This window comes from Flavobacterium sp. CSZ, from assembly GCF_015350725.1.
Lineage (GTDB): Bacteria > Bacteroidota > Bacteroidia > Flavobacteriales > Flavobacteriaceae > Flavobacterium.
This window is the reverse complement of the sequence record NZ_JADKPQ010000005.1, coordinates 57672-115342: the sequence shown is the minus strand read 5'-3', so window position 1 is coordinate 115342 and position 57671 is coordinate 57672. Positions and strand designations below refer to the sequence as shown.

At 33.9% G+C, this 57671-nt stretch carries 46 protein-coding genes and 1 riboswitch (1 of these 47 only partly in view); of the genes, 15 read left to right on the top strand and 31 right to left on the bottom strand.

Annotated elements, in window-relative coordinates; translation table 11 throughout:
• Positions 1-36: 36 nt before the first annotated feature.
• The 9 genes from IRZ78_RS07575 to IRZ78_RS07535 all read right to left on the bottom strand — a co-directional run bounded on the left by IRZ78_RS07575 (position 37) and on the right by IRZ78_RS07535 (position 10156).
• Positions 37-849, bottom strand: a complete 813-nt coding sequence (locus tag IRZ78_RS07575; RefSeq protein WP_194615949.1) for a hypothetical protein — start codon at positions 847-849, stop codon at positions 37-39.
• A 169-nt stretch (positions 850-1018) separates the two neighbouring features.
• Positions 1019-2071, bottom strand: a complete 1053-nt coding sequence (locus IRZ78_RS07570) for an NAD(P)/FAD-dependent oxidoreductase (RefSeq protein ID WP_055097101.1) — start codon at positions 2069-2071, stop codon at positions 1019-1021.
• 193 nt (positions 2072-2264) lie between these two features.
• Positions 2265-2846, bottom strand: coding sequence for a bifunctional precorrin-2 dehydrogenase/sirohydrochlorin ferrochelatase (locus IRZ78_RS07565; protein ID WP_194615948.1), 582 nt, complete (start codon positions 2844-2846; stop codon positions 2265-2267).
• Positions 2847-2993: 147 nt separating this feature from the next.
• A complete protein-coding gene (cobA, locus tag IRZ78_RS07560; RefSeq protein WP_194615947.1) occupies positions 2994-3770 on the bottom strand; it encodes a uroporphyrinogen-III C-methyltransferase in 777 nt (258 codons plus the stop codon).
• Positions 3763-5853 carry a HEPN domain-containing protein gene (locus IRZ78_RS07555; protein WP_194615946.1) on the bottom strand — a complete coding sequence of 697 codons (2091 nt, stop codon included), beginning with the start codon at positions 5851-5853 and terminating at the stop codon, positions 3763-3765. Before IRZ78_RS07555 ends, cobA begins: the two co-directional genes overlap by 8 nt.
• Before the next feature lie 118 nt (positions 5854-5971).
• Positions 5972-7216 carry a GTP-binding protein gene (locus tag IRZ78_RS07550; protein WP_194615945.1) on the bottom strand — a complete coding sequence of 415 codons (1245 nt, stop codon included), beginning with the start codon at positions 7214-7216 and terminating at the stop codon, positions 5972-5974.
• A 132-nt stretch (positions 7217-7348) separates the two neighbouring features.
• Positions 7349-8254, bottom strand: coding sequence for a sulfate adenylyltransferase subunit CysD (gene cysD, locus IRZ78_RS07545; RefSeq protein WP_194615944.1), 906 nt, complete (start codon positions 8252-8254; stop codon positions 7349-7351).
• A 257-nt stretch (positions 8255-8511) separates the two neighbouring features.
• Positions 8512-9222, bottom strand: coding sequence for a phosphoadenylyl-sulfate reductase (locus tag IRZ78_RS07540; RefSeq protein ID WP_194615943.1), 711 nt, complete (start codon positions 9220-9222; stop codon positions 8512-8514).
• Positions 9223-9253: 31 nt separating this feature from the next.
• Positions 9254-10156, bottom strand: coding sequence for a sulfite exporter TauE/SafE family protein (locus IRZ78_RS07535; RefSeq protein ID WP_194615942.1), 903 nt, complete (start codon positions 10154-10156; stop codon positions 9254-9256).
• A gap of 313 nt (positions 10157-10469) precedes the next feature.
• Between IRZ78_RS07535 and IRZ78_RS07530 the strand changes: the two genes are divergently transcribed.
• The gene (locus tag IRZ78_RS07530; protein ID WP_194615941.1) at positions 10470-11252 is read left to right on the top strand and encodes a sulfite exporter TauE/SafE family protein; all 783 of its coding nucleotides are present in this window, start codon (positions 10470-10472) and stop codon (positions 11250-11252) included.
• A 100-nt stretch (positions 11253-11352) separates the two neighbouring features.
• Here IRZ78_RS07530 and IRZ78_RS07525 read toward each other — a convergent pair whose 3' ends face one another.
• The 11 genes from IRZ78_RS07525 to IRZ78_RS07475 all read right to left on the bottom strand — a co-directional run bounded on the left by IRZ78_RS07525 (position 11353) and on the right by IRZ78_RS07475 (position 25286).
• Positions 11353-11763, bottom strand: coding sequence for an Rrf2 family transcriptional regulator (locus IRZ78_RS07525; RefSeq protein ID WP_055097114.1), 411 nt, complete (start codon positions 11761-11763; stop codon positions 11353-11355).
• A 246-nt stretch (positions 11764-12009) separates the two neighbouring features.
• Positions 12010-13182 carry an aminotransferase class I/II-fold pyridoxal phosphate-dependent enzyme gene (locus IRZ78_RS07520; RefSeq protein ID WP_194615940.1) on the bottom strand — a complete coding sequence of 391 codons (1173 nt, stop codon included), beginning with the start codon at positions 13180-13182 and terminating at the stop codon, positions 12010-12012.
• Positions 13183-13352: 170 nt separating this feature from the next.
• A complete protein-coding gene (locus tag IRZ78_RS07515; protein WP_194615939.1) occupies positions 13353-13778 on the bottom strand; it encodes an OsmC family protein in 426 nt (141 codons plus the stop codon).
• An 18-nt stretch (positions 13779-13796) separates the two neighbouring features.
• A complete protein-coding gene (locus IRZ78_RS07510) occupies positions 13797-14354 on the bottom strand; it encodes a hypothetical protein (protein WP_194615938.1) in 558 nt (185 codons plus the stop codon).
• Positions 14355-14422: 68 nt separating this feature from the next.
• Positions 14423-16837, bottom strand: coding sequence for a bifunctional aspartate kinase/homoserine dehydrogenase I (thrA, locus tag IRZ78_RS07505; protein WP_194615937.1), 2415 nt, complete (start codon positions 16835-16837; stop codon positions 14423-14425).
• 1 nt (position 16838) lies between these two features.
• Positions 16839-17822 (bottom strand): alpha/beta fold hydrolase, encoded by a 984-nt coding sequence (locus IRZ78_RS07500; protein ID WP_228520402.1) that lies wholly within the window; start codon positions 17820-17822, stop codon positions 16839-16841.
• 77 nt (positions 17823-17899) lie between these two features.
• Positions 17900-18008: riboswitch (SAM riboswitch) on the bottom strand.
• A 189-nt stretch (positions 18009-18197) separates the two neighbouring features.
• A complete protein-coding gene (locus IRZ78_RS07495; RefSeq protein WP_194615935.1) occupies positions 18198-18401 on the bottom strand; it encodes a hypothetical protein in 204 nt (67 codons plus the stop codon).
• Between the two features lie 614 nt (positions 18402-19015).
• The gene (locus IRZ78_RS07490) at positions 19016-20104 is read right to left on the bottom strand and encodes an aspartate kinase (RefSeq protein ID WP_194615934.1); all 1089 of its coding nucleotides are present in this window, start codon (positions 20102-20104) and stop codon (positions 19016-19018) included.
• 224 nt (positions 20105-20328) lie between these two features.
• Complete coding sequence (locus tag IRZ78_RS07485; protein WP_194615933.1) at positions 20329-21633, bottom strand: O-acetylhomoserine aminocarboxypropyltransferase/cysteine synthase family protein; 1305 nt, start codon at positions 21631-21633, stop codon at positions 20329-20331.
• A gap of 113 nt (positions 21634-21746) precedes the next feature.
• Positions 21747-21941: a hypothetical protein gene (locus IRZ78_RS07480; protein WP_194615932.1), complete on the bottom strand. Its 195-nt coding sequence runs from the start codon at positions 21939-21941 to the stop codon at positions 21747-21749.
• Between the two features lie 498 nt (positions 21942-22439).
• The gene (locus IRZ78_RS07475; RefSeq protein ID WP_194615931.1) at positions 22440-25286 is read right to left on the bottom strand and encodes a TonB-dependent receptor; all 2847 of its coding nucleotides are present in this window, start codon (positions 25284-25286) and stop codon (positions 22440-22442) included.
• Positions 25287-25817: 531 nt separating this feature from the next.
• On the opposite strand from IRZ78_RS07475, the gene metK reads away from it, so the two are divergent.
• Positions 25818-27068: a methionine adenosyltransferase gene (metK, locus tag IRZ78_RS07470; protein ID WP_194615930.1), complete on the top strand. Its 1251-nt coding sequence runs from the start codon at positions 25818-25820 to the stop codon at positions 27066-27068.
• A gap of 341 nt (positions 27069-27409) precedes the next feature.
• Here the strand turns inward: metK and IRZ78_RS07465 are convergent, their stop codons facing one another.
• Complete coding sequence (locus IRZ78_RS07465) at positions 27410-28876, bottom strand: M28 family peptidase (protein ID WP_194615929.1); 1467 nt, start codon at positions 28874-28876, stop codon at positions 27410-27412.
• Between the two features lie 180 nt (positions 28877-29056).
• On the opposite strand from IRZ78_RS07465, the gene IRZ78_RS07460 reads away from it, so the two are divergent.
• Entirely contained in the window at positions 29057-30829 is a 1773-nt protein-coding gene (locus IRZ78_RS07460) for a DUF4153 domain-containing protein (RefSeq protein ID WP_194615928.1), read from the top strand.
• Between the two features lie 62 nt (positions 30830-30891).
• On the opposite strand, the gene IRZ78_RS07455 is transcribed toward IRZ78_RS07460, so the two are convergent.
• The 3 genes from IRZ78_RS07455 to IRZ78_RS07445 form a co-directional block, all read right to left on the bottom strand.
• Positions 30892-33126: a hypothetical protein gene (locus IRZ78_RS07455; protein ID WP_194615927.1), complete on the bottom strand. Its 2235-nt coding sequence runs from the start codon at positions 33124-33126 to the stop codon at positions 30892-30894.
• A gap of 91 nt (positions 33127-33217) precedes the next feature.
• Positions 33218-35905, bottom strand: a complete 2688-nt coding sequence (locus IRZ78_RS07450; protein WP_194615926.1) for a carboxypeptidase-like regulatory domain-containing protein — start codon at positions 35903-35905, stop codon at positions 33218-33220.
• Between the two features lie 40 nt (positions 35906-35945).
• Entirely contained in the window at positions 35946-36836 is an 891-nt protein-coding gene (locus IRZ78_RS07445; RefSeq protein WP_194615925.1) for a GLPGLI family protein, read from the bottom strand.
• 223 nt (positions 36837-37059) lie between these two features.
• Between IRZ78_RS07445 and IRZ78_RS07440 the strand changes: the two genes are divergently transcribed.
• On the top strand, positions 37060-37875 hold the full coding sequence (locus tag IRZ78_RS07440) for a hypothetical protein (RefSeq protein ID WP_194615924.1): 816 nt from the start codon (positions 37060-37062) through the stop codon (positions 37873-37875).
• Positions 37875-38489, top strand: coding sequence for a deoxynucleoside kinase (locus IRZ78_RS07435; RefSeq protein WP_041516522.1), 615 nt, complete (start codon positions 37875-37877; stop codon positions 38487-38489). The genes IRZ78_RS07440 and IRZ78_RS07435 overlap by 1 nt, the downstream gene beginning before the upstream one ends.
• A 109-nt stretch (positions 38490-38598) precedes the next feature.
• On the opposite strand, the gene IRZ78_RS07430 is transcribed toward IRZ78_RS07435, so the two are convergent.
• The 5 genes from IRZ78_RS07430 to IRZ78_RS07410 form a co-directional block, all read right to left on the bottom strand.
• A complete protein-coding gene (locus IRZ78_RS07430; RefSeq protein WP_194615923.1) occupies positions 38599-41145 on the bottom strand; it encodes a sodium-translocating pyrophosphatase in 2547 nt (848 codons plus the stop codon).
• A 114-nt stretch (positions 41146-41259) separates the two neighbouring features.
• Positions 41260-41790: an inorganic diphosphatase gene (locus IRZ78_RS07425; RefSeq protein ID WP_194615922.1), complete on the bottom strand. Its 531-nt coding sequence runs from the start codon at positions 41788-41790 to the stop codon at positions 41260-41262.
• A gap of 110 nt (positions 41791-41900) precedes the next feature.
• Positions 41901-42500, bottom strand: coding sequence for a DNA-3-methyladenine glycosylase (locus IRZ78_RS07420; RefSeq protein WP_194615921.1), 600 nt, complete (start codon positions 42498-42500; stop codon positions 41901-41903).
• 124 nt (positions 42501-42624) lie between these two features.
• On the bottom strand, positions 42625-45126 hold the full coding sequence (locus tag IRZ78_RS07415; protein ID WP_194615920.1) for a DUF5686 and carboxypeptidase-like regulatory domain-containing protein: 2502 nt from the start codon (positions 45124-45126) through the stop codon (positions 42625-42627).
• 72 nt (positions 45127-45198) lie between these two features.
• On the bottom strand, positions 45199-46176 hold the full coding sequence (locus tag IRZ78_RS07410; RefSeq protein ID WP_072954767.1) for a pyruvate dehydrogenase complex E1 component subunit beta: 978 nt from the start codon (positions 46174-46176) through the stop codon (positions 45199-45201).
• Between the two features lie 491 nt (positions 46177-46667).
• Between IRZ78_RS07410 and IRZ78_RS07405 the strand changes: the two genes are divergently transcribed.
• The 4 genes from IRZ78_RS07405 (at position 46668) to IRZ78_RS07390 (ending at position 50284) form a co-directional block, all read left to right on the top strand.
• Positions 46668-47414, top strand: a complete 747-nt coding sequence (locus IRZ78_RS07405; RefSeq protein WP_194615919.1) for an electron transfer flavoprotein subunit beta/FixA family protein — start codon at positions 46668-46670, stop codon at positions 47412-47414.
• 145 nt (positions 47415-47559) lie between these two features.
• Positions 47560-48528 (top strand): electron transfer flavoprotein subunit alpha/FixB family protein, encoded by a 969-nt coding sequence (locus IRZ78_RS07400; protein ID WP_194615918.1) that lies wholly within the window; start codon positions 47560-47562, stop codon positions 48526-48528.
• 165 nt (positions 48529-48693) lie between these two features.
• Positions 48694-49317, top strand: a complete 624-nt coding sequence (locus IRZ78_RS07395; protein ID WP_042566126.1) for a bifunctional nuclease family protein — start codon at positions 48694-48696, stop codon at positions 49315-49317.
• A gap of 115 nt (positions 49318-49432) precedes the next feature.
• Positions 49433-50284 carry a thymidylate synthase gene (locus IRZ78_RS07390; protein WP_194615917.1) on the top strand — a complete coding sequence of 284 codons (852 nt, stop codon included), beginning with the start codon at positions 49433-49435 and terminating at the stop codon, positions 50282-50284.
• A gap of 199 nt (positions 50285-50483) precedes the next feature.
• Here the strand turns inward: IRZ78_RS07390 and IRZ78_RS07385 are convergent, their stop codons facing one another.
• On the bottom strand, positions 50484-50780 hold the full coding sequence (locus IRZ78_RS07385) for an isoamylase early set domain-containing protein (RefSeq protein ID WP_173970880.1): 297 nt from the start codon (positions 50778-50780) through the stop codon (positions 50484-50486).
• Positions 50781-51016: 236 nt separating this feature from the next.
• Between IRZ78_RS07385 and IRZ78_RS07380 the strand changes: the two genes are divergently transcribed.
• From IRZ78_RS07380 to IRZ78_RS07365, 4 genes are all read left to right on the top strand, one after another.
• Entirely contained in the window at positions 51017-51361 is a 345-nt protein-coding gene (locus tag IRZ78_RS07380; protein WP_194615916.1) for a 2TM domain-containing protein, read from the top strand.
• 13 nt (positions 51362-51374) lie between these two features.
• On the top strand, positions 51375-51857 hold the full coding sequence (locus IRZ78_RS07375; protein WP_194615915.1) for a dihydrofolate reductase: 483 nt from the start codon (positions 51375-51377) through the stop codon (positions 51855-51857).
• 559 nt (positions 51858-52416) lie between these two features.
• Complete coding sequence (ubiE, locus tag IRZ78_RS07370; protein WP_194615914.1) at positions 52417-53148, top strand: bifunctional demethylmenaquinone methyltransferase/2-methoxy-6-polyprenyl-1,4-benzoquinol methylase UbiE; 732 nt, start codon at positions 52417-52419, stop codon at positions 53146-53148.
• Position 53149: 1 nt separating this feature from the next.
• Complete coding sequence (locus IRZ78_RS07365) at positions 53150-53860, top strand: porin family protein (protein ID WP_194615913.1); 711 nt, start codon at positions 53150-53152, stop codon at positions 53858-53860.
• A 9-nt stretch (positions 53861-53869) separates the two neighbouring features.
• On the opposite strand, the gene IRZ78_RS07360 is transcribed toward IRZ78_RS07365, so the two are convergent.
• Positions 53870-54598, bottom strand: coding sequence for an RNA methyltransferase (locus IRZ78_RS07360; protein WP_194615912.1), 729 nt, complete (start codon positions 54596-54598; stop codon positions 53870-53872).
• Between the two features lie 37 nt (positions 54599-54635).
• Here IRZ78_RS07360 and IRZ78_RS07355 point away from each other — a divergent pair, with 37 nt between their 5' ends.
• Both IRZ78_RS07355 and fbaA read left to right on the top strand, forming a co-directional pair.
• Positions 54636-57191 carry a BamA/TamA family outer membrane protein gene (locus IRZ78_RS07355; RefSeq protein WP_194615911.1) on the top strand — a complete coding sequence of 852 codons (2556 nt, stop codon included), beginning with the start codon at positions 54636-54638 and terminating at the stop codon, positions 57189-57191.
• 58 nt (positions 57192-57249) lie between these two features.
• A protein-coding gene (gene fbaA, locus IRZ78_RS07350; RefSeq protein WP_029271808.1) for a class II fructose-bisphosphate aldolase crosses the window boundary here: on the top strand, positions 57250-57671 show its 5' portion. Its footprint extends 646 nt past the window's final position; the window shows 422 of its 1068 coding nt (coding positions 1-422); its start codon is at positions 57250-57252; the stop codon falls past the right edge of the window.

The window sequence follows — 57671 nt, the reverse complement described above, 5'->3', positions numbered from 1 at the left end:
TATCTTAATTTCTATAAATATAACATCCCTCTGGGATTACTTATAATAGTTCATTTCAAATTTTTGCACTTCATTTAAATAGAAATAGTTAGTAATCAATTTTTGTAAAACATCTATTTCTCCTTGAAGTCTTTTTGCTCTTTCACTATTTTTTCCTTTACCATCTATAGAATCATCTTGGTTATAGGAATTTTGACTCTCTTCGTCTGCAACATATTGAGTTAAAGATTGTATGTATAATTTTTTCTGTTTTTGAAAGTCATACTTCTTATCGTAATATTCTTTCCCAACCGCTAATTGATAGATAGAATATTCTGCATCTGCATATAGTCTTTTAAATTGATGTGCAAAATAGGTTCCACCATAATTTAAACCTTGGTAAAGCCCATTTACAGCATGATACAATTGAATTAGTTTCTCTCTTTCTAATTTATATTTCTGTTCTCCATTTTTTTGTTTGAGATAATAAGCATACACTAAACAAAAATCATCTCGACCAACTTCGCTGCCAAATGTAATAGTCTCCTCTTTTCCGTCCTGATTTATATAATTCTCCCATGCTTTACCTACATATGATTCATTTGGATTTGAAGGAAATTTTGCTTTGAATACCGGAAATAGTATTTCAATTTTGTTTAATTCGTTTTTAGAAAATACTATCGAATCAATCTCTTCGTCTGCAAAGACAAGAACCATTTCATCCTGAAGTTTCGGATTATCCTTAATATGAGGCAAGCATTTATTTGCACTGACTTCTTTTGGCTTTACTGTAATAATTTCTTTTTTTGGTTCTTTACAACTAACTAAGAAACTACAGGAAATCAACCATAAAATTATCTTGTTTTTCATTTATATCGTTTGATTTTTTAATTTTTTTTTGCTCAATAAAGATATGAATAACTCTTCCTCATTTTAATTTATAAAAGTCGAATAAATAACAAAAAAAGCCCAAACCGTAAATGGTTTGGGCTTACTATATAAAAATCTTAGAAACTTAGCAACTCAGTGTCTTAGCAACTTAAACAATCGCCTTAACAACCGCTTTTGGAGCTTCTTTACGAGTTCCGTCGAAACCGTCTACACCAGAAACTGTTGTATATTTAAGGACATATTTTTTACCCGGATTGATAATTCCGTATGCTGCCTGACACATTAAAGTCGCTTCGTGGAATCCGCAAAGGATCAACTTTAATTTTCCAGGATATGTATTGATGTCTCCAATGGCGAAGATTCCAGGAATATTGGTTTGGTAATCTAATGCATTGTTTACTTTAATAGCATTTTTTTCGATTTCTAATCCCCAGTCTCCAATTGGTCCTAATTTTGGCGTTAATCCGAAAAGTGGAATAAAGAAATCTGTTTCGATTTTACGGTGTGCTCCGTTTTCTTCGATATCTAATGACTCCACATGCTCAGCACCGTTGATTCCGATTACTTCTGCAGGAGTAATTAATTTAATTTTTCCGGCTGTTTTTAATTCCTGTACTTTTTCCACCGAATCAAGCGCTCCTCTAAATTCATTTCTACGGTGAATTAAAGTTACCTCAGAAGCTACATTCGCCAGGAATATACTCCAGTCTAAAGCTGAATCTCCTCCTCCGGCAATTACAACTCTTTTGTCTCTGAATTTTTCCGGATTTTTGATGAAGTATTTTACTCCTTTATCTTCATAAAACTCGATATCTTCTATAAGTGGTTTACGAGGCTCAAAACTTCCTAAACCTCCAGCAATAGCAATAACCGGTGCGTGAAATTTAGTTCCTTTGTTTGAGGTTACAATAAAACTTCCGTCTTCTTGTTTGTCGATTGTTTCAGCTCTTTCTCCTAATGTGTAACCTGGCTCAAATTGTTTAATTTGCTCTTGTAGGTTATCAATTAAATCTCCTGCTAAAACTTCCGGAAAACCAGGAATATCATAAATAGGTTTTTTAGGGTACAATTCTGAAAGCTGTCCTCCTGCTTGTGGTAAAGCATCTAAAATATGACATTTTAATTTTAATAATCCTGCCTCGAAAACGGCAAATAAACCTGTTGGTCCTGCTCCAATTATAAGTATATCTGTTTTAATCATTATGTTGTTGTTTATAATCATTCTTAATAATACAAAGAAACGAATAATATATTCTAATGACAATGATTTTTATCATTGATTTCCCTGCGAAATTTTTTACTCTTTATTTTTTAATGAGCGGTAATTCGGTCATCTTTTTCATCGGGTTAAAACCCGACGCTACAATATGAAACGTTCCTCCGGAACTCTTTAGCTATTCTTTATTTTTTAATGAATCAGTTATCTCATTCATTCTTTTAACTTTTTCTTCAAAATTCCCTTTTAAAGTTTTCCTATATTCATTGAGGTTTTCCACCATTTTATTGATATCCTCAGGAATTACTTCTTCAAAAAACTCCCGTAGCCTTTTAGCTGTTGTTGGCGATTTTCCGTTGGTCGAAATGGCAATTTTTACATTTCCTTTCGTTACAATTCCGCCCAAATAATAATCACATAAATCCGGCGTATCGGCAATATTGCATATCAAATAACGCTTTCGGGATAAATCGTATACCTTTTTATTGACTTTTAAATCATCGGTACAAGCGATTACCATGTGACGCTTTTTGAGCATTTTTTTCTTAAACTTTGATTTTGTTAATGTAATCGAAGGATGTTTATCAGCTAAAACCTTTATTTCTAAATGGAAATTTGGCGCTACAACCTCAACATTTGCATTGGGACTCGACTTTAGTAAAAAAGAAAGCTTTTCTAACCCAACATTTCCTCCTCCAACAATTAAAACATTCAGATTGTGAAGTTTTAAGAATATTGGATATAATTCATTCTGTTCCATTTTATTTTATTTTCATCCAATCAAAATTAGATGATTTTTATTTTATCAAATTAAGTTCAGCCTTTTTTAACCTAATAAATTTAATTCCATACCTCCATCAGTTTAAAACCCGACGCTATAATATGGATCGTTCCTTCGGAACTTTTATTATCGGACGATTTCTTTTGACAAAAATTCTTCGTAAAATCCTTTTAACTTGTTGCTTTCGCGAACCACATTTCCCAGAACGATAATTGCTGGCGAACTTAATTTTTGCTGTTTTACAACTTCTAAAATTGAATCTACTGTTCCAACTCCTACTTTTTCTTCGGCTGTTGTTCCGTTTTGAATGATCGCAACGGGTAAATCTCCTTTATCTTCTTTTTGAAACAAATCGATAATTTGAGGCAATTTGTGCATTCCCATCAAAATAACAACCGTTGCAGATGATTGTGCGGCCAAAGCTACATCTGAAGATAATTTCCTATCTGAAGTTGTTCCTGTAATCGCCCAAAAGCTTTCTGAAACGCCTCTTTTGGTAATCGAAATTCCCTGACTTGCCGGAACTGCAACCACTGAAGATATTCCAGGAACTACAACTGTCGGGATTCCGAAACTTTCGATAAATTCTATTTCTTCGCTTCCGCGTCCAAAAATAAACGGATCTCCACCTTTTAATCTTACTACGTTTCCGTAGGTTAAGGCATTATCTACAATCAACTGATTGATTTGATCTTGCGTGTAAGCGTGATTTCCTATTTTTTTTCCAACAAAAATTTTGATGGCATTTTTAGGAGCGTGCGCTAATATTTCGTCATTGGCCAAGGCATCGTACAAAACCACATTCGCTTCAGCAAGGGCTTTTACAGCTTTCAGCGTAAGCAAATCCGGATCTCCGGGACCAGCGCCAACTAAAGTTACTTTGGGTTTTATTGTATTATGCATTTGCTAATTCTTGAGCTCTGTATTTTTCTATGGTATCAAAAAATGAAATTCCTTGTTGAATGTATGCTTTCGCAAATGCTTCTGTAGGCTCATTTTGATTGATTTGATATACCAATTCTCTAAATGTTGTTGGTAACTGAATTTTGTCAGTTGCAATAAAAACAGTATCAAATAAATCTACAATTCCGGCGTGATTATTTGTTTTCTCATTTTCTGAAAGCAACAATGCTTTTGCTCCATTTACAAATCCTGCATAAGCATGGTAAATGGCATCTGACCATTTTCCTTCGTCGAAAGATTCTTGTGCGAAAGTCAATTTATCTTTGGCTTCTAATAATAAAGTTGCAACCAAGTCAATTACAACTCCGGCACATTCTCCTACTCCAACTGCTTTTACGTAGTTATCTGCGTTACCCCAGTCTATAAAATCAGCTTCGGTTAAATTGGTTACGTCTGCGAAAGGTTTCAAAATTTCATAGAAATACTTCTCTCCTTTAAGATCATAATAATTAAGGAATTTTTCTCCGTTTGCATTCGCATCAAAATCATTTAAGATCGTACGTAATGCATCTGGTCCTCTACGGCTTGGAATTTTGATTACTTTGTCAGCAAAGCGTCCTGCACCATTGCCTAATCTTCCACCACCTAATAAAACCTGCAAAGCCGGAGCGACTAATTTTCCTGAATTGATTGACATTCCCTGAAAACCAATTGCCGACATATTGTGTTGCCCACAAGCATTCATACAACCGGAAATCTTAATCTCGATTTCCTGATTGTTTAAATACTGAGGATATTCTGCATTGAGCACTTTTTCTAATTCTTCAGCAATTCCGGTACTACTTGCAATCCCCAAATTACAAGTATCTGTACCCGGGCATGCTGTAATATCTGCTGTAGAATTATATCCTAAATCTACAAATCCTAATTTGGCTAATTCCTGATAAAAGAAAGGTAAATTTGCCTCTTTTACGTGACGTATTACAATATTTTGACGCAATGAAAAACGTAATTCATTGGCTGCGTAATTTTTAATTAAATCAGCTAATAATCTAGCTTTATCGGTATAAAAATCTCCTAATAAAACTTTGATCCCAATAGCGTAATAACCTTCTTGTTTCTGAGCAATTACATTCGATTTTTTCCACGCTTCATAAGCTGCAGTATCTTCGATAGTAACGGCTGGCGTTTCTAATAACGGCTCCGGAATTGGCCCGTCAAAAGCTGTGGTATCAATTTCGTAAGTTTCAAAAGCAATTGCTTTTTTCTCTTTTTCAACCAAATCAAGGAAAACATCTCTTCCCATTTCTTTGATTAAAAATTTCATACGCGCTTTCATTCTTTTGGCACGTTCCCCGTATCTGTCAAAAATACGGATGATACCTTCTGCTGTTGGAATGATTTCGTTTGCCGGTACAAATTCTGATAGTAATTCAGCATGTGCTGGTTGAGATCCTAAACCTCCTCCAAACATGATTTTGAAACCGCGAACACCATCAACAATTTTCGGGATAAATCCTAAATCATGCAAATAACTCAACGCGGTATCTTCATCAGATGATGAGAACGAAATTTTGAATTTACGCCCCATTTCCTGACAAATAGGATTTCTTAATAAGTATTGAAATAAAGCATGTGCATAAGGCGAAACATCAAATGGCTCATTTACATCTACACCTGCCAATTCGCTTCCTGTAATATTTCTTACGGTGTTACCACAAGCTTCACGCAAGGTAACATCGTCTTTTGCCAAATTTGCCCAAAGTTCCGGAGTTCTGTCCAGACTTACATAGTGAATCTGAATGTCCTGACGTGTTGTAATATGCAAACGTCCTGTAGAATATTCATCAGAAACTTTAGTAATACGTACCAATTGTTCGCTGGTTACTTTACCATAAGGCAATTTAATACGAATCATTTGAACGCCTTCCTGACGTTGTCCGTAAATTCCTCGCGCTAAACGAAGACTACGAAAACGCTCATCATCAATTTTTCCTCCACGGAATAAATGAATCTTTTTTTCTAAATCGATGATCTCTTTCTGAACGATCGGATTTTCTATTTCTGTTCTAAAACTTTCCATTTGTTTTTGGCTTTAGGCTTTTTATTTGCTTTAAGCTTTAGGCTATATGCCATAAGCTTTTAAAATATCTCGTTATACATTTTCGCTTAAAGCTTACAGCCTAAAGCTTATAGCAGGTTTATCTAATAAATCCAACTCCAGCGGTGGTATTGGTTGCTGTATCAATTAAGATAAAAGCGCCGTTTGATTTATTATCGTTATAGGCATCAAAATATAATGGTTTACTTAATTTGATGCTTACTTCTCCTATTTCGTTTATGGCTAATTGTGAAGCTTCTTTCGTACCTGAATAATCAGTTGAAATGGTATTTTTAATGCTTTCTACTTTTGCCAAAACCGAATTGGTGTTGTGTTGTACAATATATTTTGTACCCGCAACCAGTTTTTTACTGTCCATCCAACACACGGTTGTATTGATTTCTTTTTCAATTTTTGGAAGCTCAGCTGATTTTACAATCATATCGCCTCTTGTTACATTGATGTCATTTTCTAATTCGATTGTGATTGAAGAACCTGCAACAGCTTCATCGTATTGTTTATCGAAAAAGTGAATATTTTTTACTTTAGATTCGGTTAAAGAAGGTAAAACCGTTACGGCATCTCCTACTTTAATAGAGTTTCCATATAATTTTCCTGCGTAACCTCTAAAATCATGATATTCTTCTGTTTTAGGGCGAATCACAGTTTGAACCGGGAAACGTGCTTTTCCTGTTTCAAAAACATCTGCAGAATCTAATCCTTCTAAATGTTGTAAAACAGTCTGACCTGTATACCACGGCATATCTTTAGATTGATCCACCACGTTTCCGCCATTGATTGCACTTAACGGAATGTAGCTTACGTTTTGTTCTTTGAAAGTACTTTTAGCGTTTAATGCCTGAAAATCGGCTTTGATTTTATTGTAAACTTCTTCAGAATAATCAACTAAATCCATTTTATTGATTGCCACGATTACCTCTTTTACTCTCAATAAATTATTGATAAAAAAGTGACGGTAGGTTTGCTCAATTACACCTTTTCTGGCATCGATTAAAATAATAGAAACCTGAGAAGTCGAAGCTCCTGTAACCATGTTTCTGGTATATTCTACGTGACCCGGAGTATCGGCAATAATATAACTTTTCTTTGCAGTCGAAAAATAAATATGAGCAACATCAATCGTGATTCCTTGTTCTCTCTCTGCTACTAAACCATCAGTTGCCAATGAAAAATCAAGATAATCATATCCTTTTTGTTTACTGCTTTTTTCGATTGCTTCTATTTTGTCAGTCGTCAATGATTTTGTATCGTACAATAATCTTCCAATCAAAGTACTTTTCCCATCATCTACACTACCTGCTGTTGCTATTTTTAAAACTTCCATTCTAATATTTTTGTTTCAGGTTTAATTTTTTTGTTTCAAGTTTCAGGTCTCAAGTTGCTGAAAAACTTTATCTAAAAATTAAAGCTGTATGTTTTTTTGATTTTAATTTTTAATACTAAAATTTTAATTGAATTAAAAGTATCCTTGTTGTTTTCTCTTTTCCATTGCGGCTTCAGAACGTTTGTCATCGATTCTGGCTCCTCTTTCAGAAATAGTCGATTCTCTGATTTCTCCAACAACTTCCTGAATTGTTGCAGCATAAGATTCAACAGCAGCGGTACAACTCATATCTCCAACGGTTCTGAAACGAACAATTCTTTCTTCGATTTGTTCATCTTCTTCCTGGTATACATAAGGAGAATGCGACCAAATTAAACCATCTCTCAAAAAAACTTTTCTTTTATGTGAAAAATAGATCGATGGAATCTCGATATGTTCTTTTTCGATATAACTCCAAACATCTAATTCTGTCCAGTTTGAAATTGGGAAAACACGAACGTTTTGACCATTTTCTATTTTTCCGTTCAAAATATCAAATAACTCCGGACGTTGATTTTTTTCATCCCATTGACCAAAATCATCACGAACTGAAAAAATACGTTCCTTTGCTCTCGCTTTTTCTTCATCACGACGTGCACCACCAATACAAGCATCAAATTTAAATTCTTCGATCGCATCTAAAAGTGTGATTGTCTGCAAGCTGTTTCTACTGGAATACTTTCCGGTTTCTTCTACCACTTTTCCTTCATCGATAGCATCCTGAACATTACGAACAATTAGTTCTAAACCTAATTCTTCTACCAATTTATCTCTAAAAGCTATTGTTTCAGGGAAATTGTGTCCCGTATCAACGTGCAAAAGAGGAAACGGAATTTTTGCCGGAAAAAATGCTTTTTGTGCCAAACGCACTAATGTTATAGAATCTTTTCCCCCAGAAAAAAGTAAAACAGGCTTGTCAAATTGCGAAATTACTTCTCTGAAAATGTATATCGCTTCACTCTCTAAAGCGTTTGTTTTTAATACTGAACTTGAACTCATTTGATATTTTGTTTAATGCTTGATAGTTTTTTTAGTTTTAAATCGTTGTGAGTTTAATCTAAAACTTCTAAACCATCGTTATTCTGTGTTTTTTGTTTTTGTTTTTTCAACGGATTTTAATGCGTTGCTTTATTCTAAATACATCACAATCTGACAATTCCATCGGGTTGAAACCCGACGCTACAATATAAATCGTTCCTCTGGAACTCGATCTATATTCTTTATTCTATACTCTTCTCTTGCTTCTTAAGCCTCTCTTAATCTTTCTTCGCACTATGCAAACCACATTCTTTATGGCTTGATTCCCACCACCATCTTCCCGCTCTTATATCTTCACCGGGGAAAATTGCTCTTGTGCATGGCGCACATCCTATGCTTACGAAACCTTGTTTGTGTAAGGCATTTTGAGGAACATTATTTTCTGATAAATAAGTTTCTACTTCTTCTAGAGTCCATTTTAATAACGGATTGAATTTAATAATTTCGAAACCTCCATCGTATTCAAACAATTGTAAGTCGTTTCTATTCTCAGATTGTTCGGCTCTTAAACCTGTAATCCAAACTGAGTTTCCTGCCAAGGCTTTTCGTAACGGAACCACTTTACGAATAAAACAGCATTCTTTTCTGTTTTCAACCGAATCATAAAAGCTGTTTGGTCCTTTTTGCTTCAATAGATTTTCTACTGATGCCGCTTCGGGAAAGTAAACTTCTATTTGTTTTTTGTATTTTTTTAATGTCTTGTGGAAAACATCATAAGTCTCCTGAAATAATCTTCCGGTATCTAAGGTAAAAATGGTAATATCAGTATTACTTTTTGCAATAAAATCTGTAATTACCTGATCTTCCTGACCAAAAGAAGTCGAAAAAATTACTTTTTCCGGATATTCATTTGCTAAAAAAACCAACGTTTCTTCCAGCGAAAAATCTTTTGTTTTATCTAATAATGATTGTATAATTGTCGCACTCATAATCTCTTTCTTTCCCTTTCTAAAAAACTTATTACAATAATTTAGATAATGTTTTCAAACTCAATAATATAATTAATATTCCAACTGCAACCATCATTGGTTTTCTTTTGATTTTATTTACCAAATAAGCTCCTAATGGTGCTGCAATTACTCCTCCTAAAATCAATCCTATAATAACCTGCCAGCCGTGAATTCCTCCAAAAAGCATGAAAGTAATTCCGCTTGCAAACGAAATTGCAAATTCAGCTGCATTTACAGAACCAATTGTATATCTTGGATTCCTACCACGTCCTAATAATGTAGACGTTACGATTGGCCCCCATCCGCCACCGCCAACAGCATCCATAAAACCTCCAAAAGTGGCTAAATATCCAAGCTTTTTTGTTTTCTTTTTAACGATAGTTTTAGCTAATGCTTTTCTAATGATAATAACTGCTAATACCATCATGTAAACCGCAATAAATGGTTTTATAACATCTCCGCTAATAACATCAGACAGTAAATAAGCCCCTATAATCGAACCTAAAACTCCCGGAATTAATAAATGTTTTACCAGCTTTTTATTAATATTTCCGAATTTATGATGCGAAATCGCTGACGCTCCTGTTGTAAACATTTCTGCAACGTGAACTCCTGTACTGCTAATTAACGGCGGAACTCCGTAAGCCAATAAAAATGAAGTTGAAGTAGCTCCGTAACCCATTCCTAATGTCCCGTCTACTAACTGAGCAAAAACTCCAATAGCAAAAAAAATTAAAAAATCTGCATCAAATCCAGAAACTAATCCCTCTATTGAAAATTCAGCATGATGTTTGTATATCAACGTAGACAACAAACCTATTAACAAAACCACAGGAATAACAACCCACAACTTTTCTTTTATTGATGCATCAGATCTAACATCATAACTATTAATTTTTAATTCTTTTTCCATATTAATGGCTTGGTTTTGTGCTGATAAATCTATTACCCTATCGGCTTAATAGATTACTATGCAAAATTAGTACTTATTTCTAAATATCAAAACATTATTTAAGTTTTTTACAACTCTAATCCTCTTTTGGTTAAGCAAGCCGGAAGTTTAAAAAATATAACAAATTGGCTTCTTAAGTTAAAAATCGTATCGACTTGTATTTCAACCACATAAAACATTAAAGATATTCATTTGCAAATATACTACTTTAAAGTCTACCAAATCCATCGGATTATTATAAAATTGTTCTTATTTTTACAGCAAATTTTTATTCATGGATTTTCAGATAGGTCTTGTAATTGCAGGTTTGGTAGTAGGTTTTGTTGTGGGATTGACAGGTGTTGGGGGCGGTTCATTAATGACTCCAATTTTATTGTATTTTGGTATTCCCCCGACAACAGCCGTTGGAACCGATTTATTATATGCTGCTTTTACCAAGATGGGAGGCGTATTTGTACACCACAAAAAAGGAAACATCAACTGGAAGATCACGGGTTGGCTAACTTTAGGAAGTGTTCCTGCAGCTTTACTAACGCTATGGATACTAAACAGCATTAAAACAGATATTTCGACTATAAATTCCGTTATAAAATACAGTTTAGGCTGGGCATTGCTTTTTACTTCAATTGCAATTCTATTCAAAAAGAAGCTTTTAGTGTATTCTCAAAAACATGCGGGAGATAAATTTCACAGCGAAAGTCATACTCAAAACATGCTGACTATCGGGATTGGGGTATTATTGGGCGCAACTGTAACTTTAACATCTATTGGTGCCGGAGCTTTAGGAACGGTTACTTTATTTTTCCTGTATCCGCTTTTACCAACGCCTCGTTTGGTAGGAACCGAAATTGCCCATGCTGTTCCGCTAACTCTTGTTGCCGGAATTGGGCACGCCTCAATGGGAAATTTAGATTTAGTTTTATTGGGCCAGCTATTATTGGGATCCCTTCCCGGAATTTTTATTGGAAGTATGCTAAGTGGAAAAGTTCCTGATTTATTTCTACGAAATGCTATTGCCGTAATGCTTTTCTTAGCCGGATATAAATTGATTTTTTAATTTCTCTACCATATAAGTGATATAAGTTCATTTAATAAAAACTTACGAAGTTTATTCAAAGCGACACTTATATTGCCTTACATAAATTATATGGTTAAAACTAAAATGCAATATCTGCCAAAGAATTACTTTCTAATATTTTAAGTGTATTATCACGAACTTCCATCATTAAACGTCTTGCTGCACAAGTAGTTTCATCATCGCAATCATCGCATCTTTCATAAAAGTTATGACTTGCGCAAGGCAGCAAAGCTATTGGACCTTCAAGAATACGGTACACTTTGGCCATACTGATATCTTTTGGATCTTTTATCAGGTAATAACCTCCGCCTTTTCCTTTTTTAGCTCCAAGGAAACCGGAATTTCTCAGCAATAACAATATACTTTCTAAGAATTTTATCGAAATATGTTCGCTTTTAGCAATTTCGGCAATCTGTACAGGTTCATTATTTTCACGTCTAGCCAAATAAGTTAAAGCCTTAATTCCGTATTTTGTTTTCTTTGAAAGCACTTAAATAAATTTAGATTGTAGAATGTTCAGTTTAGATTTATGTCTAAAATAACAAACTGCATATTTTTCTGCAACAAAAATAAGCTTTTTGAATGAGAAAAATAACACAATGAAAAAGTAAGTTCTACTAAATTAGTATGGTTTAAGAAAATATAAATAAAAAGCGATTTTCAACCGTAACTAATTTACAATTAAAAATCGCCATTTATGGTATAATAAGATCTAAACTCTTCAATATAAAATTATCTAAGAAAGCGCCTGATCTAAATCGGCAATAATATCTTTTACGGTTTCCAAACCTACAGAAACTCGCACCAAGCCTTCTGTAATTCCAACAGCTAACTTTTCTTCTACAGATAATTTGCTATGTGTTGTCGATGCCGGGTGTGTTACAATAGTTTTTACGTCTCCAATATTTGCCGAAAGAGAACATAATTTAATCTTATCCAGAAATTTTCTTCCTGCTTCGATTCCACCTTTAATTTCAATGGCAATTATATTACCTCCCAAAAGCATTTGCTTTTTGGCAATTTCATACTTTGGATGCGATTTTAGGAACGGATATTTAATACTCTCAACATTAGGATGATTTTCTAAAAACTCTGCTACTTTTAAGGCATTTTCGCAATGTTTATCAACACGAACTGCCAAAGTCTCTAAACTTTTGGACAAAACCCACGCATTAAAAGGCGACATTGCCGGTCCTGTATTTCTTGAAAATAAATATATCTTACGAATTAATTCTGCATTTCCAACTGCAACTCCTCCTAAAACACGACCTTGTCCGTCGATTAATTTTGTCGCAGAATGAATCACTATATCAGCACCGTATTTAATTGGCTGCTGAATATATGGCGTAGCAAAACAATTATCGATAATTAAAATCAAGTTGTGCTTTTTAGCTATTTGACCCAATAATTCTAAATCAATTACATCTACACCTGGATTTGTAGGCGTTTCTGCGTATAAAATTTTGGTATTTGGTTTAATAAAACTCTCTATTGTTTCAGGCTTATTAATATCAAAATAAGTGGTTTCAATATTCCATTTTGGAAAATAAGTCATAAACAACGCGTGAGTCGACCCAAAAACGCTTCCTGCAGAAACAATATGATCGCCTGATTCCAGCAATGCAGCAAAAGTTGAATATATTGCAGCCATTCCAGTTGCAAAAGCATAACCTGCTTCAGCACTTTCCATAGCACAAACTTTATCTACAAACTCGGTTGTGTTTGGGTTGCTAAAACGTGAGTAGATATTACGTACTTTTTCTTCAGTGAAAGACGCTCTCATATCCTCTGCATCCTCAAATACAAAACTTGATGATAAATATAAAGGAGTTGAATGTTCCTGAAATTGTGTTTTTTCTAAATGTGTTCTTATGGCTAAAGTTTCAAAGCCAAATTCTTCTTCGTTCATTTTTTTTTATTTTAACACGAATTGCACCAATTGGCACTAATTCTTTTTTTAATTTCACAAAGACCCGCAAAAGAAACTCAGAGATTCACTAAGAAATTGATGCAAATATTTGTGATGTAATCAGTAAGGGTAAAAATTATCTAATTATCAAATTGACTCATTTTCTAATTCTATAATTCTTTGTCGTTTAAAACAACTTTGTATTTTATTGTAGCCGTTGGTTCAACCGTTTTGGCTACTGAACAATATTTCTCAAAAGAAAGTTGTGCCGCTTTTTGCGCCTTTTCGGGATTGATGTCACCTTCTAAATAAAAAACCACATTGATTTCTTTAAATGGCGTCGCTTCTCCAATTTTTACGCGTTCTCCTTCTACCTCAGCGTTAAAAGAAGTTATTTCCTGACGTTGTTTCTTTAATATCGAAATCATATCAATAGCACTGCATCCTGCAACACCCATCAATACTAATTCCATTGGACTTGCACCTAAATCGCTTCCGCCAAACTCGGCTCTGCTATCAACATCAACTACATGACCACGCTCATTTTTGAGTTTAAAATGAAATGCGTCGTTTACTCTGTTTAAGGTTACTTTCATGTTTTTTGTTTTCCTAAGTTATTTGTCTTTTTTGTCTAATTTCCCCCAGTATTCTAAAATCTGTTTTTTAGATTCTGCATCTAAAGATTTAAAATTAGGTGAGAATTGATCTGTTTTAAAATCATCATAAACACTGGATTCTATCGTATAGAATTGATCTTTTTGCGAAAAAACCAAATGAACAGATTGTTGTTTAAAATCTGAATCATATAGTCCGTAAATAAAAAGAGCATCAACACTCTTATCTTTATTGTAATCTGCAAAAGCTTTTCTGCTTCCCCAGGCCGAAATAATTCCGTTATGATTTACTTCAAGAATAGATTTTACAATCCATTTATCATTGACTTTTGTAAATCTTTGGAAATACATTTTATCAGGATTGGCATTTTTTTCAATTTTCGAAAAAATAAATACGTTGTCCTCATTTCCAACAGCACTCACTTCGTCTATTTGAATTGTCCTAACTCCTTTATAAGAAAAAACATCTTGCCTATAACTGTCTTTATTTCTAATAACATTAGAAATCTGAGCAGTCAAAATGTTCGAAAAAAATAGTAAAATCAGTACGTTTTTCATTCCTAAATGTTCATTAATCGGCTTTTAAAAATCAACACTGTATCCCGAAGTTTCGGGACTAAATTCTTTTACCCTTTATCTGATAATCTCAAAATATCTCCAAAAACTCCTCTCGCCGTTACTGCAGAACCTGCACCGGCTCCCTGAATTACAATTGGGCGATCTCCGTAAGATTCTGTATAAATTTCGAAGAAAGAATCAGATCCTTTTAATCCTCCTAAAGCAGTATCAGATGGTACTGAAACTAATTTTACTTCCAGAATTCCTTTGTCATTTTGTAAATCTCCAGACAATTCACCAATGTATCTTAATACATGATTTGGCTTTTGATCGGCTTTTATTTTCTCGTAAATTGGGTCAAATTCTTTTAGTTTAGTTAAGAAATCTGATACGTTTCCGTCACGTAAATGTTCCGGAATCAAATTCTGAATCGAGATTTCTTCAAACTCATTTTGTAAATCTAACTCTCTTGCCAGGATCAATAATTTTCTTCCCACATCATTTCCACATAAATCCTCACGCGGGTCCGGTTCTGTATATCCGTTATCAATTGCTTCTTGCAGAATCTCACTAAAAGGAGCATCTTTTGCAGAGAAATTATTGAATAAATAACTCAATGTTCCTGAGAAAACCCCTTTTATTTTAGTGATATTTTCACCTGATAGATGTAATAATTTAATCGTATCAATCAACGGTAAACCTGCACCAACATTGGTTTCATATAAATAATTTTTCTGATTATCTGCTAATGATTTTCTCAATTCTTTATAAAAGCCATAACTTAATGTATTGGCTACTTTGTTTGATGAGATCAGGTCGAAACTACTCTCTATCAACGAAATATAATTTTCTACGAAAGCGGCACTTGCTGTATTATCAATCGCAATTAAGTTTTCTAAATGGTGTTGGTTCGCGTAAGCAATTACATCATTTATGGTATATTCAAGACCTTCTTTTTGAATGTCATTTTTCCAGTTTGAAGTTACGCCATTTTTATTTAAAAGTAATTTTTTAGAATTCGCAATAGCAAAAACATTCAGTTTAATGTCTTTACGTTTTTCGATTGCTGCAGCAGATTCTAAAATTTGATTGATCAAAGTTCCACCTACCAATCCGTGACCGAAAATGGCAATGTTGATTTTTTTAGAAACTCCAAAAATCTCTCCATGAATTACGTTCAACGCTTTATTAAGTTCTGATTTTTTAACGACCAAACTCACGTTTTTACCCGTAACGGTATTGTTAAACAAAATTGGAACAATTTTATTTTTGATTAATGCGGTGTAAGGTTTATGAAAAGTACTTAAATCCTGCCCGATAATCGAAATTACCGAAACATTATCTGTTACCGTAATCTGGTTTACATCTTTAGAATAAAAATCATTTTCGAACTCTTTTTCTAATTCGATCATAGCCGTTGTTGCTTTATCTGTAGCCACAACCAAGCCGATTCCTCTTTCTGAAGAACCTTGCGAAATGATACTTACACTAATATTGTGATCGCCCATTACTTTAAAAATTCGGGCATCAACGCCGGATTTCCCAAGCAATCCGCGTCCTTCAAGATTTACCAATGATAAATTCTCTAAAACCGAAAGTGTTTTGATTCCTTCTTTAGCTGAATCTGATGTAATTAATGTTCCGCGGTTTTCGTGATTGAATGTATTTAAAATACGAAGCGGAATATTTTTTTCTAATAAAGGAATTATCGTTTTGGCATGAAGGATTGTTGCGCCAAAATTGGCCAATTCGTTCGCTTCATTAAAAGACAAAAATTCGATCTTTTTAGCATCAGCAACCAAATCAGGATTTGCTGTGTAAATTCCGTCAACGTGGGTGAAGTTTTGTAATTCTTCGGCATTCAAATAATTTGCAATTAATGATGCGGTATAATTACTGCCGTTTCTTCCTAAAGTTGTTGTATCGTTATTGTTGTTCGAACCAATAAAACCAGTAACAATATTCACCGTCGAACCGTTGTGCTCTTTGAAATAATTGACAACATTTTTCTTAGAAAGCTGCTCTAATGGCTGTGCATCACCAAATTTAGAGTCGGTTTTTAGCAATTCTCTTGAATCGACAAAATTAGCAGGAATTCCTTTTTCTTTTAAAATAGCCGTCAGCAATTTAGCCGAAAGCAATTCGCCTTTGGATAAAATCTGATCTTTTATTTTATTGCTGTAATCGCCAATTAAACTAACGCCTTCAAAAAGTTTCTCTAAAATATTAAACTCTTCAGATAAATCTACCTGCGGATAATCTGATATCTGATAGGCTTTAAAATTCTCAAATAATGGTTTGTAACTACCATTTTTAGCAGCAAGTTTTAAAATATATTCTAATTCGTCTGTTGCATTTCCACGGGCAGAAACCACAACTGCAATTTGTTCTCCTTGATTTACTTTATCAGAAATGATTGAAACTACTTTGTTAAGTCCTTCTCCGTTTGATAACGATTTGCCTCCAAATTTTAATATTTTCATTTTATTTTTCTATTGTTTCTGCCTTAAAAATATCGGCAAGTAAATGATCTAATTGTTTGTACTCGATTAAAAAAGCGTCATGTCCGTGAACCGAATCTATTTCGCTGTAAAAAACATTGTCTTTGAACTTCTTTAATTCCTGAAAAGTTTCGCGATTTTCTTTTGGTGTAAAAAACAAATCAGAGTTGATCCCGATAATATGAATCGCTGCATTTGTTCTGGACATTAAAGTTTCGAAATCGTCACTATTTCTGGTTATGTCTATGGTTTTGAGCAATTGGTTCATCAGTTTATAAGATGACAATTGATATCTCTTTTGTAATTTTTCGCCGTGATGCGCCAGCCAGCTTTCGATATTAAAGATCGAGAGATTGGTATTGATCGTACGCTGAAATTTTTCTTTGAATGATTCAGGAGAGCGGTAACACAACATGGCATGAATTCTGGCATCTTCGATAGGTCTTGAAGAATTGTTCAGGATTTGCTCTTGTAAATAACAATTAGCAATCATCCAGTCGGTCGATTTCCAGTCGGTCGCAATCGGGATTAAGTTTCGGGTAATATTAGGTTCTAATGCAAGGATTTCCCAGGCAATTCCTCCACCAACAGAACCTCCAATAATGGTGTGCAATTGGCTGATATTTAATGCCTCCAGACCTTTTATAAAAATACGGGCCATATCTCTTGTGGTGAAGTCCTGATAATTTTCGATTACAAACGAATCGTTTCCGTTTCCGGGAACGTCGAATGCTAATACGGTATATTTATGGGTATCGATTGTTTTTTCGTCGCCAATTAAGTCATTCCACCAGCCATTTTCGCCAGTAACCTGAGCGTTTCCAGTCAAAGCATGATTGACCAAAACAATAGGCGCGCTATTCAGTGGTACACCGGAAAGTGTAAAACTTAATGGCAATAATGGATATGATGCACCACTTTCTGTGATGAAATCTTGAATTATAATGGGACTTGGTATATTTTCCAATTTCAAATCTTTTTAATTTTGATTTGTATGTGGAAATATTAGAAAGAAAGTACTAGAGTGAAACTAGAAAATTCTTGTTGTTATCTTTCCACGTTTGGGCGTGGTAGAATGCAGCACCTTCTTCGATTTAACGAAGGGTTGCTAAGGATTCATCGGGTCTAATCCCTCGTCCTTTCTTTATAACATTTTCAATACGTGCTTGAACTTAAAGGTGCAAATTAACTACTAATTTCTTAAACAAACAAATTTTATCGAAACTGATTGCTTAATTTCTTAAACATAATTCAACCAAAAACTATTGTACGCAAAAAATTACCGAACAATTTGCCCAGTAAAATTAAGCAGGTATTCCCCTATTTTATGATACTTTTTGATTTAGATAAAAAGTGTTTCATTCTCTTTTGAATACATCAAAAATAATAATGAATTTGGCTCTTTTTTCTCTGCTATCTTATCTGCCTCAGTTATCCCGAATCTAGGATGTACCAATTCATTTGTTGGCGGCGGCGGATTGTTTCTTTTAGCTCTCAAGTTTTTCAATGTAGAAAACGTTTTTGTTATGTAGTTTAATTTGCTCATGATATTTAAATTTATGTTAGTTTACGTTTTATAATATTTATTATTTGTTTAATTTTTTGTTATGGCAACCAAATGGAATAAAAAAACCCTTTTGGATCACAATACCAAAAGGGTTTAAGTTTTATACAACTTATATATACTTTTAGTATCAACAGACGCGTACACAAATACGTGCGACATTAAACATCTTGTTCATCTGTAGGGATTTATTCATCTTGGATTTACTTGCTATTTTAAAAAATTCTTGCATTTGTTTTATTTTAATAAGCTTCCCGGAAACTGCCGAAATCTTTTTACTTTTATCTTCTTTTTTAATCAATTAAGAAATAAAGTTGTTTCAACTTTTGTCCCGATCGACATAACTATTTTCAGAATATTAAGTTTATTTTTCTGGTAATTTTGAGGTATTACAAATGTGCGAATATTTTTTCAATTATGCAAGTGAGGATCAGCAAATTAATCCTAAAAAACGTTAAAAAACATCTTTTTATCGTTAAAAAACATCTTACAAATTTAAGATTTAAATAATTGAGCGTTAAAACCTACAAAAAAATACGTAATGAACTTTCCTGTTTCATTATATCAAAGAACAACTAACTACTATTCGAAACCACTTACAGCCAAACTACTTCTTTATTTTTAATTTTTTCGGCTACTTTTAAAATGTCAGTTATTATCCCTCTTGAAATGGCCTGCTTACATGCCGAGGCGCTTTGAATTGCTATTGGAACATCGGCATAAGATTGGGTATAAATTTCAAAAATGGTATCTGACCCTTTTAACTGACCAATGGCTGACCAAACTGGTTCTGAAACTAATTTGACTTCTAAAGTATTTTTCTGCAAATCAAATTCACCTACGTATCTCAGGACATGATTATCTGCCTGGGCTATTTTGGCAATTTTAAATGATTTGTCGATGGCATCTTTATTAAGGATTCCGTTTTTCTCCAGATGTTCTTCTGTGATAAGCGAATTAATTTTTATATCAGAGAAATCAAAATCCTTCCCAATTTCCCTTGTCAGAATCAGTAGTTTTCTTGCCGTATCATTTCCTGATAAATCTTCTTTAAAAGTAGAGCGCATTAAACCTAATAAGCTTGCATCTTTTAAAAGGGATGAAAAAGTAGCTTCTTCGTTAGCAAATCTATTAAAGACATAACTCAGATTGTCTGAGAAAACTCCTCGGATCTTTGTGATTTTTTCTCCTGAATAATACAAATCTCTCAAGGTTTGCAATACCGGAAAACCTGTGTCTACTGATGTTTCATACAAAAATTCTTTGTCGTATTTTTTAAGATTCGCCCTGATTTCTTTATATAAATCAATAGGCAATGTATTGGCTTTTTTATTTACCGCTACTATATTAAATCCGTTCTCGATCAAAGTATTATAATGATCAATGAGCTCGTCGCTTGCTGTAGCATCAACGGCTATTAAGTTCTCAAATTCGTTTTCTTTGGCAAATTCAATAATATCCTGCACTTTAAACGGAACTGCCAATTCAAGAAAATTGGTTTCCCAGGCATATCCCACGCCTTCTTTCTCGAAAAAAGCTACTGTTGAATTTGTTATAATTGGAAAATGAAAATCAATGTTCTTACTTTCAAGAAAAAAATCCTGGCTTTCGATGATTTGATTGATCAAAGTGCTTCCGATATTTCCAATTCCAAAAAGGATGATATTTATTTTAAGCTTTGACATAATTTCTAATTTATTGGGGTTGATTAAACCATATAAGTGATTATAAGTTCATGTAATATTATCAACGCATATTATTTAGACGGTACTGCTGTGCGTCTCTACTAAAATGAACTTATAATCACTTATATGGTGAAATTTTTTATATTGAATTTCTTTTATAAAAAATCACCTCTAGCAGAACTCACGCTACTAAAGGCAATTTTTCAAACAAAAAACAAAAAAACCTAATTTTTATTAATACTGTATTGCGATTGGGTAACGCTTGCGAAAGCAGCCTGCAAATCAGCTATTAAATCCTCGATATCTTCAATTCCGACAGAAAGTCGAACTAAATCTTTTGAAACTCCCGTTTCTAATTGGTCAGCATCAGACAATTGCTGATGTGTTGTACTTGCCGGGTGAATAATCAGTGATTTTGTATCACCAATATTGGCCAAAAGCGAGAACAACTTAGTCTGATCGACTACTTTTTTAGCGGCATCAAAACCACCTTTTAGTCCAAAAGTGATTACTCCACTTTGTCCTTTTGGTAAATATTGCTGTGCTAAGTCATAATATTTGTTGTTTTTAAGACCTGGATAATTTACCCAAACCACCTCATCTTGTTTTTCTAACCAAGAGGCCAAAGCCAAAGCATTTTCGCTATGTTTCTTGATTCGGATTGGTAATGTTTCTAATCCCTGAATAATCTGAAAAGCATTAAACGGACTCAAAGCTGCACCAAAATCACGTAAACCTTCGATTCTTGCTTTTGCAATAAAAGCGGCATTTCCTAAAGCTTGATGATACACTAAACCGTGATATCCTGCAGAAGGTTCTGTAAATTCAGGGAATTTTCCGTTCGACCAGTCAAATTTTCCTGCATCGATAATAACTCCTCCTAAAGAAGTTCCGTTTCCTGAAATATATTTGGTTAAAGAGTGAATTACAATATCTGCTCCATATTCAATTGGGTTTAATAAATAAGGAGTAGCAACTGTATTGTCTACAATAAAAGGCACTTTAAAGTTTTTGGCTTCCGCCGAAATTCCTTTCAGGTCTAATACATCCAATTTTGGATTACCTAAAGATTCTACAAAAAAGGCTCTTGTATTTTCTTTGGCTGCTTTTGTAAAATTTTCCGGTTGAGAAGGATCTACAAAAGTGGTTGTAATTCCTAAACGGGGTAAGGTTACACTTAGCAAATTATAAGTTCCTCCGTATAAACTATTCGAAGCCACAATATGATCGCCCGCTTTTAGCAAAGTCAATAATGCTGTAGAAATTGCCGATGCTCCGGATGCTGTAACGACAGCTCCAATTCCGCCTTCAAGTGCCGCAAGACGTTGTTCTAAAATATCATTTGTTGGGTTATTTAATCTCGTGTAAATAAATCCGGCTTCGGCAAGACCAAATAAATTGGCTGCGTGATCCGAATCGTTAAATACATATGATGATGTCTGGTAAATAGGCACTGCTCTGGTTCCTGCATTTTTAGTAACATCGTGTCCTGCGTGTAGTGCGTTTGTTGCGAATTTTTGTGTGCTCATGATCTTAGTTTTTTAGATATTGTTAATACTATATATATTGTTATTGAAATTGATTTCCAATATTGTTATTTGAAATTGCAATTAAAATTGATTTTTGAAATTGTTATTGTTACTTATTGTAGAAAAAAATCTTCTCCTTCTTCTTCAAGGTTATACATTAAGAGCAGTAATGATTTTTGACTTTTTATAACAGCCTGCTCTGCATTTAGTCTTGTAACTTCTCTTGTTATGTCTTCGGATTTATTATTGCTTTTTTGAGAATCGTTTCTCAATAAATATTCTACTGCAATGGAGTTTAATGTTTTCATAATATAAAATTTAAAAGTGTTGAAATGAAAAAAGCCCTTTCGGATGGCTACCAAAAGGGCTTATAGTTCTAACTATAACAAAGATTTTATCTTTCACTTTTGGCAACAGCGATTTGGGATGCACATTTGCATCATCTCACAACATATCATCATATTATTCGCTATTGTTTTCATTTTATTTTATTTAAAAATTAATTGCTTTTTTAAACTCGACTAATTCGATAGAGTAAATATATAAACTATTTTTAGATCTACCAAATTAAATTTTGACAATTAACATTAATTTTTTATGAAGCCCTTTAAACACTGGTATTCATCTGTAAAAAAAATTAGCCCGCGGATTGTACGGATTGGAACTGGTTAACGCGGAATGTTTTTATTTTCTCAATACTTAAAAATTTAGCCACTCCCATAGCTATCAGTATAAAGGATTAAAATGATTAAAAAATCTGCGTTAATCCGTTTAATCCGCAAAACCCGTGGGTCAATCTTATATTTTTAGAATTTAAAACTTAGTCTGGCAAAACCAAATCTTCCGTTCAATCCAAATTGTGATACTGCTCTTGAATAAGCAAACTGATTTGCGTTTGTTAAATCTGTGCTTGGCGCAGGAGACAATGTTGGCGTTGTATTGGTAAAGGCCGGCGTTGAAGGATTGTTTCTGTCCGGATAAACATCTCCTATATTATTAAGACCAATTGTAAATCTGAATTTCTCATTGATTTGATATCCTAAAGATAAATCGGTAACAATTTTTGCACTGTATTCAGGATGCTCGTAAACTGATGATGATCCGTCTAAATTTACATCTGTAGCTCCCGGGTCAGTCACTTTTCCGAAATAACTGTTTCTCAGATAAATATCCAGTTTTTTGATACTAAAAGTCGTCATCAAATTCGCTTTTAATTTAGGAATCGCTTCTTCTAAATAAATACGACTTGATTCCGGGAAAAATGAATAAACATAAGGATCTCCACCTGCATCAATAATAGATTGAGGAACATTTAATTTTCCTACTCTTTTTGTTGTATTATAACTTAAAGCAAAATCGTTTCTAATGGTAAAATCCTGGATTACATCATATTTTTGAGAAATTACCACATCTATACCTTTTGTTTCAGAGTCAATTCCGTTTGTCCAGAATGAAGCTCTTTCAACACCTTTTAAGTCAAATGCCTGTTGAAACAATGTCAATGCATCTTTTTGTGCAGGAGATGTTGCTGCAGTAATTTGCGCATCTGTTGGTCTTGCATATTGTCCTGTTAGCACCACTCTGTCGTCGATTCTCGTAAAATAGGCATCTGTTGCAATCGTAATATTTGCTTCAGGAATTTTGAATGTAAATCCTGTACTGATGCTTTTAGATTTTTCAGGTTTTAGGCTTTCAACCCCAATACTTTTTGCTGCCTGAGAATCATTTGTAAAATAACCTACCTGATAAGGCGCCCCGTTTATAAACTGAGTAGAACTTGATTCAAAATATTTTTGCTGCAATGATGGCGCTCTAAAACCAGTTTGACCTGAAATTCTCCAGTTGATATTGTCGTTTATTTTTAAAAGAGAAGCTAGTTTAAAAATCACCGTGCTTCCAAAATCTGAATAGTTTTCATAACGAACAGCTCCGTTCAAAAGCCAGTTTTTAGTAGCATTCAATTCTAAATCAAGATAAGCGGCACCACTTTTTCTGTCTTTTTCTTTAGCATCAGAAGGTTGAAATCCTGAGAATCCCTGTGCTCCTGCTCCACGTTTATTACCGTAAAAATCTGTTACAATTAATGGTGAATTACTTGGTAAAATTCCCGGAACTATGTTTCCGTTTGTATCATATAATCCATAAGAAGCTTCTTCTCCTGCCTTGATCTGATAGTTTTCATATCTGAATTCTGCACCAAAAGCAACGTTCAATCCTTCCAGAACATCTAATTTTTTACTGAAATCTAAATTGGTTGTACTTTGTAAAAATGAAACTTTACCTGCATCAAAACTAGATGGGGAATTTACTCCTAAAGTAGCATTAATCGTATTATTTACATCATATTGAAAAGAGTTTGTTCCTAAATTCGTACTTAAATCGGTATCAAAACCTAATATATTGGTAGTAACTCCAAGCGCTGCCGAAGCATCTACTATAGACGATTCTATTTCTGGTAAAAATCCGTTTTGATACACTTGCGTGAAAGTACTGAAACCATTTGGCAATCTATTGAAAGCATACGATTTACCATTTCTATACGAAAGCCCACCAAAAGAATATAAAGATGTAATATCAGACAGCGGATATTTGGTATTATAATATAATTGTCCTGAAGCCAGTTCTGACTGACCAACACTCATATTATAATCACTTCTTTCCTGACCTCTGTAAGCAAGTTCATTATTAGTAACATCAAAATTCAAAGCATTTTGCATTTGCGTAAGTGTTGTTGCAGAAGAAATTGCGGTTTGTTGTGCCGGCGTAAAATAACTTACTTGTGGAGCATATTGCTGCAATGTGCTAAGAATTTGCGACGTATTTGGCGTGTTATTAATATTGCTAAACAAAGAATTGACAGCAACACCATTTTGAGCAGCTCTGTTTTCTATTGCATTGTAAGCATTAAAAATAGTACCGTTTCTAATTCCCGCTCTGCTTGTTGCTTGTCTGGTTACAGCGCTTCCGGTAATATTCAGGAAACTTCCTTCTTTACCTAAAGAGGTTCCGTAATTCAAATCTGCCTGTACGGTTTGTCCATCAGCTCCGCCTTTGAAATTATTAGACCCGGAAGATAAATTGGTACCATATTGAATACCTCCTGAGATAAAATTAGCATTCTTTTTCAGCACAATATTAATAACTCCGGCGATAGCATCTGAACCGTATTGGGCTGCTGCACCATCACGTAAAACTTCGATTCTTTCGATAGCGAATGACGGGATTGCATTCAAATCTGTTCCAACAGATCCTCTTCCCGGAGATCCGTTTATGTTTACCAATGCGCTTGAATGTCTGCGTTTACCGTTTACTAATATTAAAACCTGGTCAGGACCTAAACCTCTTAATTGTGCCGGATCGACGTGATCTGTAGCATCTGCGGTAGAAGTCGCATTACTGGTAAAAGAAGGTGCAACGTAATTTAAAATCTGAGTAACGCTTGTTTGCGGTGAACCTTTTGTAATGTCTGAAATATTAAAAACATCTACAGGAACAGGAACATCAGTTTTTACTCTGTTTTTACTCCTCGATCCTACTATTGTTACTTCAGATAGCTCATTATTTTTCAGGCTATCCTGTTCTTTTTTATTTTCCTGAGCATAAACACCTGAAAACGTGAGCAGACCTAAAACGATTAGTACATTTTTTTTCATTGCTTTTAAGATTAATTTAGTGGTTTTGGCTTAAAAAGTATTTGCAGTTATTTTTTATCGAGACAAAAAAAAACCTCTGCGGTCTGCAGAGGTTTCTATTTATATTTTTGAAAAAAAATTACAATAGCGTCTCTGCGGAGAACTCCGGCATCTTACAAGACATCATATTGCAAACTGTAAATTTCATTTTCTTTAATTTTCGTGAGGCAAATTTGCAAACTATTTTTTAATCAGCCAAACAAAAACTAAAATATTTTCTATTACCCTATCAAATTAGTATATTACTGTTAAATTTATGGTATAAAAAATAAAAAAAGTTGAACTTTAATTTGCAAATCAAAATGGTTTTGTACTTTTGCACCCGAATACGGAGGAAAAATTTGAACTGATTGCAACCTCTTCATAATGAAACGGTTCGTTATGAATGCTGAAAGATAAATTTCGGCATTAAAAAATGCTAAAGCAGACTATCTCCTTTAGCCCTTTTTAAGCAATTTTTTTCCTCACTTAATTTTAATTTAATAAATTATTATGGCTTATTTATTTACGTCAGAATCTGTTAGTGAAGGGCATCCAGACAAAGTTGCAGATCAAATTTCGGATGCATTAATTGATAACTTTTTGGCATTTGATGCTGACTCAAAAGTAGCTTGCGAAACTCTTGTTACTACAGGTCAGGTAATTTTAGCTGGTGAAGTAAAATCGAATACTTATCTTGATGTGCAGCAAATTGCCCGTGATGTAATCCGTAAAATTGGATATACAAAAAGCGAGTATATGTTTGAGGCTAATTCTTGTGGAATTCTTTCAGCAATTCATGAGCAATCAGCAGATATTAATCAAGGGGTTGACAGAGCTAAGCCAGAAGAGCAAGGTGCAGGAGACCAGGGAATGATGTTTGGTTACGCAACTAACGAAACTGAAAACTACATGCCATTAGCACTTGATTTATCTCATAAATTATTACAGGAATTAGCAATTTTAAGACGTGAGAATAACGAAATCACTTATTTACGTCCTGATGCAAAATCGCAGGTAACTTTAGAATATAGCGATGATAACAAACCAACTCGTATTGATGCGATTGTAATCTCGACTCAACACGATGATTTTGATGAAGAGGCTACAATGTTGGCTAAAATCAAGAAAGATATCATCGAAATTTTGATTCCAAGAATCATTGCAAAAAATCCAACACACGCGCATTTATTCAATGATAAAATCAACTACCATATTAACCCAACAGGAAAATTCGTTATTGGAGGACCTCACGGAGATACTGGTTTAACAGGAAGAAAAATCATTGTAGATACTTACGGTGGTAAAGGTGCTCACGGTGGTGGTGCATTCTCTGGAAAAGATCCAAGTAAAGTAGACAGAAGTGCTGCTTATGCTACACGTCATATCGCTAAAAACTTAGTGGCTGCAGGTGTTGCTGACGAAATCTTAGTACAGGTTTCTTATGCAATTGGAGTTGCTGAACCAATGGGAATCTTTATTGATACTTACGGAACTTCTAAAGTAAACTTAACTAACGGTGAAATTGCTAAAAAAGTAGAAGCTATCTTTGATATGCGTCCTTACTTTATCGAGCAACGTTTGAAATTAAGAAACCCTATTTATAGCGAAACTGCTGCTTACGGACACATGGGACGTAAACCAGAAGTAGTAACTAAAACTTTTTCTGCTCCGGGAGGAAATGTAAAAACAGTTACTGTTGAGTTATTTACATGGGAAAAACTTGATTTCGTTGACAAAGTAAAAGCTGAATTTGGATTGTAATTCAATCTTAAATTTTACATATAAAAAGAGGCTGTCTATTCATTTTTTAGACAGCCTCTTTTATTTTTTGTTAGTTTTTATCTGTAGCTAAATTCGACGCGGATAAAACGGATTTACTTCGTAAAGTCGCGGATAAAAACGGATTTTTTTCCTAGTTTATTTTCTTTGATAGAAATAAAAAAATTACCGGTTATTATAATCCAATTTAAAAAGTATGCATAAAAAAGGCTTTCTGAAAGTTTTAAGAAAGCCTTTTTATTTTTAGAGACTACAAATCTGCGTTTTCGCGGTAGCGAATCCATTTTATCTGCGTCTTAATTTCAATACAAATAAAACAGAATTTATCGCTCTAATTGTACATTAGGTAATGTTTTAGGACGAGAAGCATCGTTAGATAAAATCCATCCTGTGCGGTACATCCATTCGGTCATTTTATGCAACTTCACGAAATCAATGTTTTCAGATTCATCCATTGGTGTGTGGTACTGGCTGTGCAAAACACTGGTATAGAAAACAGATGGAATTCCTCTTTTTGCATAAGGCAAATGGTCTGAACGGAAATAAAAATATTCAGGATGTTCCGGTCTGTCCCAAAGTTTATCCAAATCGAATTTAGGCCCTTCATCATTTGCTTTTTTGGCAATTGCAACCAAATCTGATGAGTTTTCATGAGGAGAACTCGAACCTAAAAGAGCGGCCTGATTTACGTTATTTCTACCAATCATATCTCCGTTTAATACTGCAATAATATCTTTTTCCGGAACTGTTGGGTGCGCTGCATACCATCTTGACCCTAACAATCCGCGTTCTTCTGCACCGTGAAACACAAACAGAGATGTTCTTTTTCCCGGTTGTTTTTTGTAAGCTCTTGCAATAGCCAGCATTGCTACGCAAGTACTTGCATTATCATCAGCACCGTTATAAATAGAATCCTTACCGTATTTTTGTCTTACACCATCATGATCCTGATGTCCGCTAAAAAGAACATATTCCTTTTTTAATTTAGGATCTGTTCCCTCTACTATTCCAACGACATTTACTGATGGATATTTATAGGTTTCAGAAATTACTTCTGTAGACAAAAGATCTTTTGTTGTTTTTAAATAGGCTAACTGATCATTATGCACCCAGAAAACCGGCATTGTTGATCCAATTTTATCGCGAACTCCTTCAATTCCGTAAAGACCTCTTGTCATTTGTGGTTCTACCTGAGACCAGCTTTCTTCGGCCAATGCATCTGCTACCAAAATAAGTGCCGATGCTCCCTTTTTTACTACAAGCTCATAATATTTATTTCGAACAAGACCCGGATAACGTCTGTCAAAAAGCGAAATATCATCTGCAATTCCTTCTTTCGAAGCTAATAAAACAACTGCTTTTCCTTTTACGTCGGCTTTCTCAATCTCTTCTTTTGTTGCGGCTCCTAAATATACCAATGGTGCATCTACTTTTATATTGGTAGTTTCTGCAACAAGAACATCTTTCCACAATTTATATTCTTTTGATCCAATTTTAAATTTTGTATTAGGAGTTACCTGATGCCTGTACATATCAAAAAACTGGAAATAAGTTCCGTCATCACCTGCCGGGGCCATTCCTGCTTCTTTTGCTTTATTGGCCAGCCACATCGACACCTTTAATTCATCAAGAGTTCCTGCTTCACGACCATTAAAGTGATCACCAGCCATCTGGTACATATCAGTTTTAAGGTCTTTGTCTGTAATTGCTGAAACTAGCGGTTTTTTAATTGCCTGCGAAAAAACTACTCCTCCGTAAGCAATCAAAACGAGTATCATTTTATTTTTCATACGTTTTAATTTAGTATTTCAAACTTAGTAATTTATAGATAAAAAAAATGCTATTTGGATTTGAAATAGTACTGAAATGCTAAATCAATAAAATCACAGGAACATTTTTTTTGCATTATTATTTTTATTTGGTTATCCCTTACAATTTAGCTTACTTTATACAAAATAACTGATTAAAAAATGAGCCGACTTCCATCGTTACAAAACGTTCTAAACGCAACACTAAATACCATTCTTAGATTTCCACTCGAAATCATAACTGCGATTTCAGGAACTATTTTTGCCATTATCCTTAATGAACTAGACTATCAGGATCCAAACAAAGAAATTTACCAAAAAGCTTTAATGAGCTGTTCATTATGTTTGGTTTTATTTCTTTCTGTGAGTTTATTTTTTATCGCTGCAAAAAAGAGTACCATTCTGCGTTTGGTTACCAGTATCGTTCTGGGTGCATTAATTGTACTCTTTGTTTTTGGTTTTCATCAACGAATTACAGAAATAGAAATGCAGCAATTTTTAGTGCTTAACGTTGCGTTGCATTTGTTGGTTTCATTTGCCGGTTTTCTACCAAGAACCTATAATCAGGATGAATTTTGGGAATTCAACAAGCAGCTTTTTCTTCGAATTTTAACTTCCGGATTGTATAGTATTGTACTTTACTGCGGTCTGGCGCTGGCTATATTAGCTATTGATAAATTGTTTAAGGTTGAATTTTACGATCATATTTATCTTCATATCTTTTTTGTTATTGCGGGAATCTTTAATACTATTTTCTTTTTAAACGGTGTTCCAGAAACCAATAACAGCCAAAATCCGTTGGTTTTAAAATATCCTAAAGGACTTAAAAACTTTACTCAATATGTTTTGCTACCACTAATAAGTCTTTATCTGGTTATTTTAATATGTTATGAAGCTAAAATTCTTGTCACACTTTCATTGCCTGTAGGCTGGGTTTCCTATCTTGTTTTGGTATTTGCCATTTTCGGAATTCTGTCTTTTTTATTAATTCATCCCATTGCGACTGAAACTGCTAATCTCTGGATGAGAACCTTTAGTCGTTGGTTCTATTTCTTATTGATTCCGTTATTGGGATTGCTATTTTGGGCGATTTTGTATAGAATTAATCTTTACGGCTTTACGCACGAACGTTATTATGTTATATTATTATCAATATGGCTGTCTATTGTTGTGGGGTATTTTCTAATTTCAAAACATCCAAAAATAAAGTTCATTCCTATAAGTATGTGTCTGGCCGGACTGTTTTCTATTGTTGGTCCGCAAAGTGCTAATTCTATTTCAAAATACAGTCAGTTATCCCGATTTGAATTTTATATGGAAAAACCAAATCAAAAATTAACTTTCGAACAAGAACAGGATTTAAGTAGTATCGTTTCTTTTTTAGAAGATAATTATGGTGTAGAAAGTTTGGTTCCTTATGCTAAAGACAAACTTGAAGCGCTTCTTAAAAAACAAAAATCTCCTAGTGATTATGAAATCATGAAAAGCTTAGGATTTGAATACCGATCTCCATATGATCGAAAAAATGACAACGATGGATCTTTCTATTATTATTTTTATGGACATAACGATAATACAGTAGAAAACATTCATGGACAGGATTTTTTATTTACACTATTTAATAATAATGATTTTAATTGCGATAAGTGTACTTCAATAGATGGAAAAATATATAGTATAAAATCAAAAAAGACAGATTATGGTCTGGATTTACAAATTAATCAAGACATTATTCCTTTAAAAATAAATGATTTTGTTACTAAGAATTCTGTCTTTAGAAGAAACAATAATACAAATGAAAATGTCATACAAAAGATCGAAAATTCAAAATATACGATTACATTAAACTATATTAGTGTGAATGGTAAAATCGGAAAAGAAAAGAAAATCATAAGCAATTATCAGATTAAAGTGATGGTTGGCATTAAAAAATAAAAAAGAACCCGACAAGATTTTCAACTTTGTCGGGTTTTTTATTTTGAAATTGAAAACAAAACTTAGTACGTTCCGTTTTGCATTTTAGATAATGTTTCGCGAATGTCTGTAGCGGTTTCTTCTTCTACATAATCGGTTAAATATTTAACAGCGAGAGTTTGTGTTGTAATCGCTTTTTCTTTTTGTCCGTCTTTATAATACAACTGTGCCAGTGTATCTAAATAGTAAGGATTGTTTTTACTGACCACCAAACTATATTCTGACCATGTAATTGCCGACTTTATAAAACCAGTATTGCCAGGTTTTGAAACTACTGTCCATGAAGCTTCATTGCACAAGTTCGAATGGTATTCCTTAAAAGCATTCCATCCATTATATGAATATTCAGAGTTAGGATCGATCGAAGTAAACATTGTATCTAGTTTTTCGATAACGCTTCCTTTATCTGCAGCGAGATTAGCATTAAAATAAGTACTAAATTCTTTTAAATAATTGGTATTTGAGCCGTCTCTATCTTGTACCTCAGCCAAATAAGTAAAGTAATTTTGATAACATTCAAAGTTCCCTTTTCCTGCGGCAATTAGTTTTTTATAAACTGAAATCGTTTTGCTGTCCCCTTTTGCTGCCGGAGTATTGTTTTCAACAACATAAGTATTTTGCTGTAAAGCTGTCGCAATCTCAGTATTTAAACTTCCTATTACATGCGTTTCTCCTTCTTTGGCAGTAAAAGCAGCACGTTCTGCATCAATAGCATCGTAATGTTTTATCAAATAATCTATTGCAAGAAAATCGGTATCATTTAAAACCTTGTCATCTTTAAAAAACTGTTTCGAGAATCCCTGATTTTTTATTTCTTTCAAAATGGTTTCTACCAAATACATATTCGGTTTTGTATCTTTTTGATGAGCTTCAATCAACTTTTTCCAAACCTGAGCAATTTCCTTTTTATCTAAGGTTACATTTGCAAACTTAAATTCTGCAGCGTTATCATCAGTTGTTACAGTATAATCCGTTTCATAATCATACGGTATTTCGAGAACTGCTACCTTATTAAAAGCCTGAATCAAATCAGCATCACTCGCTTTTTTATTTTTCATTGTTTTATTAAAATCTAATAATCCATCTGTTCTTTGCAATTTTTTATAAAGCCCGTCATAATAATTAAACTGATATTGTTTATCCTTAAAATTAGATTTTGCAGTGGCTAGAATCTCTCCATTATTATTCAAAATAACAATGCTTGGAGAATCTGTAATTTTATTGCTTTTTAGCCATTTTTTATCATTTTCTGTTGTCAGGTAATAATTATATAAGTCATATTCGGGATGGTATGCATCATACATTGTATAACTCATCTGGCTTTCCTGATCTTTTATAGCAGCATCAAAATCAGCTTTCGCCGAAGGATTTTTATTGTCAACTACAACTGCCAAAAACTTATTCCTGGCAATTTTATTAGATGAAATAGCACTTTTAAGGTCGTTTTCGATTTTTAATTTAAAATCAAATGCCGGAGCATAAGAATCTACTGCTACAGCTGTTGAATCAGTTGCTAAACCAAAATCTTCACTTACTAAGGGTTCTTTTCCGGGATAATTCCAATCTGAAATTATTTTATTCTCTAACGGAATCACTTTCGAAACTTTTTCAGGCTGTTTATCTTTTGCATTGCGAAATACTAACGGATCTTTTCCCGACTGTTCAGAGATCATCAACTCACTTGTTTTTTGATCAAAAAAACCTTTAATATTTAAATCCCCCAGAACTTCAGGCTGGTATTTTATTGCAATTTCTGAAACTTCTTTTGGCAAAGCAAATTTAGACACTCTGCTTTTTCCTCCATATTCTTCATAAACTAAATACAAATAATCTGCACGTTCGATTTCAAAATCTACATCAAGTTTATCTCCTTCAGGATTTACTTTTTCTCTAATATCGGATAATCTTTGATACTGAATATCTTCTGGTCCCTTTTGTGTACCTATATAAAACGAATAATAGTAAACAGCGTCTGAGAACTTTACTTTAACTTTTTTTGCTTTTTTATCATTTTTAAAGGCAAGATCAAAAGCACTTTCTGATTTTGTACCAGGGACAAACAATAATGAATCGCCTTTAACTTCATAATCGCCTGAATAAAAAACCAATTCGTATTTATTATCCTCTAATAAATTCAACTTAATCTTCTGTCCTTTATTAGTGGACAAATAAGATCCTTTTTCGATATTTTTTGTTTGAGAAAAAGAAGCAGAAATTAAACAAAAGAAAGCCAAGAAACTCCATATAAAATTACGCATGCTTAAAATTTTAGTTGTTACTATTTAAACAAAGATATTTCTTTCTTATTTAAAAAAAGCATCAAAAATATAAGGAAGTGTAATTAAAATACTATAAATTATATTTCATCGAAAAGATAATATAACGCGGTTGTACTGTATATTGTGACACTCTTGTAGAAAACTGCGAGAAGCTGTCATCATTAAGATATTTAGTATTTAGTAAGTTGGTAGCCGACAATTTATACTCCCATTTGCTATCCTTTTTTTGATAAATTAAACTGGCACTTAAAAAATCATATTCGTTATCGACTGATTTATTGCCATTGTAATAATGGTAAAACTCATATTCTGAGACAAACGAAAAACTATCCAGGAAATAATAATCTAATCTTGCAAAAGGTTTATCTGTATAATACGTTGAGCCGCTATATTTGTTAATCAAGGCATTATAACCAAACTCAATATTGGGTAAGTTTTTATAATTTGTTGAAGCTTTTACGGTATAACTTTGACTAAAACTTTCTGTAGTAGCCAACTCATTATTCTGAATATTATTGAACTTAGACCAATTGAAACTCGCATTTACAGAGGCTTTATAATTCTTTAAAAACGAACGTCCGTAATTTCCCATTCCGCTAAAAGTTTCATCTGCCAAATTAGAATTATAAGGTGATGATGACTGGTTAATACCCGTAAAATCTGCACTCGTTTTAATGGCATCTACTTTTTTAGTGTAAGTTGCATTAGCAAAAATGTTCTCGAAATTGAACATATTGTATTTGAAATAACGTACGGAATGTACCTGCGAAGTTGCGTTCTCTAACAAACGATTTCCGCGGAACAAACTACTGTAATCAGATAAAACATAACCCCCAGCCAACTGATTAATATCTGTAAAATCATTGGTTAAAGAGAAATTATAGGTTAGCGTTTCTGCTTTTTTGATTTGATACAGAGCAAAAAAATCAGGCAGTACTTTTATGAAATTTTGAGAATAATCCGTTCCTAATTGCGTGTTTTTCATATTATAGGAGTGTACGCTAACTCCCGGAGTCAAAGTAAATTTTCCTGCCAGAATTTTATAATGAAATCCAAGAAATACATCATTAAAATTATAGTTTACCTTATTGTTGTTATCGGGAGCATTTAAATCATTTCGGTCTCCGTTATCCAACATTTGAAAAATATGCGAATTAAAATCCTGATACGAGAATGTATTTCCAAGTGTAATATTGATGTTGCTTTTTGGTGTTACCATATAATAGTAATCCAGTTTAGCATCTAGCTTATTGGTTTTTACAAATCGATCCTGATTCAGGTCATTTCTTTGCTGTCCAGAAGTATAACCCGCTAAATCAAAAGGCTGTGTACGTAAATTAGCGTTGTAAAACGGATTTTCGTCCTGATACAAATGCTGCATTTCAAAAGCAAAAATATTTTTATCGCTTTGTGTATAGTACAAACTCAGATCTTGTTTTATAGATGTTGGATCCTGTTTTTTACCGGTAAGGATTGTTTCTAAAGTCGAAACTTTATTCACTACGGATTCACGCAACAAATCGGTATCTTCATTTTGCTTGGATAATTTCGTTAAAATATCATAATCAAACTGAAATTTATCATTTGGCTTATACGTCGAACTTAGTTTAAAAAGTCCCAGATTATTTTTTTGATGCGTTTCTTCATCTCTTTTTTGTTCATCTCCCGATTCTAAAATTGTCGTTTGCGATTTGGTTTCCAGATCTGTTTTGGAAGTCGATAAGATTCCAAAACCGCTAATATTCCATTTTTTTGTAATGGAATAAGCAAAGTTTGTCGCCCCAAATTTCGTTTCAATTTCTTTCGCACGGTTGTTTCTCAAAATAGAAATCCCTAAGTCATTTGACGAAACATTAAAATTACTTCCGCCCTTTTGCATCATGTTTTTAAATCCTCCTGTGAATTTAAAATAATCCTGAGCCGTTAATGGTAATTCACCAATATTATTAAAATTGGTAATTACATTAATGCTGTATTTAGGACTGTAATAAAATAATTTAGGATTAATGATATAACGGCTATCCAATTCTCCCACTCCGGTTCCGGCCGTTACATCTCCAAACCAAAAGTTCTTTTTACCTTCTTTCAGCTTAATATTCATCGCTACATTATCCTGATCATTTCCCAGACCTTTTAAAGCTCCAACTTCATTATAATTCCTTAAAACCTGAATTTTATCAATGGCGTCGGCAGGAATATTTTTAACGCCAAGTTTGGTGTCTCCGTCAAAAAAATCTTTGCCTTCGACCATAAGTTTACTCACTTTTTTACCTTCTACTTCAATTTCTCCATCGGCATTTACCTCTACTCCCGGAAGTTTTTTCAATACATCCTCCAGCTTTTTTTCGGTTCCGGATTTAAAAGAATCTGCATTGTACACAATGGTATCTCCTTTTATAGAAACCGGCATTTCGCGTACAATTTCAACACCTTTAAGCTCGATTCCGGCATCATCCATAATAATATTCTGAACTATGTTTGCACTTTGCGTTGCAATAGAAATCTCTTTCGATTTCATCCCCAGGTAACTTACTTTAATAGCGTAAGAAGTATTAGGCTTCAATGTAAGTTGAAACTTTCCTTTGTCGTTGGTAATTCCGTAAGAATCCATTGCTTTGGTAGCCATATTAATCGCCATAATATTGGCCATTTCTAACGGATTTTTTTGCTCATCCTGAATAAAACCATCAAAACGAACACTTTGAGAAAAACATAAAGAAGTAAATAAAAAGGCGAGTATAAAAAGAGTTTTGTTCATTAAGGAGATGATTAGAATAAAATATTTATAGAATAAAGACTTATCTTGCAATCGTTTGTGCCGGTGCGCTTGAACGACCACGATTCATTTCTCTAAATTCTTCCATTTTTTTAACTACTGTTTCATCATAATCTTTCTGCGAGACTACTTTTCCTTTTTTAGAAGGTTTGATATCCACTTTGTCTTTAGCATTCAAAACAATTTTCGAACATAAAATTGTAGTGGTTCCGTCATTTATTTCTAAAATTAAACCAGGAAGTCCCCAATAATTTTCAGGACCTTGGTTTACAGGAATTTCAGGCGTATACCAAGCCGTTACAACAATTTCTTTTGGCAACTCAAAATTGTCTTCGAAATTGGTTTTAGTTTGTCCTGAAGTTTTTTTAGCTTCCTCTTTTTTATCATCGTTTTTTTTAGGTCTAAAGTTTCTAAAATCGGTTTTACTTGGTTCTTTTACCGCAGTGGCTTTGTAGCAATTGTACCCGCCAATTTGTTTGGTTTCCTGCTCCAATTTCCAATTTAGTTTTGGCAGTGAATCTATAACCAGAAATTCCTTGCCCATAAATTCTTTATCTACCGTATACGATTTTGTTTTAACATCTTTATAGAAAGTGCCTCCGCCTCCCATCATCGAACTCACCATAACACGAAAACCACCTTGTTGTCCCGGAGCTTCGAGTTTTTCTTCTTCTTTATAAATAGAAGCCGATTTATCAAAATTCAGAATAAAAGTTTTTTCCAGCATTTTTTTCATACGCTCTTCCATACTCTTTTGCATTTCCGGCGTGATATCACGATTTCCCCCTCGCATGCCTTCAAATTTTGGCGGCTGCGTTTTCGATTCATAAACAGCCATTCCCTGAAAATCTTTTTGGGCCTGCATTTGTGTAAATGCGAATATGAAAGACATATAATAGAATACTTTTTTCATTGTGTTTTATTTAAAATTGAGTTAGCCTAATATAACATATACTCAAATGTATTATTTATTTTAAAATACAGAAAGTTAAATATATCAATACCATTAAAATATAGACAAAACCGACTATTACTTAGACTATTAGATCCTAATAGGATTTAAGTACTAAATGTCGATTAATTGCGTAATTTCTATGATGGTTTTTCGTAATTTGGCTGTTTAGAAAACCAACATCATGAGTAAAACGGTACATTTTTTTTTAAACCTGCTTTTTATTGCCTGCTCTTTTACTGTTGTTTTTTCACAAAATCAAAAAATAAAAGCAACCTCTGTTTCTCGTCTCTCAACTGATGCTGATGATTTTTCAGGTTACGATTCTTTTGGATATTTTTATCAGATTAAAAATAATATTTTCAGCAAAATCAAAGGCAAAGAGTTATTTGAATATAAGAATGTTTCGTTGGGAAAAATTACCAAAGTCGATTTACAAAACCCACTTAAGATTGTTTTATTCTATGAAGATTTTAACACCGTTGTATTATTAGACAATCAGCTCAATAAAGTGACAGAGATTAATTTTTCTCTCAACAATACGCCCATTGTTGTGTCGGCGATCGGAATGTCTGCACAAAATCAGCTATGGATTTACAATGCATTAAACCAACAAATAAGTCTTTTCGACTATTTAAAAAATGAATACAAAACAGTTTCTACTCCATTGATAGAAACCCTAAAATATTACCAAACCGACTTTAATACCTTTTATTGGATTGATAAAAAAAACAATTGGTTTTCCTGCGATATTTTCGGAAAAACAACTGCTTTAGGAAAAGTATCGGATTTTGATACCATCGAAATAATCAACAATCATCAATATCTTTTTAGCAAAGCTAATTTGTTGTATTTTAAAGACATTACAAGTACAAATTCAAGTGCATTTTCTGAAATTGAAATTTTAGAAAAATCGTTTGACAAATTCTGCTACAAAGACCAAATTTTATCTATTTTTACAGCTAAAGAAATAACAAATTATAAAATCGTAACACCGTAATGCACATAGCAATAGCAGGAAATATAGGAGCAGGAAAAACAACTTTAACTAAATTATTGGCCAAACATTTCAAATGGGAACCTCATTATGAAGATGTAGTTGATAATCCGTATTTAGATGATTTTTACCATCAAATGGAGCGCTGGTCGTTTAATTTGCAGATTTATTTCCTCAACAGCCGTTTCCGTCAGGTATTGCAAATTCGCGAAAGCGGAAAGAAAATCATTCAGGACAGAACGATTTATGAAGATGCCTACATCTTTGCTCCCAACTTATATTCGATGGGATTAATGACAAGTCGCGATTTCGAAAACTATACTTCACTTTTTGAATTAATGGAATCATTGGTAAAAGCTCCTGATTTATTAATTTATCTAAGAAGTTCTATTCCTAATCTTGTTGGACAAATTCACAAACGCGGACGTGATTACGAAAACTCTATTTCTATTGATTATTTAAGCCGTTTGAACGAAAGATACGAAGCCTGGGTACAAACGTATACTAAAGGAAAATTATTGATTATTGATGTTGATAATATAAACTTTGTAGATAATCCGGAAGATTTAGGAAACATCATTAATAGAATTGATGCTGAATTGAATGGGTTGTTTTAAACACTAATTGCACGAATTTACACGAAATAAAAAAATGCCTCTAAAATATTTAGAGGCACTTTTGTTTTTAAGAAACTTTGTCAAAGTTTAAAACTTTTACAAAGTTGTTTTATTTAGCAGTAGCTGTACTAATTTTTGCTTCAACTTCTTCTTCTGTTCCTTCGTAAACTTCGGTTGTTGTTTTACCATTAGCAGTTTTCGTTACAGTTCCGACGGTTTTGCCATTGTCATTTCTTAAATCAACACGAACTGACGTTTTATCATATTTACTAGTATCAAAACAATCTGTTTTTTGGTATTTTCCAGTGGTATCAAAATGGGCTAAACATTTTGCTGTTTCTTCAGCCGTGCAGCCTTTTTCTTTACACATTTTAATACATTCTTCTTTTGTCATTCCAGACATGTCACCACATTTAGAAATACCTGCATGCATCTCTGTTTTAGCACAACACGAACCTTTTTCAGCCAAACCTGCTGTAGCATGTCCTTCACCTAAAATAGGCGCAATTACCAAACCAATAAGGCAAGTTAACTTGATCAAAATATTCATTGATGGCCCAGAAGTATCTTTAAACGGATCTCCAACTGTATCTCCGGTTACGGCTGCTTTATGTGCATCAGAACCTTTGTAGGTCATCTCTCCGTTGATTAAAACTCCTGCTTCAAAAGATTTTTTAGCATTGTCCCAGGCACCTCCGGCATTGTTTTGAAAAACCGCCCAAAGTACACCAGAAACGGTAACTCCAGCCATATATCCTCCTAACATTTCAGCAATTAACTGATTGTTATCTGCATAAACTAATTTTCCTAAAAGTACAATTGCAATAGGGAAACCAATTGTAAGTATTCCTGGCAACATCATTTCGCGTAAAGCGGCTTTTGTAGAAATCTCAACACATTTTCCGTATTCCGGTTTTCCGGTTCCTTCCATAATTCCAGGAATCTCCTTAAACTGACGACGAACTTCATACACCATATCCATAGCTGCTTTTCCAACAGAGTTCATGGCCAAAGCCGAGAATACTACCGGAATCATTCCACCCACGAATAACATGGCCAAAACTGGCGCTTTAAAAATATTGATTCCGTCAATTCCTGTAAACGTTACGTAAGCTGCAAATAAAGCTAGTGATGTTAAAGCGGCAGAAGCAATTGCAAATCCTTTTCCGGTTGCTGCAGTTGTATTTCCTACTGAATCTAAAATATCGGTTCTGGTACGAACTTCTTTTGGCAATTCGCTCATTTCGGCAATTCCTCCAGCATTGTCAGAGATTGGCCCGAAAGCATCAATTGCCAATTGCATAGCCGTTGTAGCCATCATTGCTGAAGCTGCTAAAGCTACTCCGTAAAATCCTGCCAAGGCATACGAAATCCAGATTGCGGCTGCGAACAAAATCACAGTTGGAAAAGTAGAAATCATTCCCGTTGCCAATCCTGCAATAACGTTTGTTCCTGCTCCTGTAGATGATTTTTGCACAATTGCCATAACAGGTTTTGTACCTAATCCTGTATAATATTCTGTAACTGATGAAATAGCTCCACCCACTACTAAGCCAACTAAAGTGGCATAAAAAACACGCATTGATGAGATATCTTTAGAACCTTCTCCAAAAAAGCTCATTTGCATGGTTTCCGGCAACATATATTTTACTAAGAAGAAACAGGCAATTGCGGTTAAAACAATCGAAACCCAGTTTCCTATATTTAATGCTTTTTGTACTTGCGCTTCCTTGGCATTATCATCAGATATCTTTACTAATGTAGTTCCGATAATCGAAAATAATATTCCGAAACCGGCAATCGCCATTGGTAATAAAATTGGTCCAATTCCGCCAAAGATATCCTGGATGTTTCCGCCCATATCTTTGATCACGTAGTTTCCTAAAACCATAGCTGCCAAAACAGTTGCTACATACGAGCCAAATAAATCGGCTCCCATACCTGCAACGTCTCCAACATTATCTCCCACGTTATCTGCAATTGTAGCAGGATTACGAGGATCATCTTCCGGAATTCCTGCCTCTACTTTACCCACTAAATCGGCCCCAACATCGGCTGCTTTTGTGTAGATTCCTCCACCAACTCTGGCAAACAAAGCAATTGATTCAGCACCTAAAGAGAATCCGGCTAAAGTTTCTAAAACCTTAGTCATATCTTCAGATGAAGTCCAAACCCCATTCATAAATATTTGAAAGAAAACAATAAAAAATCCTGTCAGACCTAAAACTGCCAGACCTGCAACTCCAAGTCCCATTACGGTACCACCGCCAAAAGAAACTTTTAAGGCTTGTGGCAAACTTGTACGGGCAGCCTGCGTGGTTCTAACATTTGTTTTAGTGGCTATTTTCATTCCCATATTTCCAGCTAACGCCGAGAAAAATGCTCCAAAAATAAACGCCACTACTATTAATATATGTGTAGTAGGAACAATAAAAGAAATTCCGGCTAAAACTATACTGGCAGCAATTACGAAAAAGGTCAGTAATCGGTATTCTGCTTTTAAAAATGCTAATGCGCCTTCGTAGATGTAATCTGAGATCTCTTTCATCTTGCCATCGCCAGCATCTTGTTTTAGGACCCAAGTCCTTTTTATTGCCATGAAGAGTAATCCTATAATTGCCATAACAATTGGCAAGTAAATCATAAATTCGTTCATAATATTATAATGGTTATTGGTTAATATTCAATACACTACGTAAAACGAATTTAAACAAAAAAGCAATACTCCTGACGGCAGTATTGCTTTTTTTATAATAGAATAGGGTAAAAATTATTTAATACTAAATAATCCCTCTGGTTTATTTTCAATATCATCAAAACGCTTTGTACACTCCGCAATAATTGTAAATGCTTCGTTTACATCTCCCCAACCTTCTACATCTACTTGTTTGTTTTCAAGGTCTTTGTAAACCTGGAAGAAATGCTCGATTTCTTTTAATAAGTGACCGTTAATATCTGAAAGGTCATTTAGTGAATTCCAGATTGGATCTGAAACCGGTACACAAATGATTTTTTCGTCTGGTCCTTTATCATCTGCCATATGGAAAACTCCAATTGGCTTTACTTCTATCACACAACCAGGAAAAGTTGGCTCGTTTATTAAAACTAATACATCAAGAGGATCTCCGTCAAGTGCTAAAGTTTCAGGAATAAATCCGTAATCAGCCGGGTACATCATCGAAGAGAATAACATTCTGTCGAAACGCATTCTTTTGATTTCAAAATCGTACTCGTATTTATTTCTACTTCCACGTGGTATTTCGATTAATACATCGAAAGTTGTTAATTTGTCTGCGGTCATTTTCGTTTTTTATTATTTCTATAATTTCGATTGCAAAAGTAACTAAACAATCCTTTTTTACAATAAAAAACTTCATTAATATGCCTACTTTTCTTTTAAATAACAGACAGTTAATATGTAATTTTCCTGTTTCTCTTATTTAAGTAATAATGCCACAGCAAATATGTTGCATAAGATCGGTACGGACTCCACTGTTGCGCATGAATTTCCATTTCGTTTTTATCATGAATATCCAATAATTCTTTGATTGTATTGACAACTGCAATATCGCCTAACGGAATTAAATCGGGTTCCTGAAGACAAAACATCAAGTAAATATCGATGGTCCAGTTTCCTATTCCTTTTAGCTTAATGAGTTCTTCCCGAACTTCTTTTGCGGTTTTTGCTGCTAAACTTTCGATATCTAATTCCTGGTTTAAAACTGCGTCTGCCAATACTTTAATATATTTTGTTTTTTGACGGCTTACTCCTAAAGTTCGAAACTCTTCATCTGACAAAACAGCCATTGTTTCGGGGTTGCAAGTGGTGTAGGCTTTTATTTTTAAGAAGGTGGCTTTCGCCGAATCTATAGAGACTTGTTGCTCGAGAATCAATAACACCAAGGTTTCGAAACCTTGCGGGCGTTTCGGGATTGGAGGTAATCCGTATTTGTTGATGATCTCCTGAAATATTGAATTTTTTGTGGATAGAAAATCGATGGCTTCTTGCATGGCTTGATTTAAGTGTATTCAAAATTAAATAAAAAAGAATCTCGCAAAGACGCCAAGTCGCTAAGTTTTTAAATTCTTTGCGTCTCTGCGTCTTTGCGAGATTATTAAATAGCTTTCGCTTTATTTAGAAATAGAATCCAAACGAACCTTTTACTGCAAATTTATTAGCATCCGGCGTATTCAGGTAACTACCTCTCCAGGAGAAATCGATACGAAATACTTTGAAGATATTTCCGATTCCGGCGTTGTACTCCCAATACACGTTTTCTGGTGCATTATAGGGTTGCGCCGATGCATTGATTGCTCTGTTAGCATCTGAAATTGTTCCGTAAACTCCTTTTACTCCAACGAATTCTCTCCAGTTTAGTTTTCTCATAAATGGAATTCTGGCGAATAATCTTCCTCCAAAATCATGATTCCATTGCAGAGTAGTATACTGGTCGGTAATAAATTCGTAGAAATTTAAGTTACTGAATGTGTTTTCGATCGTAAAATAAGTCTGGTTACCAGGAATTACACTCATTAATCCTAACGGAATTGTACCAAAGGTTTTTCCGGTTTCAAGAATAATGTTTGATCTTCCTAATGGCCCAATTATAATAGGCTGTTTGTAAAATAACTGTATTTTTTCGTAAGCAAAATCACTTTGCATAACTCCTTTTAGTCCGTAACTAAAGTTAACAAAGAAATGACTAAACGGACTGTCTACAAGGCTACGTTCTACCCCAAAACCAATAGTTTTACGATTGGGCATAAATTCAAACTGAACATTGGCTTCAAACTGCTTTACTGCACTTTGTATAACTCCTGCAGGATTTGCGGCCGTTGGCAACGTTGTATAATAATCCAGACTAAACGTTGGCGAGGCAGATTCTAATGTCCTGTATGAAACACCTGCCTGAACAACAAAGTTTTTTAAGGGCTCCATTTCGACTGAAACGTTGCTTAAATTAATATTGGTTAGTTTTCCGTTACTTCCTGTTGTAAATAAGGCTGAGGAAGCAAAACTTCGTCCTAAAATATCATTTGTTGTGGTTAAGCTGGCACCAATTTGCTCGATGTCGCGCCTGTTTCCTCCGGAAATAATGATTCGTTTTTTCTTGTCGAGCATCCATTTTCCTGACACTCCGTATTTGAATTTATTATCATCAAACCCGTACGCGGTATACGCTTGTATACGCCAAGGATCATTTGGTCCAAAATAGGTTCTTCCTCCTGCTCTAATCCTTAAACCTTCGACTTCATTATAACCAAAAGTGGAGAATATTGGTCCGAAATCGAAGTTTTTAAATTCGACGTAACCGCTGCCTAAAATCGAGACAAGGCTGTATAACTGTTTAAATCGCTTGACGGTTTGCAGTGTATCCAGCATTTTGTAAATACCAGCTTCATCTTTATTTAATTTCTCGAAACGATTTTCTTCCCAGAATTCAGGCGGTCGTTCATAAACAGCATTGTCTATATAGTTGACTTCTTCTTTATAAAACTTCTCCGGTTTCTGGATATTAAATTTATGATTACGATAGAGCGTTGTTCGTTTTCCGTAAACACCTTTTGATTTTTCTTTTTTGTTTAAAGCAAAATCCGACATCATGTAATCGCGGGTCAATAGAAAAACAGAATCGTTTTCTACCTCGAATTCCTGCTCGATATAAATATCTTTTACCCAGTTAATATTGGCACTTTTGGTAACACCCATATTAATTTTCTTGATCGCAAAAGTTGAATCGTTTACCCAAAAGTCTCCTTTGAAGGTTAATTCGTTTTTACGTCTTGGATAAAAAACAATATTATAACACCATTTTTTATCAATAAAAGCACTGTCTTTTAAGACATAATTGTAAACGTCAATTCCGGTTCTTGAAAGCGGACTAGTAAAACTTTTATCGAAAAACTTAAGGTGATTATCGTAAATATTATAATCTGAATAAAGGTCTTTTACAAAGGAAAGAATCTGCTGATTTCCGTTGAAACCTGACATTTTATTTCCGGTAATGTTCTCTTTTACTTTCTTTAATTTATTATCACCGTAAACATCATAAACAGATTCGTTGATGAAAATTGGAAGATAAGTTTTACCCGTAACATCAGATGTGTCAACATGCTTAAACACAAACTCCATTCCCTTAAAGAGTTTGTTTTTCATAAAAGTACTATCGATTGTGTTCATATCAAACTCAACCTTCTCGTACTTTTGCATTTGATATTGATTGAATTGGTACAAACCGTTTTTACGTTTTCGTTCCCAAATTTTTCTCAATATGTCTAATGCAGGATTATTTTTTTTAGATGTTTTTCCGGTAAAAATTACTACTTCATTTAATGCCTCAGCTTCGCTTAAAACTATTTTAAAATCATAGTTTACTGCTTTCTCTAATGGAACTTCCCTATCTGAAAATCCTGCAGAACTTACTAATAAAGCGGTATAAGTTGTTGGCGATTCAAGATAAAAACGACCGTCTTCATTAGATACTATTCCTGTATTTGATCCTTTAAAAACAATATTGGCAAACGGAACAGGCTGATTCGATTTGTCCAAAACAATTCCACTCACTTTAGTTTGTGCAGTAGCAATAGCCGCAAATGCGAATACAAAAAATAGGCTGAGTAAAATTATTTTTTTCATTTATCTGAGCAAAAAAAAAACTTCATCAATTAACTATGAATGATGAAGTTTTGTGAGTATTTTATATGTGTATTATTTGTATAACACTTTTTTAACTGCTTTTACTACATCACCTGCATTTGGCAACCAGTCTTTTAACAACACTGGAGAGTAAGGTGCAGGAGTATCTGCAGTTGTAATACGTTGAATTGGCGCATCAAGGAAATCGAAAGCTTGTTCCTGAACGATATAGGTGATTTCAGATGAAATACTTGCAAATGGCCAGGCTTCTTCTAAAATTACTAAACGATTTGTTTTTTTAACCGATTTTAAGATCGCGTCTTTGTCCATAGGACGAACTGTTCTTAAATCGATAATCTCACAAGAAATACCTTCTTTAGCTAACTCATCTGCAGCAATAAAAGCTTCTTTGATGATTTTTCCAAAAGAAACGATAGTAACATCTGTTCCTTCACGTTTGATGTCTGCAACTCCTAATGGAATTGTGTATTCTCCGTCCGGCACTTCACCTTTGTCACCATACATTTGCTCAGACTCCATAAAAATTACAGGATCGTTATCGCGAATTGCAGATTTTAAAAGTCCTTTTGCATCATAAGGTGTAGAAGGCACAACAACTTTAAGACCTGGAGTATTTGCAAACCAGTTTTCTAAAGCTTGTGAGTGAGTAGCTCCTAATTGACCTGCAGAAGCAGTTGGTCCACGAAAAACGATAGGCACATTAAATTGTCCTCCTGTCATTTGACGCATTTTAGCAGCGTTATTTATAATTTGATCAATACCTACTAAACAGAAGTTGAAAGTCATGTACTCCACAATAGGACGACAACCATTCATAGCTGATCCTACTGCAATTCCTGTAAAACCAAGCTCAGCAATTGGAGTATCGATTACTCTTTTTTCGCCAAACTCAGCAAGCATTCCTTTTGAAGCTTTGTATGCTCCGTTGTATTCTGCAACTTCTTCGCCCATTAAATATATGGATTCATCGTGACGCATTTCTTCGCTCATCGCTTCGCAAATGGCCTCTCTAAATTGTATTGTTCTCATATTTATATTGTATGTTGAATTTTCTGAAGAGCAAAAATAAATATTTTAAATAACTTAAAAGCATAAATTAGATTTAAAATCACATGATCTTCCTTATACCTTACGCTTTTAACTTTTTAAAAATTATTGTGATATTTACGAAATCGATATAATTGCTATTATTTTCTTCATAAAGTGCTTATCATACAAACTCCACTCTTTTTGTTTAATTTTTATTTCATAAAATTCTCTCACTAGAACGTAAGAACCAAAAAAGTAGTATAAATTAGTGTAAAATTTAACACTTGCCCGGATTACCGCATTTGTAAAATTCCTAAGAATCAGTCGAAATGACTGCATTATTTATTTTTCTACATAGCAAAACGGCCTCTAAATTTCAGAATCTGCGAAATCGTAATAGTTTTTAAATAATATTATGCGTGCATAGTATTTTATTCCGATTTTAATTTCTAAATTTGTAGAAGCATATTATAAATATAAAATATATACTTATGAAAATATTAGTTTGCATCAGCCACGTGCCTGATACTACTTCAAAAATCAACTTCTCCAATGGTGACTCAGAATTCGATACCAATGGTGTTCAATATGTAATTAATCCTAATGACGAGTTTGGTTTGACACGTGCCATTTGGTTTCAGGAACAACAAGGTGCTACTGTAACGGTAGTAAATGTTGGAGGACCAGATACTGAGCCAACTTTACGTAAAGCTTTAGCAATTGGTGCAAATGAAGCTATTCGTGTAAATGCTAACCCTACTGATGGCTTTTTTGTTGCAAAACAATTGGCTGAAGTAATCAAAAACGGAGGTTACGATCTTGTAATTGCAGGAAAAGAATCTCTTGATTATAATGGAGGAATGGTTCCTGGAATGATTGCAGGAATTCTTGGCTCTAACTTTTTAAACTCTTGTACAGCTATCACTGTTGATGGCAACAATGTAAAAGCAGTTCGTGAAATCGACGGTGGAAAAGAAACCGTAAGCACTTCTTTACCTCTAATCATTGGTGGACAAAAAGGTCTTGTTGAAGAAAAAGATCTTCGTATCCCGAACATGAGAGGAATTATGACTGCAAGAACAAAAGCTCTTACTATTCTTGAGCCGGTTGACGCTCCTGTAAATACAAAAGCGGTAAAATTTGAAAAACCAGCTCCTAAATCAGCAGTAAAATTAGTTTCTCCTGATAATTTAGATGAGTTAATCAATTTATTACACAACGAGGCTAAGGTGATTTAAGATTGTAGAATTTAGATTTTAGATTGCTGATAGCAACGCAAAATCTAAAACTCAACATTTGATTCACTTCAAATCTAAAATCAATAATCATTTTAGATTTCAATTTTTAAAATCTGAAATCTAAAATCTAAAATCTAAAATTATTATGTCAATATTAATATATGCAGAATCTGCAGAAGGAAAATTTAAAAAAGTAGCTTTTGAATTAGCTTCTTACGCTAAAAAAGTAGCAGAATCACTGGGAACAACTGTTACAGCTTTAACTGTAAACACGAGTGACGTTAGCGAATTAGCTAAATACGGAGTTGATAAAGTATTAAAAGTAAACAACGATAAATTAGCAGGTTTTACAGCTAAAGCTTACGCCGATGTTATCAAACAGGCTGCTGAAAAAGAAGGAACAAAAGTAGTTTTACTTTCTTCGACTACAGACAGTATTTATCTTTCATCATTAGTTGCTGTGGCTTTAAATGCCGGTTTCGCTTCAAATGTTGTTGGATTACCGGTTAGCACTTCTCCTTTTCAGGTAAAAAGAAATGCTTTCTCAAACAAAGCTTTCAATATTACAGAAATCAACACAGATATAAAAGTTCTTGGCTTAGCTAAAAACTCTTACGGAATTTTCGAAAGCGCAGGATCTGCGACTGAAGAAGATTTTAACCCATCGATTGGAGACAACGACTTTGGAGTAAAAGTAGAATCTGTAGAAAAAGTAAGCGGAAAAGTATCTATTGCTGATGCTGACATCGTAGTTTCTGGCGGACGTGGACTAAAAGGTCCGGAAAACTGGGGATTAGTTGAAGATTTAGCAGCTGTTTTAGGCGCTGCAACAGCATGTTCTAAACCTGTTTCTGATTTAGGATGGAGACCTCACAGCGAACACGTTGGACAAACAGGAAAACCAGTTGCAACTAACTTATATATTGCAATAGGAATCTCTGGTGCAATCCAGCATATTGCGGGTATCAACTCATCAAAAGTAAAATTGGTTATCAATAACGATCCTGAGGCTCCTTTCTTTAAAGTTGCCGATTACGGTATAGTTGGAGATGCCTTTACAATTGTTCCGGAATTAATTGAGAAATTAAAAGCTTTTAAAGCACAACATTCTTAATTTAAAAATTCTCTATAAAAATATAGCTGCCTAAAAACAAGATAATCGTATCTTTGTTTTAGGTGGCTTTTTTGTTCCATATTTTTTGATTAAAATTGCACCTTTATTTTTCAATCAAAAAAAGTCTTAAAATGAGGCAATAATTGCCCTTTTTTACCCACATATATGAGTCTAGTAAAATTATCCATAAAAGGAATTTCATACAGTCAAACTCAAAATGGCGCTTATGCCTTAATTTTGAATGAAGTTGATGGCGAACGAAAATTACCAATAGTTATTGGCGCTTTCGAAGCCCAATCGATCGCTATTGCCTTAGAAAAAGAAATAAAACCTCCTCGTCCGTTAACTCACGATTTATTCAAAAACTTCGCTGAAAGATTTGACATCGTTGTAAAACAAGTCATCATTCATAAACTTGTCGATGGCGTTTTTTATTCAAGTTTAATTTGTGAAAGAGATAAAATCGAAGAAATTATCGACGCCAGAACTTCTGATGCAATTGCATTGGCCCTGCGTTTCAATGCTCCGATTTTTACTTATAAAAACATTTTGGACAAGGCTGGTATCTATTTAAAATCAAATACTGCAGAAACTGATCAGGGTTCTCAGGAAATTGATGATGTACTTTCTAATCCGGAAACTTTTGGTCATGAAGAAGAAAGCAATCAATCCGGAGATGTTTACGCAAAACATAGTTTGCAGGAACTAAATGAGCTTTTAGATCAGGCTGTTTCTCAGGAAGATTATGAAAAAGCAGCAAAAATTAGAGACGAAATCTCAAAAAGATAATTTTAGGGCTGTAAGCCGTAAGCTTTAGGCTATAAGCTTAAAGCCAAAACATAAAAAACAAGCTTAGAGCATTAGGGGAAAGCCTAAAGCTTAAAGCCTAAAGCTTAAAGCAATCATGAAACAATATTTAGACCTGGTAAAACACGTTTTAGAAAACGGCAACCAAAAAGGAGACAGAACAGGAACCGGAACAAAAAGTGTTTTTGGTTACCAGATGCGTTTTGATTTAAGTGAAGGTTTCCCAATGGTTACAACCAAAAAATTACACTTAAAATCTATTATTTATGAACTGCTTTGGTTTTTAAAAGGTGACACCAATATAAAATATCTTCAGGAAAACGGAGTAAAAATCTGGGATGCCTGGGCAGATTCTAATGGCGATTTAGGTCCTGTTTACGGACACCAATGGCGCAATTGGAATAGCGAAGAAATTGATCAGATCTCTGAATTGATTACAGAATTAAAAACAAACCCAAACAGCCGAAGAATGTTGGTTTCAGCATGGAACCCATCGGTTTTACCGGATACAAAAAAATCATTTGAAGAAAATGTGGCCAATAACAAAGCTGCTTTGCCTCCTTGTCATGCCTTTTTTCAGTTTTATGTAACAAGTCCAGATATTGAAAAAGGAGAAACAAAAGGAAAATTATCCTGCCAATTGTACCAGCGAAGTGCTGATATATTTTTAGGAGTACCTTTTAATATTGCTTCTTACGCATTATTAACGATGATGATTGCTCAGGTTTGCGATTTAGAATACGGAGAATTTATCCATACTTTTGGAGATGCACACATTTACAATAATCACTTCGAGCAATTAGAATTGCAATTGACGCGTGAGCCAAAACCATTACCAAAAATGATTTTAAATCCTGAAATCAAAAACATTTTCGACTTTGATTACAATGATTTTACACTTGTAGATTATGAGCCCCATGCGGGCATAAAAGGAAGTGTTGCTGTATAAACTATCCGTTTTAAAACCTAATAGTTTTTTTTACCGCTAAGAACGCAAAGATTTTTATTCTAAGAAATATTTCCAAAAAGAAAAGTTCGCTAAGCTAAATCAATACAAAGCTTTGCGAACTTTTCCTTTTTCATAAAAGCTAAGACTAAACTTAGCGTTCTCTGTGATACTTTTTCTGTCTCTCTAAAGGTCTTATGCTTTATACTACTAAAACACTATTTTCACTTCCTGCAAAATCATTCCATTTATAAGAATCTGCTTCAGGATCATTCACATAACTTCCATCAATTACGTACTTAAACTCGTAAATTGCATCTTTGACTAAGTCATAGGTAGCTTTAAAAGTCCCATTTTTTAACTTACTCAAAGTTCCTTCCTCAACATTCCAGTTGTTAAAATCGCCAACAACTGCTGCCGAACTTGCATCTTTAGCATCAATAGAAAATGTAACTTTAACTACCGGCTTCGTTTTAATAAATTGTTTCTTTAAAGACATAACTGTTTAGTTTTTAGATTCATAGACTAAATTACATAAATTCAGATGATTTTTCGATACCTTCACAACCGATTTATCATAATATCAAAAACCGAATATTTTTTTATCTATTTAATAATTAAATCTGGATAAAATTTTGGAATTCAAACTCTCAGCCCATTTTAAAAGAAATATTCCAGCATCTAAATAGGGTGATTACAAAATAAATTTTAACTTTATAACCTCATTTATATCTTATGGAAAAGGAAGTGCACGAACAATACGAATATGCCCGAAGAAGACTTAGACAAAAGAAGATTCTATACTTTCATTTTGTACTTTTTCTGCTAGGAAGTTTATTTTTATTTATTGCCAATAGATTTTTCGGTTTTGGCGCTAATACAGATCAAAACTGGTGTGTCTGGGGAATTACGATATGGTTCTTTATCTTTATTTTGCACTTTATCAAGGTGTATATCACAGACAGGTTCATGAATAAAAAATGGGAAAGAGAACAAATTGACAGACTTGTTGGCTTGCAGCAAAAAAGAATTAGTCAATTAGAATCCAGAATAATTGAGGATACCGAAAATAAAATTTAGTTACTAGATTGCTATGATTATAATGATAGCGGCTGTTGCCGAAAATAACGAACTTGGAAAAAACAATGAATTAGTTTGGCATTTGCCAAATGATTTTAAAAGATTCAAATCACTTACAACGAATCATCATATTATTATGGGAAGAAAAACTTTTGAAAGTTTTCCGAAACCACTTCCAAACAGAGTTCATATTGTAATAACACGTCAAAAAGATTATCATCCTGAAGGCTGCATCGTAGTCGATAGTATCGAAAAAGCAATTGCTGCTTGTCCTGAAAACGAAGATTCGTACATCATTGGCGGAGGCGAAATTTATAATCTTGCCTTGCCTTATACCGATATTATTGAGATCACCAAAGTTCACCATACTTTTGAAGCAGATGCTTTTTTTCCGAAAATCAGCAAAAGCGAATGGCAACTGGTAGAATCTGAAGAAAATTTTAAAGATGACAAACATCTTTTTGATTATACGTACGAAACATACATTAGAAAGTAATAAAAACAAAAAAACATCCTCTTGTGAAGGATGTTTTTTTAAAAAACGATTGATTTTTAAATCTGACTCATTCGAGTAATAGTTTTGGTAAAAAAATCACAAATCTTAGAAACATTTGAATAACTGAATAACATTTAATGTTAAATGAGAACGAATCTCAAAGAGCCTTTAATAACAAATACCACTAAGATATTAAAGGCAAGAAAATTAAAATTTCCAAAAACAAATTTAACCCTAAGAACGTATTTCGCACTTTAAAGAGTATTGGCCCCAAGAACAATACTTTCAAAACTACTTACAAGAACAAATGAAGCTACCAGTGCAAAAAAATATTCACTTGATTCAAGTCATTAATTCAATCAATCATTAAAATTTTATCTTTTTAACTGTAGCAAAGTTGGCCATGAAATCTATGTCCCACAATACCCACTTTTGGTGATAGCCAAAACCCCGACATCAAACAGCAATTAAAAGCCTACGGCTAAAACAATTAATTTACAAATTCAAAAACTCAATTACAGTTAAGTCAGATTGTATTATATTTGCGTAAATAAAAAAAATGTCTGAAAAAATAACCCCATATAAAGACTCTTCTTTAGGTAAAAAAGAGCAAGTTGCCCAAATGTTTGATAACATCTCAGGGAACTACGACAATTTGAATCGCGTAATTTCATTTGGAATCGATATTAAATGGCGAAAAAAAGTATTAAAAATAGTTTCGGATAAAAAACCGAAAGTTATTCTTGATATCGCAACGGGAACTGGAGACCTGGCCATTCTAATGACACAAACAAATGCCGAAAAAATAATTGGCCTGGACATTTCTGCCGGTATGCTGGAAGTTGGAAAAAAGAAAATCGCAGAAAAAGGATTATCAAATTTAATTGATATGGTTTTGGGAGATTCTGAAAAAATTCCTTTTGAAGACAATTATTTCGATGCCATAACAGTTGGTTTTGGGGTTCGAAATTTCGAAAATTTAGAAAAAGGATTTGCAGAAATTTTAAGAGTTCTAAAACCTACTGGTGTTTTTGTAATTCTGGAAACTTCTGTTCCTGATAAAACGCCTTATAAACAAGGGTATAAATTTTACAGCAAAAACATACTTCCTATCATTGGTAAATTGTTTTCTAAAGACAATTCTGCTTATGGTTATTTGTCTGAATCTGCTGCTGTTTTTCCTTATGGAGAAGCTTTAAACAATATTTTGAGAAAAATTGGGTTTATAGATGTTGTAGCTATGCCTCAAACTTTTGGGGTTGCCACCATTTATTCTGCATCTAAAAAATAGTATGAAAAAAACTGTAGTCTTACTTTTATTAGTCTTAACGACAAACGGATATTCTCAATTTGCTAAAAGCATGTTTAGCAAGGATCCTATTATAAATCTTGAAAACTGGCAAAAACAACGCCTCTATTTTGGGTATTATTTAGGTTTTAATAGTTTCGATTTTAAATTTGACTACAAAACCCCCGGTCCGGATATTCAGGTAAAAAAGACTACCGGATTTAATGTGGGTGTTGTAGCCGACTTAAGACTACAGGAATACATCAATTTGCGTTTTGAGCCAGGTTTGTATTATAGTAAACGCGATTTGTATTATCCAAATTTACCTTTAGAAAAAGATTATTTACGAGAAGTAAACAGTACTTATATTCACTTTCCATTATTATTAAAGTTCTCTTCTTTGCGTACCGGAAACATTCGCCCCTATTTAGTTGGAGGAATGTCTACAACATTGAATCTATCCAGCAACGCAAAATCAAAAGATGATAATTTTGAAGGCAAATTCAGAACCAAACAATGGACTGCGGCGTACGAGGTAGGTTTTGGAATTGACTTTTTCTCTGAATACTTTATCTTCTCTCCTTCTATCAGAGGTATGTTTGGTATTACTGATGAATTAATTCGCGACAATCCTGCAAAAGGACCGAGTCCATGGACAGATAATATTGATTCTATGAAATCAAGGGCTATTTTAATTAATTTTACTTTTCATTAAAACAAATCCCTAACTATTTCGTTTAAACTCACTAAGAATAATTGCTGTTGCAGTAGCTACGTTTAAACTTTCGGTTTTTTGCAGCTCTCCAAATCTTGGAATTGTGAGTCGGCTTGTAACTATTTTTTCAATCTCTGATGATATTCCATTGGCCTCATTACCCATGATAATGATTCCGCTTTGAGGTAAATTAGATTGATAAATGTTTTCGCCGTCCATAAAAGTTCCAAAAACAGGAACATTAGCCTCAGCAATAAAAGTTTTCAAATCAACATAATTCACATTTACTCTGGCAATAGACCCCATAGTTGCCTGAACTACTTTTGGATTATAAATATCGACAGTTTCTTTAGAACAAATAATTTGTTTGATGCCAAACCAGTCACAAAGACGTAAAATCGTCCCCAGATTTCCAGGATCGCGAATATCGTCAAGAGCTAAAATCAAACCTGAGTTGGTTATTTTATTTTCGGATGGAATTTTAAAAACTGCCAAACATGAATTTGGAGTTGATAAGGCGCTAATTTTTTTAAGATCCTGCTCATAAATAAGCGTACGTTTTGAAGAATGAACTTCTTCAAAATCATTTAGAGTCGTGTATAAATGCTCTAATTCAAAATTGGATAACAACAATTCTTGAATTACTTTTACTCCCTCGGCAAAGAATAATTGATTTGCAAAACGTTGCTTTTTTTGATGTAAACTTGATATAAGTTTTATTTGGTTTTTACTAACCATAAAATAATGTACTTTTGAATTAAATATTTAAGAACACTTGAAAAAGAATTCCACAAAAATAACAGCATTTATTCTAATAGCAATATTTATTTGCGGTTGTAATGCTGTAAAAAGAGTTCCCGATGGAAAAAACCTTCTTGTAAAAAATACTATTCTTGTAAATGGAAAGGCAACGAACGACGAAATAGCGTCTAACCAAATGTACCAAAAACCAAATGGTACTTTGTTAGGATATCGTTTACGTTTAAATTTATACAACTTAGCCAACTTAAATCCGGATTCTACTTATCAGGCAAAATTTAAAAATCATCCTGGTTTATACGAACGTCAGGCTAAAATATTATCAGCAAAACAAGTCGACCGACTTGGGCAATCTTTTCTGTACAAAGGTATTCATGAATTTCTGAAAAGCACAGGTGAACCTCCTGTTGTTATTGATACTGCAAAGACAAAAAAATCTCTTTTGCGTTTAAAGTTCTACTACTTCAACAATGGTTATTTTAATGTAGCAACAGATTATACTATTGATAGCGTAGCCAGAAAAAAAGCTAAAATAAATTACCTTATTACAACTGGTCCGGCTTATACCCTGGACACTATTAGCACCAATATCAAAACTCCGGCCCTGGATTCATTATACAGAACCAACAATGAGCCTTCCTTTTTAAAATCAGGAAAACAATATAAAACTGCTGATTTTGAAGATGAGAAAAATCGTCTTACAACTTACTTTAGAAACCACGGCGCTTATTTCTTTCAACCTACTTATGTCACTTTTGACATTGATACTATTGGTAAAAAGAACAAAGCCGATGTAACATTAATCATCAACAACAACAATATTCAGGAAAGAGACTCCAGCAGAACAGAGCCTTTTAAACTATATAAAATAAGCGATGTTAACATTTACACGGACTATTCTCCTGCAAATGCAAAAACAAAAATAACCGATAGTGTAACGTACAACAACTTTAATTTATACAGTCATAAAAAATTAAAATACAAACCGCGCGCCATTACTGATGCCGTTTTTATCAACAAAGGGGGTATTTTCTCTGATACGAGAACGACGCTTTCTTCAAGATATTTAAACAACCTGAAAATCTTTAATTACCCTTCGATTCAATACGAAGTTGATAAACGAGATTCAACGGCACAATCTTTAATTGCAAATGTTTATCTAACGCCCAGAAAGAAATATAGTTTTGGAGCTTCTCTTGACGTAACGCATTCTAATATTCAGGATTTTGGTATTGGAGCCAGTGTTTCTGAAACGATTCGAAACGTATTTAACAGAGCCGAAACGCTGGAAATTTCGGCACGTTTAAATGTAGGTTCGTCAAAAGACATGGCCAATCCTAATGATAATTTCTTTAACGTATCAGAATATGGTTTGGATTTAAAACTGAATTTCCCAAGGATTTTATTGCCTTTTGGTACCGAAAAAATTATCCCAAAAAGAATGATTCCTTCTACAAGTATTGCTGCAGGTTTCTCCAAACAGCGCAATATTGGTTTGGATAAAGAAAATTTCACAGGTGGTATTGCTTACAATTGGTCTCCAAAACGATACAACACAGCCAAGCTTGAATTGCTTAATGCGCAATTTGTACGTAATTTAAATCCAAGTAATTATTTCAGGGTTTACACTTCTTCTTATAACGAACTAAACAACATTGCGAGTACATATAACACGGTACCTGGCAACATTGACAATGACGGAAACCTAATTATCCCAGAGGGAGCAAATAACTTTACAAAGGAAGTATTAACTGACCAAACGGTATTAAGACCAGGAGATACAGGATATAAAGACGTACAAAGCATCGAAGAAAGAAGAATTCGCCTGACTGAAAATGACTTTATTTTAGCAACTAGCTACACGTTTACCAAAACCACTAAAAAAGATCTTGCTGATAATACTTTTTATCAGTTTAAAACAAAAATAGAATCTGCCGGTACTTTATTATCTGCTATTTCAAGCATTGCAAAGCTTCCTGAAAACTCAAGAGGCAACTATGAAATATTCAACTTAGAATATTCAGAATATATAAAAACCGAATTTGATTATATCAAACACTGGGATTTTGGAAAAGAAAAAGTATTGGCCGTGAGAAGCTTTTTTGGGATAGCCATTCCGTTTGGTAATTCAGATTATATTCCGTTTTCACGAAGTTATTATTCAGGAGGTTCAAACGATAACCGCGCATGGCAGCCTTACTCTTTGGGTCCGGGAAGCACGAATGCTGCGAACGATTTTAATGAGGCCAATATGAAGATTGCACTGAGTGCAGAATTCCGTTTTAAAGTTTTTGGTGATGTCAAGGGAGCGATCTTCGCAGACGCTGGAAATATCTGGAATGTGCTCGATAATGTCATAGACGATAAAGCAAAATTTAACAACGTAAACGATTTAGCTGAAATTGCTTTAGGATCAGGATTTGGTTTACGTTACGATTTAAGCTTTTTTGTTATTCGTTTAGATTTAGGCTTTAAGACTTATAATCCGGCGCATGAGAAGGGAGACCGTTGGTTCAAAGAATACAATTTTGGCCATTCGGTTTTAAATTTTGGGATAAATTATCCTTTCTAATGCTAATTAATTCTTATTTTTGCAACCTAAAAACTAAAAACAACTAAAAAAAATTACAATGGCACACAATATTAAACCCGGAGTAGCTACAGGAGATCAAGTACAGGAAATTTTTAATTATGCAAAAGAAAAAGGTTTTGCTTTACCAGCAGTAAATGTTACTGGGTCTAGCACAATCAATGGAGTTCTTGAGACTGCAGCGAAACTAAATGCGCCAGTTATCATTCAATTTTCAAACGGAGGAGCACAATTTAACGCTGGAAAAGGATTATCTAACGCTAACGAGAAATCAGCAATCGCTGGAGGTATCGCCGGAGCAAAACACATTCATACTTTGGCAGAGGCTTACGGTGCTACCGTAATTTTACATACTGACCACTGTGCAAAAAAATTATTACCTTGGATTGATGGTTTATTAGATGCTTCTGAAAAACATTTCGCAGAAACAGGAAAACCATTATTCAGTTCTCATATGATCGA

Bases quoted from the DNA above. Each gene is read 5' to 3' on its own strand.
- IRZ78_RS07405 (WP_194615919.1), top strand. From the start codon at position 46,668: ATGAAAATATTAGTTTGCATCAGCCACGTGCCTGATACTACTTCAAAA.
- IRZ78_RS07485 (WP_194615933.1), bottom strand. From the start codon at position 21,633: ATGAGCACACAAAAATTCGCAACAAACGCACTACACGCAGGACACGAT.
- IRZ78_RS07510 (WP_194615938.1), bottom strand. From the start codon at position 14,354: ATGAAAAACGTACTGATTTTACTATTTTTTTCGAACATTTTGACTGCT.
- IRZ78_RS07385 (WP_173970880.1), bottom strand. From the start codon at position 50,780: ATGTCTTTAAAGAAACAATTTATTAAAACGAAGCCGGTAGTTAAAGTT.
- IRZ78_RS07360 (WP_194615912.1), bottom strand. From the start codon at position 54,598: ATGGTTAGTAAAAACCAAATAAAACTTATATCAAGTTTACATCAAAAA.
- IRZ78_RS07440 (WP_194615924.1), top strand. From the start codon at position 37,060: ATGAGTAAAACGGTACATTTTTTTTTAAACCTGCTTTTTATTGCCTGC.
- cysD (WP_194615944.1), bottom strand. From the start codon at position 8,254: ATGAGTTCAAGTTCAGTATTAAAAACAAACGCTTTAGAGAGTGAAGCG.
- IRZ78_RS07480 (WP_194615932.1), bottom strand. From the start codon at position 21,941: ATGAAAACATTAAACTCCATTGCAGTAGAATATTTATTGAGAAACGAT.
- IRZ78_RS07460 (WP_194615928.1), top strand. From the start codon at position 29,057: ATGAGCCGACTTCCATCGTTACAAAACGTTCTAAACGCAACACTAAAT.
- IRZ78_RS07495 (WP_194615935.1), bottom strand. From the start codon at position 18,401: ATGAGCAAATTAAACTACATAACAAAAACGTTTTCTACATTGAAAAAC.
- IRZ78_RS07455 (WP_194615927.1), bottom strand. From the start codon at position 33,126: ATGCGTAATTTTATATGGAGTTTCTTGGCTTTCTTTTGTTTAATTTCT.
- IRZ78_RS07415 (WP_194615920.1), bottom strand. From the start codon at position 45,126: ATGAAAAAAATAATTTTACTCAGCCTATTTTTTGTATTCGCATTTGCG.
- IRZ78_RS07410 (WP_072954767.1), bottom strand. From the start codon at position 46,176: ATGAGAACAATACAATTTAGAGAGGCCATTTGCGAAGCGATGAGCGAA.
- metK (WP_194615930.1), top strand. From the start codon at position 25,818: ATGGCTTATTTATTTACGTCAGAATCTGTTAGTGAAGGGCATCCAGAC.
- thrA (WP_194615937.1), bottom strand. From the start codon at position 16,837: ATGAAAATATTAAAATTTGGAGGCAAATCGTTATCAAACGGAGAAGGA.
- IRZ78_RS07450 (WP_194615926.1), bottom strand. From the start codon at position 35,905: ATGAACAAAACTCTTTTTATACTCGCCTTTTTATTTACTTCTTTATGT.
- IRZ78_RS07530 (WP_194615941.1), top strand. From the start codon at position 10,470: ATGGATTTTCAGATAGGTCTTGTAATTGCAGGTTTGGTAGTAGGTTTT.
- IRZ78_RS07535 (WP_194615942.1), bottom strand. From the start codon at position 10,156: ATGGAAAAAGAATTAAAAATTAATAGTTATGATGTTAGATCTGATGCA.
- IRZ78_RS07390 (WP_194615917.1), top strand. From the start codon at position 49,433: ATGAAACAATATTTAGACCTGGTAAAACACGTTTTAGAAAACGGCAAC.
- IRZ78_RS07465 (WP_194615929.1), bottom strand. From the start codon at position 28,876: ATGAAAAATAAAATGATACTCGTTTTGATTGCTTACGGAGGAGTAGTT.
- IRZ78_RS07430 (WP_194615923.1), bottom strand. From the start codon at position 41,145: ATGAACGAATTTATGATTTACTTGCCAATTGTTATGGCAATTATAGGA.
- IRZ78_RS07425 (WP_194615922.1), bottom strand. From the start codon at position 41,790: ATGACCGCAGACAAATTAACAACTTTCGATGTATTAATCGAAATACCA.
- IRZ78_RS07365 (WP_194615913.1), top strand. From the start codon at position 53,150: ATGAAAAAAACTGTAGTCTTACTTTTATTAGTCTTAACGACAAACGGA.
- IRZ78_RS07380 (WP_194615916.1), top strand. From the start codon at position 51,017: ATGGAAAAGGAAGTGCACGAACAATACGAATATGCCCGAAGAAGACTT.
- ubiE (WP_194615914.1), top strand. From the start codon at position 52,417: ATGTCTGAAAAAATAACCCCATATAAAGACTCTTCTTTAGGTAAAAAA.
- IRZ78_RS07490 (WP_194615934.1), bottom strand. From the start codon at position 20,104: ATGTCAAAGCTTAAAATAAATATCATCCTTTTTGGAATTGGAAATATC.
- IRZ78_RS07475 (WP_194615931.1), bottom strand. From the start codon at position 25,286: ATGAAAAAAAATGTACTAATCGTTTTAGGTCTGCTCACGTTTTCAGGT.
- IRZ78_RS07395 (WP_042566126.1), top strand. From the start codon at position 48,694: ATGAGTCTAGTAAAATTATCCATAAAAGGAATTTCATACAGTCAAACT.
- IRZ78_RS07565 (WP_194615948.1), bottom strand. From the start codon at position 2,846: ATGGAACAGAATGAATTATATCCAATATTCTTAAAACTTCACAATCTG.
- IRZ78_RS07435 (WP_041516522.1), top strand. From the start codon at position 37,875: ATGCACATAGCAATAGCAGGAAATATAGGAGCAGGAAAAACAACTTTA.
- IRZ78_RS07515 (WP_194615939.1), bottom strand. From the start codon at position 13,778: ATGAAAGTAACCTTAAACAGAGTAAACGACGCATTTCATTTTAAACTC.
- IRZ78_RS07520 (WP_194615940.1), bottom strand. From the start codon at position 13,182: ATGAACGAAGAAGAATTTGGCTTTGAAACTTTAGCCATAAGAACACAT.
- IRZ78_RS07550 (WP_194615945.1), bottom strand. From the start codon at position 7,216: ATGGAAGTTTTAAAAATAGCAACAGCAGGTAGTGTAGATGATGGGAAA.
- IRZ78_RS07575 (WP_194615949.1), bottom strand. From the start codon at position 849: ATGAAAAACAAGATAATTTTATGGTTGATTTCCTGTAGTTTCTTAGTT.
- cobA (WP_194615947.1), bottom strand. From the start codon at position 3,770: ATGCATAATACAATAAAACCCAAAGTAACTTTAGTTGGCGCTGGTCCC.
- IRZ78_RS07420 (WP_194615921.1), bottom strand. From the start codon at position 42,500: ATGCAAGAAGCCATCGATTTTCTATCCACAAAAAATTCAATATTTCAG.
- IRZ78_RS07400 (WP_194615918.1), top strand. From the start codon at position 47,560: ATGTCAATATTAATATATGCAGAATCTGCAGAAGGAAAATTTAAAAAA.
- IRZ78_RS07445 (WP_194615925.1), bottom strand. From the start codon at position 36,836: ATGAAAAAAGTATTCTATTATATGTCTTTCATATTCGCATTTACACAA.
- IRZ78_RS07375 (WP_194615915.1), top strand. From the start codon at position 51,375: ATGATTATAATGATAGCGGCTGTTGCCGAAAATAACGAACTTGGAAAA.
- IRZ78_RS07570 (WP_055097101.1), bottom strand. From the start codon at position 2,071: ATGATTAAAACAGATATACTTATAATTGGAGCAGGACCAACAGGTTTA.
- IRZ78_RS07540 (WP_194615943.1), bottom strand. From the start codon at position 9,222: ATGAGTGCGACAATTATACAATCATTATTAGATAAAACAAAAGATTTT.
- IRZ78_RS07555 (WP_194615946.1), bottom strand. From the start codon at position 5,853: ATGGAAAGTTTTAGAACAGAAATAGAAAATCCGATCGTTCAGAAAGAG.